Source organism: Spirillospora sp. NPDC048911 (genome assembly GCF_043198015.1).
Taxonomy (GTDB): Bacteria; Actinomycetota; Actinomycetes; order Streptosporangiales; family Streptosporangiaceae; genus Spirillospora.
Map to the genome: position 1 here is coordinate 451,815 of NZ_JBICUD010000005.1, position 57,671 is coordinate 509,485.

The 57,671-nt window shown below is 71.0% G+C and carries 42 protein-coding genes (2 of these 42 cut by a window edge); 28 read left to right on the forward strand and 14 right to left on the reverse strand.

The window, feature by feature from the left end:
- From ACGFNU_RS24945 to ACGFNU_RS24955, 3 genes are all read left to right on the forward strand, one after another.
- On the forward strand, positions 1-246 hold the end of the coding sequence (locus ACGFNU_RS24945; RefSeq protein ID WP_392597747.1) for a C40 family peptidase. Its footprint begins 720 nt before the window's first position; only the last 246 of its 966 coding nucleotides appear in the window; its start codon lies beyond the left edge, outside the window; the stop codon is at positions 244-246.
- Positions 247-341: 95 nt separating this feature from the next.
- The gene (locus ACGFNU_RS24950; protein WP_392597224.1) at positions 342-1,220 is read left to right on the forward strand and encodes a DNA-3-methyladenine glycosylase family protein; all 879 of its coding nucleotides are present in this window, start codon (positions 342-344) and stop codon (positions 1,218-1,220) included.
- 261 nt (positions 1,221-1,481) lie between these two features.
- The gene (locus tag ACGFNU_RS24955) at positions 1,482-2,435 is read left to right on the forward strand and encodes a LysR family transcriptional regulator (RefSeq protein ID WP_392597225.1); all 954 of its coding nucleotides are present in this window, start codon (positions 1,482-1,484) and stop codon (positions 2,433-2,435) included.
- 4 nt (positions 2,436-2,439) lie between these two features.
- On the opposite strand, the gene ACGFNU_RS24960 is transcribed toward ACGFNU_RS24955, so the two are convergent.
- Positions 2,440-3,552, reverse strand: a complete 1,113-nt coding sequence (locus ACGFNU_RS24960) for a polysaccharide pyruvyl transferase family protein (RefSeq protein WP_392597226.1) — start codon at positions 3,550-3,552, stop codon at positions 2,440-2,442.
- Positions 3,553-3,693: 141 nt separating this feature from the next.
- Here ACGFNU_RS24960 and ACGFNU_RS24965 point away from each other — a divergent pair, with 141 nt between their 5' ends.
- Positions 3,694-6,252: a bifunctional FO biosynthesis protein CofGH gene (locus ACGFNU_RS24965; protein ID WP_392597227.1), complete on the forward strand. Its 2,559-nt coding sequence runs from the start codon at positions 3,694-3,696 to the stop codon at positions 6,250-6,252.
- A 5-nt stretch (positions 6,253-6,257) separates the two neighbouring features.
- Here ACGFNU_RS24965 and ACGFNU_RS24970 read toward each other — a convergent pair whose 3' ends face one another.
- The 3 genes from ACGFNU_RS24970 to ACGFNU_RS24980 all read right to left on the reverse strand — a co-directional run bounded on the left by ACGFNU_RS24970 (position 6,258) and on the right by ACGFNU_RS24980 (position 9,423).
- Positions 6,258-7,325 (reverse strand): sugar phosphate nucleotidyltransferase, encoded by a 1,068-nt coding sequence (locus ACGFNU_RS24970; RefSeq protein WP_392597229.1) that lies wholly within the window; start codon positions 7,323-7,325, stop codon positions 6,258-6,260.
- Positions 7,326-7,405: 80 nt separating this feature from the next.
- Positions 7,406-8,548 carry a glycosyltransferase family 4 protein gene (locus ACGFNU_RS24975; protein WP_392597231.1) on the reverse strand — a complete coding sequence of 381 codons (1,143 nt, stop codon included), beginning with the start codon at positions 8,546-8,548 and terminating at the stop codon, positions 7,406-7,408.
- 167 nt (positions 8,549-8,715) lie between these two features.
- Complete coding sequence (locus tag ACGFNU_RS24980; RefSeq protein ID WP_392597233.1) at positions 8,716-9,423, reverse strand: class I SAM-dependent methyltransferase; 708 nt, start codon at positions 9,421-9,423, stop codon at positions 8,716-8,718.
- 66 nt (positions 9,424-9,489) lie between these two features.
- On the opposite strand from ACGFNU_RS24980, the gene ACGFNU_RS24985 reads away from it, so the two are divergent.
- Together ACGFNU_RS24985 and trxA are read left to right on the forward strand one after the other, a co-directional pair.
- Entirely contained in the window at positions 9,490-10,524 is a 1,035-nt protein-coding gene (locus ACGFNU_RS24985) for a YbhN family protein (protein ID WP_392597235.1), read from the forward strand.
- A gap of 2 nt (positions 10,525-10,526) precedes the next feature.
- Complete coding sequence (gene trxA / locus ACGFNU_RS24990) at positions 10,527-10,850, forward strand: thioredoxin (protein WP_392597236.1); 324 nt, start codon at positions 10,527-10,529, stop codon at positions 10,848-10,850.
- Here the strand turns inward: trxA and ACGFNU_RS24995 are convergent.
- The 3 genes from ACGFNU_RS24995 to ACGFNU_RS25005 form a co-directional block, all read right to left on the reverse strand.
- Positions 10,831-11,916, reverse strand: coding sequence for a glycosyltransferase family 4 protein (locus ACGFNU_RS24995; RefSeq protein ID WP_392597238.1), 1,086 nt, complete (start codon positions 11,914-11,916; stop codon positions 10,831-10,833). The two genes, trxA and ACGFNU_RS24995, sit on opposite strands and share 20 nt — an antisense overlap.
- A gap of 12 nt (positions 11,917-11,928) precedes the next feature.
- The gene (locus ACGFNU_RS25000) at positions 11,929-12,840 is read right to left on the reverse strand and encodes a glycosyltransferase family 2 protein (protein WP_392597240.1); all 912 of its coding nucleotides are present in this window, start codon (positions 12,838-12,840) and stop codon (positions 11,929-11,931) included.
- A gap of 97 nt (positions 12,841-12,937) precedes the next feature.
- The gene (locus ACGFNU_RS25005; protein WP_392597242.1) at positions 12,938-15,109 is read right to left on the reverse strand and encodes a hypothetical protein; all 2,172 of its coding nucleotides are present in this window, start codon (positions 15,107-15,109) and stop codon (positions 12,938-12,940) included.
- A 173-nt stretch (positions 15,110-15,282) separates the two neighbouring features.
- On the opposite strand from ACGFNU_RS25005, the gene ACGFNU_RS25010 reads away from it, so the two are divergent.
- From ACGFNU_RS25010 to ACGFNU_RS25030, 5 genes are all read left to right on the forward strand, one after another.
- A complete protein-coding gene (locus ACGFNU_RS25010; protein ID WP_392597244.1) occupies positions 15,283-16,176 on the forward strand; it encodes a TIGR03089 family protein in 894 nt (297 codons plus the stop codon).
- A gap of 84 nt (positions 16,177-16,260) precedes the next feature.
- Positions 16,261-17,685 (forward strand): LCP family protein, encoded by a 1,425-nt coding sequence (locus ACGFNU_RS25015; protein WP_392597245.1) that lies wholly within the window; start codon positions 16,261-16,263, stop codon positions 17,683-17,685.
- A 19-nt stretch (positions 17,686-17,704) separates the two neighbouring features.
- Positions 17,705-18,979 (forward strand): acyltransferase family protein, encoded by a 1,275-nt coding sequence (locus ACGFNU_RS25020; protein ID WP_392597247.1) that lies wholly within the window; start codon positions 17,705-17,707, stop codon positions 18,977-18,979.
- A gap of 36 nt (positions 18,980-19,015) precedes the next feature.
- Positions 19,016-22,522: a CDP-glycerol glycerophosphotransferase family protein gene (locus tag ACGFNU_RS25025; protein ID WP_392597249.1), complete on the forward strand. Its 3,507-nt coding sequence runs from the start codon at positions 19,016-19,018 to the stop codon at positions 22,520-22,522.
- Between the two features lie 165 nt (positions 22,523-22,687).
- Positions 22,688-23,692, forward strand: a complete 1,005-nt coding sequence (locus ACGFNU_RS25030; RefSeq protein WP_392597251.1) for a CDP-alcohol phosphatidyltransferase family protein — start codon at positions 22,688-22,690, stop codon at positions 23,690-23,692.
- A gap of 217 nt (positions 23,693-23,909) precedes the next feature.
- On the opposite strand, the gene ACGFNU_RS25035 is transcribed toward ACGFNU_RS25030, so the two are convergent.
- Positions 23,910-25,508, reverse strand: a complete 1,599-nt coding sequence (locus tag ACGFNU_RS25035) for a hypothetical protein (RefSeq protein ID WP_392597253.1) — start codon at positions 25,506-25,508, stop codon at positions 23,910-23,912.
- A gap of 321 nt (positions 25,509-25,829) precedes the next feature.
- Between ACGFNU_RS25035 and ACGFNU_RS25040 the strand changes: the two genes are divergently transcribed.
- Positions 25,830-27,269 (forward strand): glycosyltransferase family 39 protein, encoded by a 1,440-nt coding sequence (locus ACGFNU_RS25040; protein WP_392597254.1) that lies wholly within the window; start codon positions 25,830-25,832, stop codon positions 27,267-27,269.
- Between the two features lie 14 nt (positions 27,270-27,283).
- Here the strand turns inward: ACGFNU_RS25040 and ACGFNU_RS25045 are convergent, their stop codons facing one another.
- The 3 genes from ACGFNU_RS25045 to ACGFNU_RS25055 all read right to left on the reverse strand — a co-directional run bounded on the left by ACGFNU_RS25045 (position 27,284) and on the right by ACGFNU_RS25055 (position 30,976).
- Positions 27,284-29,191: a glycosyltransferase family 2 protein gene (locus ACGFNU_RS25045; protein WP_392597255.1), complete on the reverse strand. Its 1,908-nt coding sequence runs from the start codon at positions 29,189-29,191 to the stop codon at positions 27,284-27,286.
- A 97-nt stretch (positions 29,192-29,288) separates the two neighbouring features.
- Positions 29,289-30,461, reverse strand: a complete 1,173-nt coding sequence (locus ACGFNU_RS25050) for a glycosyltransferase family 4 protein (protein WP_392597257.1) — start codon at positions 30,459-30,461, stop codon at positions 29,289-29,291.
- Positions 30,458-30,976: a hypothetical protein gene (locus tag ACGFNU_RS25055; RefSeq protein WP_392597259.1), complete on the reverse strand. Its 519-nt coding sequence runs from the start codon at positions 30,974-30,976 to the stop codon at positions 30,458-30,460. The genes ACGFNU_RS25050 and ACGFNU_RS25055 overlap by 4 nt, the downstream gene beginning before the upstream one ends.
- A 370-nt stretch (positions 30,977-31,346) precedes the next feature.
- Here ACGFNU_RS25055 and ACGFNU_RS25060 point away from each other — a divergent pair, with 370 nt between their 5' ends.
- Positions 31,347-33,584, forward strand: a complete 2,238-nt coding sequence (locus ACGFNU_RS25060) for a CDP-glycerol glycerophosphotransferase family protein (RefSeq protein WP_392597260.1) — start codon at positions 31,347-31,349, stop codon at positions 33,582-33,584.
- A 52-nt stretch (positions 33,585-33,636) separates the two neighbouring features.
- On the forward strand, positions 33,637-37,113 hold the full coding sequence (locus ACGFNU_RS25065; protein WP_392597262.1) for a CDP-glycerol glycerophosphotransferase family protein: 3,477 nt from the start codon (positions 33,637-33,639) through the stop codon (positions 37,111-37,113).
- On the opposite strand, the gene ACGFNU_RS25070 is transcribed toward ACGFNU_RS25065, so the two are convergent.
- Positions 37,114-39,132: a PIG-L family deacetylase gene (locus ACGFNU_RS25070; RefSeq protein WP_392597264.1), complete on the reverse strand. Its 2,019-nt coding sequence runs from the start codon at positions 39,130-39,132 to the stop codon at positions 37,114-37,116. It lies immediately after the preceding gene.
- 251 nt (positions 39,133-39,383) lie between these two features.
- Here ACGFNU_RS25070 and ACGFNU_RS25075 point away from each other — a divergent pair, with 251 nt between their 5' ends.
- From ACGFNU_RS25075 to ACGFNU_RS25140, 14 genes are all read left to right on the forward strand, one after another.
- On the forward strand, positions 39,384-40,136 hold the full coding sequence (locus ACGFNU_RS25075; RefSeq protein WP_392597265.1) for a glycosyltransferase family 2 protein: 753 nt from the start codon (positions 39,384-39,386) through the stop codon (positions 40,134-40,136).
- Positions 40,133-40,507, forward strand: coding sequence for a DUF2304 domain-containing protein (locus ACGFNU_RS25080; RefSeq protein ID WP_392597267.1), 375 nt, complete (start codon positions 40,133-40,135; stop codon positions 40,505-40,507). The genes ACGFNU_RS25075 and ACGFNU_RS25080 overlap by 4 nt, the downstream gene beginning before the upstream one ends.
- Positions 40,504-41,748 carry a lipopolysaccharide biosynthesis protein gene (locus tag ACGFNU_RS25085; protein WP_392597268.1) on the forward strand — a complete coding sequence of 415 codons (1,245 nt, stop codon included), beginning with the start codon at positions 40,504-40,506 and terminating at the stop codon, positions 41,746-41,748. The genes ACGFNU_RS25080 and ACGFNU_RS25085 overlap by 4 nt, the downstream gene beginning before the upstream one ends.
- Positions 41,745-43,724, forward strand: coding sequence for a DUF6077 domain-containing protein (locus ACGFNU_RS25090; protein WP_392597270.1), 1,980 nt, complete (start codon positions 41,745-41,747; stop codon positions 43,722-43,724). Before ACGFNU_RS25085 ends, ACGFNU_RS25090 begins: the two co-directional genes overlap by 4 nt.
- A 51-nt stretch (positions 43,725-43,775) precedes the next feature.
- On the forward strand, positions 43,776-44,150 hold the full coding sequence (locus ACGFNU_RS25095) for a phosphomannose isomerase type II C-terminal cupin domain (protein WP_392597271.1): 375 nt from the start codon (positions 43,776-43,778) through the stop codon (positions 44,148-44,150).
- Between the two features lie 9 nt (positions 44,151-44,159).
- The gene (locus ACGFNU_RS25100) at positions 44,160-45,242 is read left to right on the forward strand and encodes an acyltransferase family protein (protein WP_392597272.1); all 1,083 of its coding nucleotides are present in this window, start codon (positions 44,160-44,162) and stop codon (positions 45,240-45,242) included.
- Between the two features lie 114 nt (positions 45,243-45,356).
- A complete protein-coding gene (locus ACGFNU_RS25105; protein WP_392597274.1) occupies positions 45,357-46,541 on the forward strand; it encodes a cytidylyltransferase domain-containing protein in 1,185 nt (394 codons plus the stop codon).
- Positions 46,538-47,434 (forward strand): N-acetylneuraminate synthase family protein, encoded by an 897-nt coding sequence (locus ACGFNU_RS25110; RefSeq protein WP_392597275.1) that lies wholly within the window; start codon positions 46,538-46,540, stop codon positions 47,432-47,434. Before ACGFNU_RS25105 ends, ACGFNU_RS25110 begins: the two co-directional genes overlap by 4 nt.
- Positions 47,435-47,442: 8 nt before the next feature.
- Positions 47,443-48,387: a glycosyltransferase family 2 protein gene (locus ACGFNU_RS25115; RefSeq protein WP_392597276.1), complete on the forward strand. Its 945-nt coding sequence runs from the start codon at positions 47,443-47,445 to the stop codon at positions 48,385-48,387.
- Complete coding sequence (locus ACGFNU_RS25120; RefSeq protein WP_392597278.1) at positions 48,384-49,673, forward strand: hypothetical protein; 1,290 nt, start codon at positions 48,384-48,386, stop codon at positions 49,671-49,673. The genes ACGFNU_RS25115 and ACGFNU_RS25120 overlap by 4 nt, the downstream gene beginning before the upstream one ends.
- 55 nt (positions 49,674-49,728) lie before the next feature.
- Positions 49,729-50,694 carry a glycosyltransferase family 2 protein gene (locus ACGFNU_RS25125; RefSeq protein ID WP_392597280.1) on the forward strand — a complete coding sequence of 322 codons (966 nt, stop codon included), beginning with the start codon at positions 49,729-49,731 and terminating at the stop codon, positions 50,692-50,694.
- Positions 50,691-52,064 carry an alpha-2,8-polysialyltransferase family protein gene (locus ACGFNU_RS25130; RefSeq protein ID WP_392597282.1) on the forward strand — a complete coding sequence of 458 codons (1,374 nt, stop codon included), beginning with the start codon at positions 50,691-50,693 and terminating at the stop codon, positions 52,062-52,064. Before ACGFNU_RS25125 ends, ACGFNU_RS25130 begins: the two co-directional genes overlap by 4 nt.
- A 41-nt stretch (positions 52,065-52,105) precedes the next feature.
- Positions 52,106-54,370, forward strand: coding sequence for a phospholipid carrier-dependent glycosyltransferase (locus tag ACGFNU_RS25135; RefSeq protein ID WP_392597283.1), 2,265 nt, complete (start codon positions 52,106-52,108; stop codon positions 54,368-54,370).
- Between the two features lie 124 nt (positions 54,371-54,494).
- Positions 54,495-55,991, forward strand: coding sequence for a glycosyltransferase family 39 protein (locus ACGFNU_RS25140; protein ID WP_392597285.1), 1,497 nt, complete (start codon positions 54,495-54,497; stop codon positions 55,989-55,991).
- Here the strand turns inward: ACGFNU_RS25140 and ACGFNU_RS25145 are convergent.
- Positions 55,988-57,178, reverse strand: a complete 1,191-nt coding sequence (locus tag ACGFNU_RS25145) for a DUF6716 putative glycosyltransferase (RefSeq protein WP_392597287.1) — start codon at positions 57,176-57,178, stop codon at positions 55,988-55,990. The genes ACGFNU_RS25140 and ACGFNU_RS25145 overlap by 4 nt on opposite strands.
- Positions 57,175-57,671 carry the end of a hypothetical protein gene (locus ACGFNU_RS25150; protein WP_392597288.1) on the reverse strand. It continues 532 nt past the right edge of the window, so 497 of the gene's 1,029 nt are visible here — the last part of the coding sequence; its start codon lies beyond the right edge, outside the window; it ends in the stop codon at positions 57,175-57,177. Before ACGFNU_RS25150 ends, ACGFNU_RS25145 begins: the two co-directional genes overlap by 4 nt.

The following is a 57,671-nucleotide window of genomic DNA, read 5'->3' on the forward strand; positions in this document are numbered from 1 at the left end:
CCGGCCACCGGATTCCAGATCACCAAGGGCGAGAAGGTCTCCTACAAGGAGCTGCGCCGCGGCGACCTGATCTTCTGGGGCGGTGGCTCGTACGGCTGGAAGACCACCCACGTCGCGCTGTACCTCGGCAAGGACAAGATCGTCGAGGCCCAGTGGCCGCGCACGACGACCAGCGTCCGCGTCCGTGACTTCGACAGGTCCGCGGAGAAGAACCTGGCCGCGCACGCGATCCGCGTCTTCACCTGACCCGGAGAAGCGGCCACGGAAGCCGCCTCCGGCCGGGCGGCCCCCGGCCGGAGGCGGCTTCGCCGTCGTCAGGGTGGTGGCACACTTGCGATGCGATGTTGGAACGGGAATGGCGGCCGCCCTGGCCGATCGACGTCCGGCGGGCGCTGGCGCCGCACCGCCGGGGCCACGGCGATCCCGCGTTCCAGATCGGACGCGACGGCACGATCCGGCGCACCTCGTTCACCCCTGACGGCCCCGGAACGCTCAGCCTTCGCGAATCCGGCCCAGCGATCCACGCCGCCGCCTGGGGCCCTGGCGCAACCTGGCTGCTCGACGGAGTGCCCGACCTCCTCGGCGCCCGGGACGTTCCCGAGGAGTTCATGCCGGATCATCCGCTCCTGCGCGACCTGATCGTGCGGAGCCCCGGCCTGCGGATCAGCCGTACCGGCCGGGTCTTCGAGGCGCTCGTGCCCGCCGTCCTGGAGCAGAAGGTCCTGGGCCTGGAGGCCTTCCGGGCTTGGCGCTACCTGCTGCGGCGCTTCGGGGAGCCCGCGCCCGGCGCCCCGGACATGCGAGTGCCCCCGCCGCCCGAGGTGTGGGCGCGCATCCCGTCGTGGGAATGGCACCGCTCAGGCGCGGAGGCGGTACGGGCTCGTACGATCATCGGCGCCGCCCGGGTGGCGGGCCGGCTGGAGGCCGATCCCGCCGAGCGCAAGCTGCGTTCGCTCCCCGGCATCGGGGTCTGGACGGCCGCGGAGATCAGGCAGCGGGCGCTCGGCGATCCCGACGCCGTCTCGGTCGGCGACTACCACCTGCCCGGGATCGTGGGCTGGGCGTTCACCGGCCGCAAGGTCGACGACGACGGGATGCTCGAGCTACTGGAGCCGTACGCGGGACATCGGTACCGGGTCACCCGGCTGCTGGAATCGTCCGGCGCCGGGCCTCCGCGACGGGGGCCGCGTCTCGCTGTGCGTGACTATCGCCGCTTCTAGACTGCCTGCGCCGCATCCAGAAGTTGTTGCGGGCCCAGTCGAGGCTGTCGCGGGAGTCGGCCCCGAAGATCGGGCCCAGGACGGCGAGTGCGGCGAAGAGGATGAGGAACGTGACCATGGGAGTGTCCTTTGGGTCTTGATGGGTGGGCCCTGGCCGGGGCCCGGGGGACGTTCCCGCGCGGTGTACCTCTAGTTTGACCCGAGTCGAACCTTCAGGTCCAGCGACCTTTTCTGCATGGAATGTGTAAGAATCGCTTCACTATGCTGGACCTGGTCAGGCTGCGGATACTGCGCGAGCTCAAGCAGCTCGGGACCGTGGGGGCCGTCGCGGACGCCCTGGCCTACAGCCCCTCAGCCGTCTCCCAGCAACTCGCCCAGCTGCAGAAAGAAGTGGGCGTCCCCCTGGTCGAGAAGGTGGGCCGCCGCCTGCGCCTCACCGCCGCAGGCGAAGTTCTGGCCGAGCACGCCGAATCCTTGCTCTTCCAAGCCCAGCGCGCCGAAGAGGCCACCGTCGCCGCAGCCGGCCGCGTGGCGGGCACCGTCAAAGTCGTCGGTTTCCAGACAGCACTCCTGCACGTCCTGGCCCCCGCGCTGCCTACGCTCTCCGCCACCTACCCCGACCTCTGCGTGGACGTCCTCGACGAGGAGTTCAGCCGCGTCCAGCAGTCCCTCATCCTGCAAGACATCGACATCGTCCTGACCGACGAGTACTCGCACCTGCCGCGCCCCAACCGCGCGGAGCTGACCTCCGAAGTGCTCGTCACCGAACACATGCGCATCGCGCTCCCCGAGAAGCACCCGCTCGCCGTGTCAGGCGCACCGGTCCGCCTGGCCGACCTCTCCACGGCCGCCTGGGCGACCGGGCACGTCGGCACCAACCACTCCGACCTCCTGGTGCGCACCTGCGTGGACGTGGCCGGGTTCCGCCCGGACATCCGGCACCGCTCCAACGACTTCCTGGTCATCTTCGCGATGATCGCCCACGGCGCCGTCGCGTTCATCCCCGACCTGGCCCTCGCCGAACGCGAGGCCGGCATCGTCGTCCGCGAGCTCGCCGAGGCCGACGTCCTCCGCCGCATGGTCATGTGGACCCGCACGGGCACCGAGACCGCCCCCAACGGCCGCCCCGCCGTCCGCGCCGTCATGGAGGCCCTCCGCACGTCCGCCGACGCCCTGGTAGAAGCCCGCCCCAGTCTCACCCGAGGCCCCGCCTAGCGCTTCAGGGGTAGATCTTGGCGGCGACCGTGGCCTTTGCTTCCGCGTACGAGCGGAGGGCCGCCGCGTCGAAGCCACCGGACGCCGGACGTTCCGGGACGGTCAGGCCGTCGGTGAGGGCCCAGCCGCTGCCACGCTCGATCAGGGACCCGTGCTTGGTGGAGTAGTAGTCGGCGTTGATCGACACCGCGACGCCGCTCGCTCCGGCAGCCGCGGCCATCATGTGCACGTGGAACCGGGTCGAGATCCACGTCTGGCCCGGGCCTGCCGGGAGGCCGTGCTGCCAGACGCCGGCGAACGGGTAGAAGCGCACGCCTGGCAGCTCCGGCTCGATGAGGTCGAACACCGCCCTGTCGGCGCCAGGGATGCCTTCCACGATGCCGACACGTTCGCCTGTGACGCCCCAGGAGTTCAGTGTCTCCAGCACGAACGCCGCCAGTGCTCCGCGCGGCATGTCGAGCAGGTCCGACTGGAGGCACAACATCACCTCGCGCAGCGGCTCCTCAGGACGCCGGAAGAGATGCGGGCCGACTCCGAAGAACATGTCGTCCCCGGTACGGCTGACGGTCGTCGCATCACCGATCAGCTCCGCGGAGGGCCTGTCTCGTACGTCGATGAGCTCGAAGTGCGAGGCCAGCCCGCGTACCAGCGGCGTCACGTACTCCGGCAGCGGCGACAGTCCCTGGCCGGTCATCACGGCACGACCTCCGGACCGCTGCACCGCGCCTACGGCCGCGGCCATCAGCCCGTAGTGCTTGGGCCAGATCCTGTTGATGTAGCCCCCGCCGATGATGTGCACCACCCGCGCCCGCGCGGCCACGTCGATGCCGGCCACCCAGCGGACCGCCATGCTCGGCGTGTGCATCGCCTGCCGCACCCAGCGGGTGACCTCCCACGGGTCGTCGCCCGGCGCCTCCCAGCACAACCGCCAGAACGTGTCGGTGAAGCGGGCCTTGGGGTGGATGCCGCCCAGCAGCGCCGCCGCCGGTCCCGGGCTGGGGCAGTCAAGCCAGACCTCGGTCTCCGGATCCGTCTCGGCCAGGTACCGCAACCACAGGGCGGCGATCAGCTCGTCGCCGTAGTTCGGGAAACCGGAGGTGCCGACCAGGTAGTACACAACGCCGTCCAGGGCCGAGGCGAACAGATCGTCCTGATGCTATCGAGGGGTTTGGGGGAATAGGACGGGGTGGGCGGGGGCTGTAGGGGACGGGTGGGGGCGGCTGGACGGGCAATATGACGTTTGGCATAGAGTGCGTGCATGGACGCTGGTGTGACGGACTCCGCGCTTCGCCGGGCGTTGGCCCGCGCGCGGGACGGCAAGACGCTCGATGTTTCCGAGGCCACCACTCTGCTGCACGCACGAGGTGCGCAGCTCGACGATCTGCTGACGTACGCCTCGCGGGTGCGGGACTCCGGGCTGGAGGCCGTGGGGCGGCCCGGGATCATCACTTACAGCCGCGGGGTGTTCATTCCCCTGACGCGGTTGTGCCGGGACCGGTGCGGCTATTGCACGTTCGCCACCGTGCCGCACAAGCTGGAATCGCCCTATCTGAGCCCTGACGAGGTCGTGGAGATCGCGCGGCAGGGGGCGGCGCTGGGGTGCAAGGAGGCGCTGTTCACGCTGGGCGACAAGCCCGAGGACCGGTGGAAGCCGGCGCGGGAATGGCTCGACGCGCACGGGTACGACGACACGATCTCGTACGTGCGGGCGATGGCGATCCGGGTGCTGGAAGAGACGGGGCTGCTGCCGCACCTGAATCCCGGGGTGATGAGCTGGCGCGACTTCCAGCGGCTCAAGCCGGTGTCGGCGTCCATGGGGATGATGCTGGAGACGACGTCCACGCGGTTGTTCACTGAGCGGGGCGAGGCGCACTTCGGGTCGCCGGACAAGGACCCGGCCGTGCGGTTGCGGGTGCTGGAGGACGCGGGACGCACCAATACCCCGTTCACCACGGGCATTTTGATCGGGATCGGCGAGACGCTGGCGGAGCGGGCCGACTCGATCTTCGCCATCAGGAAGACGATGCGGGAGTACGGGGCGATCCAGGAGATCATCGTCCAGAACTTCCGCGCCAAGCCCGACACCAAGATGCGGGCCACGCCGGACGCCGGGCCGGAGGAGCTCGCGGCGACCATCGCGGTGACGCGGCTCGTGCTCGGGCCCAAGGCACGTATTCAGGCTCCGCCCAACCTGGTGGGCGGCGAGTTCGCGCTGATGCTCCGGGCCGGGATCGACGACTGGGGCGGCGTCTCCCCGGTCACCATCGACCATGTGAATCCCGAACGGCCATGGCCGCAGATCGACGAGCTGACGGCCAAGACAGCGGAGCTGGGCTTCACGCTCAGGGAGCGCCTGCCGATCTACCCGGAGTACGTCAAGCGCGGCGAGCCCTGGATCGACCCTCGCATGATGGGACACATCGCCGCACTCGCCGAGCCCTCGGGGCTCGCCGACGACGACAAGAATCCCGAGGGACGGCCCTGGCAGGAGCCGGACGGAGGCTTCGAGTCGTTCGGACGCACAGACCTCCACGTCGAGATCGACACCACCGGCCGCACCAGCGACCGGCGGGACGACTTCGACGAGGTCTACGGCGACTGGGACGCCCTCAAAGAGCGGATGTCGGCACCACAGCGCTTCGACGCCGACATCAAGGCCGCACTGGCGAAGGCGGAAACAGACCCGACCAGCCTCTCCAACGACGAAGCCCTAGCCCTGCTCCACGCGGACGGGCCCGAGCTGGAAACCCTCACCAAACTGGCCGACGACCTCCGCCGGGACGCCGTGGGCGACGACGTCACCTATGTCGTGACGCGCAACATCAACTTCACGAACGTCTGTTACACGGGCTGCCGCTTCTGCGCGTTCGCCCAGCGCCGCACCGACGCCGACGCCTACACGCTCTCCCTGGAGCAGGTCGGCGACCGGGTCGACCAGGCCTGGGCGGCAGGCGCCACCGAGATCTGCATGCAGGGCGGCATCCACCCCGACCTGCCGGGCACCGCCTACTTCGACCTCGCCCGCGAGGTCAAGAAGCGGGCGCCGGAGATCCACCTCCACTCCTACAGCCCGATGGAAGTGGTCAACGGCGCCTCCCGCACCGACATGTCGATCCGCGAGTGGCTGCAGGAGGCCAAGGCCGCCGGCGTCGACTCCCTGCCCGGCACGGCCGCGGAGATCCTCGACGACGAGGTCCGCTGGGTGCTCACGAAGGGCAAGCTGCCGACCGAGCAGTGGATCGAGGTCGTCACCACCGCGCACGAGGTGGGCCTGCCGACCACCTCGACGATGATGTACGGCCACGTCGACACCCCGTCGCACTGGGTCGCGCACCTCAAGCTGCTGCGTTCGCTGCAGGAGCGAACGGGCGGGTTCACCGAGTTCGTGCTGCTCCCCTTCGTGCACCACAACTCGCCGATCTACCTGGCCGGCCTGGCCCGCCCCGGCCCCACCGTCCGCGAGAACATCGCCGTGCACGCGCTGGCCCGCATCCTGCTGCACGGCGCCATCCACAACATCCAGACCTCATGGGTGAAGCTCGGCGACGAGATCGCCACCCGCGTCCTCCAGGGCGGCGTGAACGACCTGGGCGGCACCCTCATGGAGGAGACCATCAGCCGCATGGCGGGCTCGGAGAACGGCTCGTTCAAGACCATCAGCTCGCTGGAGGCCATCGCCGCCGCGGCCGGCCGGCCCGCGGTGCAACGCACGACCGAGTACGGCCGCCCCTCCCCCGAACGCATCGAAGCGGCCCGCAAGACCGACGGCGTAGGCCACTTCGGCAAGGGCCTCTCCCTGCCCCTGGTCAGCGGCTGACGATGTCAGGCGTCGGCGGAGAAGCGGACTGCTGTGGGCGGGAGGATGATGCCCGGCCAAAGGCGGAGGCCGTCGCGGAGTTCGTTGCCCGGGCCTACCGAGGCGCCGTCGCCGAGGATGACGCCGTCGAGGACGGCGCCGGGGCCGACGCGGGCGCCGCGGCCCACGACCGAGTCGCGGACCGTGGCGCCTTCGGCGACGAACGCGCCGTCCTGCAGGACGCTGCCGATCACGGTGGCGCCGGGCTCGACCTCGGCGCCGCGGCCGACGGTGGTGCCGCCGCGGACGACGGCGCCCGGCGACACGATCGCGCCGTCGAGGCAGAGGCGCTCGCCGGGGTCGCCGGGCATGGCCGATGAGGCGATCTTGCCGAGGACGAGGTCGCGGGACCCCTGGACGAACGCCTGGGGGGTGCCGACGTCGAGCCAGTAGGCGGTCTCGACGTAGCCCATCACGATGGCGCCGGAGGAGATGAGGGAGGGGAACGTCTCGCGTTCGACGGAGACCACTTCGTCGACGGGGATGGAGTCGATGGCCGAGCGGCGGAAGACGTAGCAGCCGGCGTTGATCTGGTCGGTCACGGGGTGGGGGGTCTTCTCCAGGAACGCGGTGACGCGGCCGTCGGGGCCGGTGGGGACGCACCCGAAGCGGGACGGGTCGTCGACCCTCGTCAGGTGGAGGGTCACGGCGGCGGACGATTTCTCGTGCAGGTTGACCTGGGCGGCGACGTCGTGGCCGGACAGGATGTCGCCGTTGAGGATCAGCACGGGCTCGTCGGAGTCGCAGGTCAGCGCACGGGCCGCGTTGCGGATGGCGCCGCCGGTGCCGAGCGGCTGGTCCTCGCTGACGTAGGTGAGGTCGACGCCGTGCGCGCTGGTGCCGAAGGCCGCCTCGAACATCTCCGCGCGGTAGGACGTCGCGAACACGATGCGGTCGACCCCGGCCGCCCGGGCCCGGGCCAGCTGGTGGGCGAGGAAGGCGACCCCGGCCGTGGGGAGCAGCGGTTTGGGAGTGGAGATCGTCAATGGCCGCAGCCGGGTTCCCTGGCCCCCGACCAGAAGAATCGCTTCCACTAGGCTCCCCTCTCGCATGGCCCCGGGCCCCGCGCCCGGCGCCCCTCCCGTACGGTCGTGCGAGCCTACTTGGCCTCGGTCTAGCGGGGCGACGCGTGTGCTGAGACGGCTCTCTCGAACGAGGCCATGTGCGCCTCGGCGGACGCCTTCCAGCTGAACTGCTGCGAGCGTTCGAAGGCGGCGTCGGCGAGCCGGCGGCGGTAGGCCGGATCCTCGATGAGGTTGGAGAGGGCGCGGCAGACGCCCCAGGCGTCCGGCTCGGTGTAGGCCACCGCCTCGCCGCCGACCTCGGGCAGCGGGCCGCGCCGCGTGGTCAGCACCGGCGCGCCGCACGCCATCGCCTCCAGGACGGGCAGGCCGAAGCCCTCTCCGCGGCTGGGCAGCGCCACGACCAGGGCGCCGCCGAAGAAGCCCGGCAGCGACGACCAGGGCAGGTAGCCGGGGCGGATCACCTTGAGATTGAGCGGGACCGTCGCGAGCGCCGCGTCGATCTCGTCGTCCCAGCCGCCGCTGCCCGCCAGCACCAGCACCGGCGGGTCGGGATGGTCGGCCACCGCGCGGGCCCAGCCGCGGATCAGGTTGGGCACGTTCTTGCGCGGCTCCAGCGCCCCGAGGTAGGCGATGTAGGGGCGGCCGTGCAGGCCGAGCCGGTCGGACACCTTCTTGATCTCGATCTCGTCGGGCCGGTGGAACACGTCGTGGTCGACGCCGTGATAGGCCACGTCGATGTGCGCGGGGTCAGCCGACAACAACCGCACCAGCTCGTCGCGGGTCGCCATGGAGGGCGCGATCATCCGGGTGGCGCGGCGCGCGGCGGTGCGGGTCGCGGACTTGATGTAGGTCGAACGCACCGGATCGTGGATCTCGGGCTCGGCGAACACCGTCACGTCGTGGATGGTGACCACCGTGGGCCGTCCGGCCCGGGTCGGGAGGATGTACGCGGGCAGGTGGATGACGTCGGCGCCGACCTGCTGCGCCACGTACGGCAGGCCGGTCTGCTCCCACGCCAGCCGGGAGTCGCGGTGCGCCAGGGCCGCGGGCCCCGCCACGATCCGGGCGTTGGGCGCGAGCGTGCCGTAACGCTGTTCGTCCGAACGCTGGCAGGCGATCGCCAGGTCGGCGCCGAGCCGGTCGAGCGCGACGAGCAGCCCGTCACAGTAACGGCCGAGCCCGCCGCGGTCGGCTGGTACGGCTGTCGCATCGACGAGGATCCGAGGCGCCACGGTGCCCCCTTCGGTGTCCCGATCTCGCGGCGTGTGGGAGGGATCACCCCCACCTCTCAGAGCCTACGCCGATCGTGCCCCTTCGGAAGTCAGACCGGCGCTCCAACACGGATCAACATCGTCTGTGGGGTGCGGGCGGGCGGGTCGGGCGCGCTCGCGCGCGTGGATCACGCGCGCTTGCGGGCGTGGATCAGGACGATGCTGCCGCGCTCGTTGGGCGCCCGGCGGTCGGTCAGCGCGACCAGCGGCGCGAGCGGCGCGGCGGCGTTGAAGCCGACCTTGCCGCCGTAGGCCGACAGCGACAGGTAGAGCCGCTCGGCCGCCGGAGTGCGGAACTGGTAGGAGTGCCGGACCAGGTCGAGGCCGCGCTCGTCCATCAGCTTGCCCAGCGTCTCGTGCGTGTAGGTGTGCTGGACGTGGTACTTGGCCTTGTGTGCGTCGCGCAGCTTGGGCCAGGCGTCGGCGCGGCTCAGCACGTCGGCCGACATGAAGATCTCACCGCCGGGCTTGAGCACCCGGGCCATCTCGTCGAGCGACCGGCCGCCGTCGTCGAAGTGCTCGATCGCGCAGACCGACAGGATGGCGTCGAACGATCCCTCGCCGAACGGCAGCTTCAGCGCATCGCACTCGATCAGCGCGGGCGGATGCGCCAGCGTCCGCCCGTACAACATCTTCTTGCGCGCCAGGTCGATCGAGACGGCGTGGGCGCCGCGCTTGCGCGCCTGCCCCGCCCAGTAGCCGTCGCCGCCGGCGACGTCGAGGACCCGCTTGCCGCGCAGGTTCCGGCCCATCCAGCCGAGCAGCGTCCCGGCCTCGCGGTACCGGCAGACGTGCACCTGGTGCCCCATGAACGCGACCACATCCGAGAGTTTCATCGCCGACCACTCTAGAGGGACCGTGAAAGCGCCGGACCCCTGGTGAGCTGGCCTACGCTTGGGCACGTGATTTCGAAGGCCGTGACGATGCGGATCGCGCGAGTGCTGCTCGTCCTGCTCGCGCTCGGGTTCTGCGCGTACAGCCTGATCGACCAGTGGGACGCCACCGTGCGGGCGTTCGAGCAGATGTCGGTGGCGACGCTGCTCGGCGCGTTCGCGGCCGGGCTCGCCGGGCTCCTCGCGTGGATCCTGAGCTGGCGGGTCTTCCTCGCCGGGCTCGGCTCGCCGCTCCCGGTCAAGGCGATGTACCGGATCTCCGCCATCTCCCAGCTCGGCAAGTACGTGCCGGGCAAGGTGTGGGCGCTGGTCACCCAGATGGAGCTCGCCCGCGAGTACAAGGTGCCGCGGGCGCGCAGCTTCGGGTCCACGCTGCTGGCCATGGCGGCCTCGCAGGCGACCGGGCTGGCGATCGCCGCGATCACGCTGCCGCTGACGTCCGCGGCCGCGCGGGACCAGTACTGGTGGTTGTTCCTGCTGGCGCCGGTGGTGCTGGCCTGCCTGCATCCCAGGATCGTCACGTGGGCGCTCGACACGCTGCTCAAGCTCGTGCGGCGGCCGCCGCTCGAACATCCCGTGAGCCTGCCCGAGACGCTGCTCGGGGCGTTCTGGGCGGTGCTGGGCTGGGTGTTCTTCGGCGTCCACCTGTGGTTGCTGTGCGAGGCGGTGGGCGGCGACGGGCGCGGGCTGCCGTTCCTCGCGACCGGCGCCTACGCGCTCGCGTTCGTCGCCGGGTTCCTGGTCTTCATCGCGCCGGGCGGGATCGGCGCCCGCGAGGCGGCCATGGTGCTGGTGCTGACGCCGGTGCTCCCGGCGGGCGCCCCGATCGTGGTCGCGCTGGCCTCCCGCGTGGTGCTGACGCTGGCCGACCTCCTGAACGCCGGGCTCGCCGTGCTCATCGGCGGCCGGCCGCCGAAGCGGTCCCCCGGCGACGGGGACACGGACGACGAGAACGACGAGAACGCAGGCAACGAGAACGCGGCCGGCGGGAATGAACCGGTGCCCGGCACACTTGTCACGGGTACGCAGCCGAATAAGGAGTGATCGTGACCGCCCCGATTACCATCACCGACGCCACGTTCGACGAGCAGGTGCTGAAGAGCGAGACCCCGGTCCTGGTGGACTTCTGGGCGGAGTGGTGCGGCCCGTGCAAGATGATCGCGCCCGTCCTGGAGGAGATCGCCCGGGAGTACGACGGCAAGCTCACGATCGCCAAGCTCGACACGGACGCCAACCCCGGCACGATGGCCTCGCAGGGCGTGATGGGTCTCCCGACCCTGAACCTCTACAAGAACGGCGAGGTCGTCCAGCAGATCGTCGGCGCCAAGCCCAAGCGCGCGCTGCTCAAGCTCATCGACGAGCACCTGTAAGGGCGTCGAGATAGGCGGCCCAGAGAGGCTCGTGGTCGACGGGGCGGACGCCCTCGCGGAGCCTCTCTGGCTCGCCCGGCGCGTAGAAGCGCTTGAGGGCGTCGGCCAGCGACCCCACGTCGTCGGGCTCGCACACCAGCCCGTCCACGCCGTCCCTGATCTGGCCGGCGAAGCCGCCGACCCGGGTGGCGATGACCGGCACCCCGTGTTCGTAGGCCATCCACACGTTCTGTGAGGCCGTCGCGGCGCGGTAGGGCAGGACGAGCGCGTCCGACGCCTCGAACAGGCCGGGCACGTCGGCGGCGGGCACGTATCCCGGCCGCACTTCCACCCGTCCCGTCAGCTCCAGCTCGGAGATCAGCCGTTCGGTCTCGTCGAGGCCGCCCCAGAACTCTCCGGCCACGGTGAGCGAGACGTCGTCAGGACCCGTCGCCAGGGCCCGCAGCAAGACGTCCAGCCCCTTGTAGGGCCGGACGATCCCGAAGAACAGCAGGCGGTTGCGAACACCCCGCGCCCGTTCGGTGCCGCTGCCCGACGGCGTCGGCAGGTGAGCGGGCATCTCGGCGACGCGAACGGGACGGCTCGTCATCTCCCCGGCCAGCTCGGCCTGCTGCCGAGAGTGCACGAGAACGCCGTCCACGCGCCGCAGCAAGGCCTTCATGAGCGGACGGTCGTACGGCTTGGGCTCGTGCGGAAGCACGTTGTGGCACAGGGCCACCACGGGCGTCCCGCGCCGGAGGCCCGCCAGGATCCCGAGGTACGAGGGCACCTGGACGGGGCTGAGGATCGCCAGCACCACGAGGTCGTACGCGCGCAGCGACCGGCCCGTGCGCCACCAGCCGTCCGGGCGGCGCCAGTCGAGCTCGTGCCGGGTGCCGGGGAACGGTTCGCCCTCCGGCTCGGAGATCGTCTGCTGCCCCGGGTAGAGGAACGCGGGGTACTGGGCGCGCCACGACTCGACGACGACCTCGTGGCCCGCCGCGGCGAGCCGGTGCGCCAGCTCGGTGGTGTGGTGCGCGCCGCCGCCCTTGTACGGGAACGCCGGGCCGATGATCGCGATCCGCATCGGGGCCGCCGCCTAGGTGTCGTTGCGCGAGCGGACGATGAGGTCGGCCAGCAGCGCCAGGGACGCGATGAGCATGCCGGTAATGAAGATCATCACGGTGTTGTTGGCGAAGTACCCGAAGTGCACGATCATGTCGAACACGCCCTTGACCAGGCCGATCACCAGCAGCCACAGCGCCGGGGGCATGAGCACCTTGAGCGGGTTGAAGTACATGACCATCCGCAGCACCTGCAGGATGTAGCGGTAGGCGTCCTTGGTGAAGTGGAACTTGGACTTGCCCGCCCGCTTGAAGTAGTCGATCGGCACGTACCGCACGTCGTGCTGGTTCGACAGGAACGCGATGGTGATCGTCGTGACGCACGAGAACCCGGGCGGCAGCAGCCGCAGATAGGGCAGCGAGACCTGGCGGCGGAACGCCCGCAGCCCCGAGTTCAGGTCGGGGATCCTGGTGTTGGTGAGCCGCTCGGCGACCTTGCGGATGAACCACTTGGCGGGCACCCGCAGCAGCTTGTGCGTGCCCTCCTCGCTCTTGCGGGCGCCGACCACCTGGTCGACGGAGGGGTCGGTGTCGAGGATCTCGACGAGCTCGGGGATGCGCTCGTTGGGATAGGTCATGTCGGCGTCGGTCCACACGACGATCTCGCCGCGGGCCTGCTGGGTGCCGATGCGCCGCACCGTGCCCGAGCCGCTGTTGTGGTGGAACGCGATGATCCGCATGTTGGGGAAGCGCGGCGCGGCCTCCTCCAGCCGGGCCAGCGTCGCGTCGGTCGAGCAGTCGTCGACGGCCAGCAGCTCGTAATTCTTGCCGCTGGCATCCATCGCCTTGGAGATGCGCTCGACCTCGTCGATGACGTGGTCCTGCTCGTTGTAGCACGGCAGGACGATCGTCACGTGCACGGCACTGTCGGTGGGCTGGGTACTCACGCAGGGCGAGAATACTCGCCCTGAGCACCTCGCGAGGCCGGTCACCCCCCGCTCGCCGCCCCGGCCGCCGGATAAGGATCCGCCACAGGGACCCCTATCAGGACGGTTCGGACATCCAAACGAAGACGTTGAGGGTCCACGAGCCGTTCGGCGACTCCACGAGGGTCCGCTCGTCCTGGCGGGTGCGCAACTCGACGATCTTGGTGGGCCGGCCGTACGGCGCCACCTGCCCGGCCTCGGCGCCGATGATCACCGGCCGCCGGCCGGCGGCCCGGATCTTGCCGATCACCCGCCGGACGTCGGCGGGCCGCGCCCGGTCCACGGTGCGGGCGGCGGGCAGGCCGCACATGCTGCGGATCAGCTGCAGAAAACGGTCCGCGGTGACGGTCTCCACCACCACGATCGAGCGTCCCGGGCCGAACTTCTCGCACATCCCGCGGACGGCCGCGACCTCGTCCTGGTCGGTCTTGACCAGCATGAGCGGGGCGGAGGAGATCGCGATCGGCGCCGCCAGCACGAGCACCCCCGCGACGGCCGCGGTGTTGGTGACGGCGCGTCCGTAGCCGAGCCGCCGCACCCGCCGGAACGCCCAGGCCAGCCCCCACACCGCGATGAGCAGCAGACCCGGGATGACCAGCCCGATCAGGCGCCGGGTCGCCCACGGGTGGTCGGGGGTGATGCCGGGACGCCACAGCACCTGCACCGTCGTGAAGGCGATCACCGCGTACGGCAGCAGCCACTCCGGGGAGCCGCGCCGCAGCAGGCGCCGCACCAGCAGGGCGGCGCCGAACGTGGCGAGCAGCATCGCCGGAACGCCGATGTACCAGATCACCCAGTAGAGGGAGAGCTCGGAGTACTGCCGGGTGCCGTCGAGCGGCAGCCCCGCCAGCCGCTGGGTCGACTCGATGAACTTGGCGTTGAGCTCGTCGTCGGGATTCGTCGGCACCCGCCGCACGGTCTGCACGTACGGCCGGACGGCGAACACGACCATCACCAGGACGGTCAGCACCGCCGCCGCGTTGGGCAGCCGCCCGGCCGACACCCGCGCGCCGAGCCGCCGGAGCCGCTCCCCCGTCCGCCGCACGCGCAGCGCCACGACCATGACGGCGGTGAGCGCCAGCAGGACCCCGGTGCCGATCAGCAGCGGATCGAGCGAGGCGTGCAGGTAGTCCAGGTAGGGCCGGGACAGCGTGAAACCCTCGATCAGGCCCGCGCCGACACCGATGGTCAGGCCGAGCAGCAGCGGCACGCCGGTCCGGCGGCGGCGCGCGATCAGCAGCCCGGCGATCACCACCACCGGCAGCACGTCGCGCAGCCCGTCGATCCGGACGAGCACGATCAGCCCCAGCGCCAGCCCGGCCAGAAACGCCTTGACCCGCGCCGACTGCGGCAGACCCGTTCGTTCCCAAGGAGGGGCGACCCCCCTGTCCCCCCCGGCATGCTGTGCACGGCCTTCCTCGCTTCGCTGCGGAGGCCGTGCCGCCTCCCCCCTGACGTCGTACACCAGCGACAGCCCGCCCAGCAGCAGGATCAACGCGGGCGCCTCGCTGAACGTGGACCGCGAGATCCACATCATGGGCAGGGTCAGCGCGAGGAACAGGGCGCCGGCCGGGGCCCAGCGCGGGCCGACCAGCCGGGCGGTGAGCCCGGCGAAGGCCAGCACGGCGCACGCGCCGAGGACGGGCCCCATGGCGAGCAGCGTGTAGGTGCCGCCGATCCAGCCGCCGAGCGCGAGGATCATCGGCAGGCCCGCCATGAACTGGGGCCAGATGACGTCGCCGCGCTGGTAGAAGGCCGGGCTCTGGTACTCCAGCGCCGGGTCGCCGCCGCCGAACGCCCACCGCATCTGCGGGATCGGGAGCGAGCCGTGGTCGTTCAGCCAGGTGGCGAACTGCACGTACGAGGCCGGGTCGCGCCGGACGAGGATCTGCTCGGTGCTCATGGCCAGCTGGAGGACCAGGAAGGCCAGCGTGATCGCCAGCACCGCCCCCGTCACCCACCAGGGCACCTGCCCGAGCCGGTCCGGCGGGACGCCCCCGGCTCCGGCATCGGCCCCGGCCCCGGTCTCGTCCCCGTCCGGATCCGGGTCCGCGGGCCGGTCCCGCAGGCCCAGCCAGAGGACGACGGCGGCCACGGGCACGAACAGCACGATCGCCGGTCCCGGCCGGAACACCCCGGCCAGCAGCAACGGCAGCGACACCATCAGCCACGCCACGATCAGCAGCGCCGGGGCCACGCTGATCCTGGCGAGCAGACGGCCCGCGCTCATCGTCCCGCTCTGTCGTGCCCCCATGGCTTCGCCCCGCCACCCCCCGGCTCGTCGTTCGTCGATGCGGAGCGTAGCGGTCCTGAGGCACCCCCCAGGGGCGACCCGGTGGCGAGTCGGCGAGATCCGCCGGGCGGCCGGGTGGGCGGCGCCGTACGCCGCGTACTGTCTGGCTCATGCCTGACCTCGGATCTGACCTGGGACGCGACGCGGGGCCCGACCTCGGACCCGCGGACCTGCTCCGGCGGCGGGTCGCGGCCGATCCGTCGCGCCCATTCGTGACCTTCTACGACGACGACACCGGCGAACGGGTGGAGCTGTCGGCCAAGACGTTCGACAACTGGGTGGCCAAGACGGCGAACCTGCTGGTCGACGGGCTGGCTGCGGAGGCGGGCGGCCGGGCCGTGCTCGCGCTGCCCCCGCACTGGCAGAGCGCGGTGTGGCTGATGGCCTGCTGGTCGGCCGGGCTCCACGTCGAGGTGCTCGATCCGGACACCGCCGGATTTCACGAACGGGTCCGATCCGGCGAACCGGCCGGGGGGTCCGGTCCGTACCTCCTGGCGGCCGCCGAGGCGGTGCTGGGAGACGTGATCCACGACCGGGAGGCGGAGGAGATCATCGGGCTGTCGCTGCACGCGCTGGGAGGACCGCTCCGGGAGGCCCCCGCCGGCGTTGTCGACTACGCGGTGGAGGTACGCGCCTACGGAGACCGATTCGTCCAAAGTCCGGATGTGGTGCCGCAGTTGCCGGCGGTGACCGTGATGACCGACGCGAGCACTGTGACAAAGACCACATTCACCGCGGCGGAACTGGTCCGTGCGGCGGACGGGACGGCCGCGAAATGGGGCTTGGAGGCCCGTGACAGGGTCCTGACCGACATGTCGTACGCCACAGCCGAGGGGGTTCTGACTGGCCTGCTTGCACCACTAGCCTCGGGTGCTTCCGTCATAATCCAACGAAACTTCCACAAAGACGCCCTAGATCGACGAGTGAGCCTGGAACATGTGACGGTGGTGGCCGGCGTGCCCGGATGGAATGACGAATCCGGGTCCGTGCGCCGGCTCGCCTGACCTAGTCTCTGTCTCTGCTTGCCGACCGACACGTTCGTTTCCCCGACCCCTGAGAGCGCGGGCCTGCCCCCACCCACGGAGCCGATGAACAGCAACCCCATGTACATGGAGTACGTCGACGACGCCGATCCCAGCGGACCGGCGCCGGCACGGCGTGGCTGGCGCATCCTCGGATGGGTGTCGATCGGCCTGTCCGCCGTCATGGTCGTGGGCAGCCTCGCGGCGTACGGCCTCTACTACAAGACGATGAGCAACATCAACCATGAGGACGTCAACGCCAACGTCGGCCCCAACCGGCCCAAGAAGCTCAACAACGCGCTCAACATCCTGATCCTGGGGTCGGACACCCGCGCCGGCGGCAACGCCAAGTACGGCCGGAGCATGAAGAACGAGCCGCCGCGCTCGGACACCATGATCCTGCTGCACCTGTCGCCCGGCGGCGGGCAGGCCATGGGCATCAGCTTCCCGCGCGACCTGATGATCCGGATCCCGTCCTGCAAGACCAAGAACGGGACGACGGCGGCGACGAGCCGGGGGCAGATCAACTCCGCGTTCACCCTCGGCGGCGCCTCCTGCGTCATCAAGACGATCGAGGGCATCTCCAACATCAAGATCGACCACTTCATGCAGGTCGACTTCAACGGCTTCAAGTCGATCACCAACGCCGTCGGCGGCGTCGACGTGTGCCTGCCCAAGGCCGTCAACGACCGGCAGTCCCGGCTCAAGCTGGGCAAGGGCAAGCACACCATCAAGGGCGAGACCGCGCTGGCCTACGTGCGCGTGCGGCACGGCCTGGGCGACGGTTCCGACACCGACCGCATCAAGCGCCAGCAGAAGTTCATGGGGTCGCTCGCCAACAAGGCGCTGAGCGCCGGCGTGCTGAGCAACCCGAGCAAGCTGCTCTCCCTGCTGAACGCGACGACCAAGTCGCTGACCACCGACGAGGACCTGACCCCCCGGGTGATGATGCAGATCGCCCAGGGCATGCAGGGCATGACCTCCGGCAAGCTGCGGTTCGTCACGGTGCCGTCCGGCCCCGACCCGCTGGACCCGAACCGGGTGGCGCTCACCCAGCCCACCGCCGACACCTTCTTCAGTTCGGTCCGCAACGACAAGACCGTGGCGAGCGAGCCCAAGGCCAGCGCGTCCAAGATCTCCCCCAGCCAGGTGCGGGTGCGCGTCTACAACGCCAGCGGGAGCCAGGGCCAGGCCGGGCGGGTCATCACGGCGCTGGAGTCGCAGGGCTTCCACGCCAGCCTCGGCGGCAACATGAGCAGCACGGCGACCACCAAGGTGCTGTACGGCTCCGGTGCCGACCAGCAGGCCGCGTTCCTCGCCAAGCTGATCCCCAGCAAGCCCAGGGCGACCGCCCGCACCAGCGGCGGCAGTCCCGGCGTCGTCGACCTCGTGATCGGCAAGGACTGGACCGCGCTCAAGAACGTCAAGGCCGGCATCCCCAAGCAGCAGGGCGAGATCCGCGCGACCGACGACATCTGCAAGGGGAGCTGACCCGACCCCCGGGAAATCAATGACGTACACCGCCAGCCCCTCCGCCGGCCCGGCCTCGAAGGCCGCCGGCGACTCCGGCACGCAGGCCGACGGGATCGCGGCCGCGCAGGCCGGCGGCGAACCCGCCGCCGCGCCCCCGCGCAAGGAACGCGACCCGTTCTTCGACAACGCCAAGTTCCTGGCGATCCTGCTGGTCGTGGTCGGCCACTCCATCGCGGGGCTGATGCACGTCCCGCTGGCCAAGGGCCTGTACCTGTTCATCTACATGTTCCACATGCCGCTGTTCATCGTGATCACCGGCTACTTCTCGCGGAACTGGACGTTCGCCGGCGGCAAGGCGCGCAAGCTGATCACGAACGTGGGCGTGCCGTACGTGGTGTTCGAGTTCGCCTACTCCACCTACGACTGGCTGGTCGGGCGCAACGAGCTGGAGATCAGCCTGCTCAAGCCGTACTACCTGACCTGGTTCCTGTGCGCGCTCTTCCTGTGGCGGCTGTCCACGCCGGTCTGGCAGCAGATCCGCTGGCCGCTCGCGGTGGCCATGGGCTTCTCCCTGCTGTCGTACATGAGCGAGCTCGGCGGCACGTTCAACATCCACCGCGTCATCGGGCTGCTGCCGTTCTACGTGCTCGGCCTGATGCTCAAGCCCGAGCACTTCGAGCTCATCAAGAAGCCGAAGGCCCGGTACGCCGGATTCGCCGTGCTGGGTCTGGGGCTCGCCGCCGCGTACCTGGCCATGGACCGGATGTCCAAGGGCTGGGTCTACTGGCGCGACCCGCACTCGCACTTCAACGTCGACAACGTGACCGGCAGCATGATGCGGCTGGCGATGTTCGCCTGCGCGACCGTGCTGCTGTTCGCGTTCCTGACGGTCGTGCCGCGCCGCCGGATGTGGTTCACCTCGCTCGGCGCCGCGACGCTCTACGCCTACCTGCTGCACGGCTTCGTGACGCGGTTGCTGAGCTTCGCCGGCTGGTGGAAGCTTGACTGGATGGCCACCACCCCCGGCGTGCTGGTCGTGATCGCCGGAGCCCTGGTGGTGGGCACGTTCCTGTGCAGCCCGCCCGTCGTGCGCTGTATGAGCTGGGCCCTCGAACCCAAGATGACCTGGGCCTTCACCCCGCTCAGGCGTCCCGGCGGCAAGTCGCGCCGCAGGTCGCGCGGCGGGTCCGGCGATGCTTCATCGGCGCCCACAACGGGCAGTAAGATCGAAACCACGACCAGTCACGAACAGGCCGGATACCCTTCCACATCGGCAGGACAGCCGGCCGTGCCAGACCGCCAGTCGTACTGAGCGCCCGTCCCCCGCCGGCGCACACCGAGGAGAACCGTGTCACCGCTGCTGAGCGTCGTTGTGCCGTTCTACAACGTCGAGCTGTACCTCGAGCCCTGTCTCGAGTCACTGGCCCGGCAGACGCTCCGCGATCTCGAGGTCGTCATGGTGGACGACGGTTCCACCGACGGCAGCGCGGCCATCGCCAAGGACTTCGCCGCCAAGGACAGCCGTTTCCGGCTCGTCCAGCAGGAGAACCAGGGCCTCGGCCCGGCGCGCAACGCGGGCGTGCCGCACTCCGCCGGCAAGTACCTCGCCTTCGCCGACAGCGACGACATCATTCCCCGCTACGCCTACGACCTGATGGTGTCCTCGCTGGAGGAGACCGGGTCCGACATCGCCTGCGGCGGGGTGCGCCGGTTCGGGGCGAACGGGCTGCAGCTGTCGGCGATGCACGAGAAGATCTTCCCGATCGACCGGAAGGCCACCCACGTCCGGGAGTTCCCCGAGCTCCTGCGCGACCGCACCGCGTGGAACAAGGTCTTCCGCAAGTCGTTCTGGGACGCCCACGACTTCAAGTTCCCGCCCGGCCTCTACGAGGACGCCCCTGCGACCGTGCCCGCCCACGTCCTCGCGGGCAAGGTCGACGTGCTGCGCGAGGTCGTCTACCACTGGCGCATCCGCGAGACCGGCGCCAGGTCGATCACCCAGCGCCGCACCGAGCCCGGCAACTTCGAAGACCGCATGCGCTCGGTCCGCGCGGCGGCCGCCTTCCTGAAGGAGCACGCGCCCGAGCTCAAGGACGCCTACGACGGGTTCGCGCTGTCCGACGACATCCGCATCTACGTCAACGTGTTCGACCAGGGCGACGACGTCTACCGCGAGACGTTCTTCGACCTCGTCAACGACTTCCTCGACACCGTCGACCCCAAGCTCTACGCCGAACTGCCCGCCATCGACCGGCTGAAGTTCCACGCGGTCCGGCAGCGGCTGTCGGCCGAGCTGCTGGAGATCGTCTCGTTCTCCAAGAGCGACCCGATGCGCAACAGCGCGATCCAGCGGGACGGCCACCCCGGCAAGTGGTACGGCGACTACCCGTTCCTCGGCGACCCGCGCTTCCCCGACGACCTCTACGAGCTCGGCGAGGAGCTGGAGCTCAAGACCGGCATCGACGAGGTCGGCTGGCACCAGGGCCGGCTGCGCATCGAGGGCCACGCCTACATCAAGCGGCTGGACGCGCCCGCGCAGGCCGACTCGCAGATCGAGTTGGAGATCCGCGGCCGGGTGTTCCGGCTGATCCCCAAGGTCCTGCGGCCCACCGTGACGCGCGTCCGCCGGCCGGACGTCACCGCCGGCAGCGGGCAGGCCACCGCCTGCCTCGACTGGGCGGGGTTCGTGGTCGAGATCGACCCGGCCAAGCTGGGCACCGGCGGCGGCAACCGGCACGTCTTCGTCACCGTCACCACGCACGGCGTCAAGCGGCGCGGCCCGCTCTCCGGGCCCAAGGGCATGGGCTGGTGGCCCAAGGCGCGGCTGGTCGAGTCGGGCCGCATGGTCAAGCCCAAGTACGCCAACCGCGACCTCGTGATCGGCGTGCAGCCGGTCCGCAACCAGGTCACCGAGGTGACCGTCGAGGGGCCGCTGGTCCACCTCAGCGGCTGGGTCCGGCGCGAGGACGCCGCGTTCGTCGACGACGGGCATCTGGAGATCGCGTTCCGGCAGGGCATGACCACGGTGCGCCGTCCGGTCACCCGCACCGGCGAGGGTCCCGGGGGCCGCGTCGAGTTCGGCTCCACCATCGATCTCACCGAGCTCGCGGCCGAGACCGGCGCCGGCGACGCCACCGCCTCGATCGACTCCATCGAGTGGGACGTGTCGATGCGGTCGAAGGGGCGCGCCAAGCTCCGGCTCGCGGTGTCGGCCGACCTGATGGACGTGCGCGGGCACGTCGCCGGCCACGAGTACGACGTCATCGCCACCAAGTACGGCAACCTGACCCTCGTCGAGCGCACGCCCCGCCTGGTCGTGACCGACGTCGACTGGCTCGACGGCGACACCGTCCGGCTCACCGGCTCGTACGCCGAGGAGGGGACCCGGCCCGACCGGCTCATCCTGCGCCGGCGCCGCAGCAACGACTCGCACGAGATCCCGCTCGGCTGGGACGGCTCCTACTTCACGGCGCTCCTCAGCGCCCACCGCGAGACCGCGCACGGCTTCCTGCCGCTGCCCAGCGGCCGCTGGGACCTCTACGCGCCCGGCGCCGGCGGCGACGAGGTCAGCGTCGCCATGGACCGGGCCGGCCGCGACCGGCTGCCCGAGCCGCGCTTCGTCGGGCTGCACGAGCTCCAGCTCACCACGCACCGCGGCGAGCTGCTGCACCTGTGGATCCGCACCGCGCTCTCCGACGAGGAACGCGGCCAGTACAACCAGCGCGCCATGCAGCAGAAGTACTTCTCCCCCACGAGCACCGCGCCGTTCCGCGACCTGGTGGTGTTCGAGAGCTACTTCGCCCGCCAGTACTCCTGCAACCCGCAGGCCATCTACGAGGAGATGCAGCGGCGCGACCTCGGATTCGAGCTGGTGTGGGCGACCGCCGACGGGCAGTTCCACGTCCCGGGCGACGCCCGGATCGTGCAGCGCGGCAGCCGCGAGTACTACGACCTCGTCGGGTCGGCCCGCTTCGTCGTCAACAACGTCCTGCAGATGCAGGGCTACGCCAAGCGTCCCGGCCAGACCTACCTGCAGACGTGGCACGGCACCCCGTACAAGCACATCGGCTACGACCTGGTGCAGAACGGGCGCATCGCCAGCGGCACCACCAAGCTCAGCCGGTTCCAGGAGGACGTCCCGCTCTGGGACTACCTGATCTCTCCCGCGCCGCACGTCACCGAGATGTTCCGGCGGGCGTTCCGGTACGAGGGCGAGGTGCTGGAGACCGGCTACCCGCGCAACGACATGCTCTTCGGCGCCGACCGGGAGGCGCGGGCCCAGGCCGTCCGCGACCGCCTCGGCATCCCGGCGGGCCGGCGCACCGTGCTGTACGTGCCGACGTGGCGCGAGGACATCTGGCTCACCGGCGGCAGGCAGGCCGAGCTCGCCCTCGACACGACCCTCGTCGCGAACGCGCTCGGCGACGACTACACCGTGCTCGTCCGGCAGCACCACATGGTCGCCGACCGCACCGTCGGCATCGGCACCGAGGTCATCGACGTCACCCGCTACCCGGACATCAACGAGCTCTACCTGGTCGCCGACGTCGTCATCACCGACTACTCCTCGGTGATGTTCGACTATGCCGCCACCGGCCGGCCGATCCTCTTCTTCACCCCGGACCTCGACTTCTACCAGGACGAGCTCCGCGGCACCTATTTCGACCTGACGACCGAGGCCCCCGGCCCGCTGCTGCGTGAGAACGACCAGGTCGTGGAGGCCCTCCGGTCTCTCGACACGGTCGCCGCCCAGCACGCGGAGGCCTACCGGACGTTCCGCGAGAAGTACTGCGCCAACGACGACGGCCACGCCGCCGCCCGCGTCGTCGACCGGCTGCTCGGTCACGGCCGGTGACGAGTCGGTCACATCGGCCGCCTCGCCGGTGCGGCCAGGTAACATCTTTACCTCTCAGCCGGTGATTCCCGGGACGACGCTGACCATGAACAGCGATGATCTTGGGGTTCCGCCCGTGCGGTGCAGGGGAAGCCTCATCTATCCGCGATGAAAGGACAGCTCTCCATGTCGAATTTCACGCTCGATGACGTTCATGAACGAACGTACAAAGCGCGTGACGCATGGTGGACGGTGCTGCTGGTCGACCCGCCCGCCGCGCGCCTGGTCCGCTTCACCGCGAACCGCACCAACATCACGCCCAACCAGCTCACCGTCGGCGCGCTGATCGTGGGCCTCGGCGCGGGCGCGAGCTTCGCCATGGCCTCCTGGCCCTACCTGCTCCTCGGTGCGCTGCTCTACCACCTGTCGTTCACGCTCGACTGCATGGACGGCAAGATCGCCCGGCTGAAGGGCACCGGCTCGGTCTTCGGCGCCTGGCTCGACTACATCTTCGACCGCATCCGCGTCCTGGTCTGCGCGATCGCCCTGATGGGCGGCCAGTACGCGGCCACCGGCAACGTCGCCTACATCTGGGCCGCGCTCGGCGTCGTCTTCCTGGACATGCTCCGCTACATGGACGCCCTGGAGATCTACAAGGTCCGCTCCCAGATGCGCGCCCAGCTCCGCCGCCTCCAGGAGGAGGCCCAGCTCCTCGAACTGGCCCGCAAGCGCGCCAACGGCGAGGACGCCCCGGTCATCGACCCGATCGACCGGCTGCTGAGCCCCGACCCCGAGGCCGACCTGGAGGACCAGGTCGTCGGCGACCAGCCGACCCCCGCCGCGATCCTCCAGCAGGGCTTCAACGAGCAGTTCCCCTGGTACGCCCGGATCCGCAACGTGCTGACCCGCACCCGGATCCGCCCGCACCTGATCAGCGGCATCGAGTTCCAGATGGGCGTCTTCATCGTCGCCCCGGTGGTCGCCGCCGTGATCTCCGGCGCGATCATCCCGGTGTCCGCGCTGGCCGGCGCGGGCATGCTGGCCTTCGAGCTCTTCATCATCTACAAGTTCTGGCTCTCCAGCCGCGACTACAACCGCACCCTCGCCACGCTGGAGCAGCAGGTCGAGGAGCTGCGTGCCGGATTTCCCGGACACCACCAGCCCACACTGACAGGCGCCGACAGCGTCTGACCCGACGATCTCGCAACAGAGCGCCTCGTCCCCCAGTGGGACGAGGCGCTGTGTTTCTAAATCCCGGCCCACGGGGCTCGCCTGGCGGCTCACCCCTAACCGGAATCAGGCGAGCGCGACATCGCTTCGCGATCTGTCCGGTGAAGCTCGCCTTCGGCATTGCTCCACCGGCCAGGTAACGCGCTCGCGCGGTGGTCAAGGCCCTTGGAGGCAGACTCTAGGCCTCGGCGTTCTGCTTGCTCGGCTCCGCGTCCGCGCGTTCGTCCTCGTCAGTCTCATCGTCGGCGCCGTCGTCAGCCTCGGGGTCGGCGTCGGTCCCCGGTGTTACGAGGGGCGCGTCCTCCTGCGGCTCAGGCTTGGGCTTGATGAGGGAGACGCGCTTGACGAGTGAAACCGGCTTGACGAGGGAGACGGGCTCGGGCGGAGCCACAGCGGGACGGGGGCGGCGGGCCAGGGTCAGGCCCGCGGCCAGGGCGGCGAAGGGGATCGCCGGGAGGATGTAGCGGTAGTCGAAGTCGGCGGTCGCCGCCGGGACCACGAGCAGTGCGAGAGAGGCGCCGAAGGGCAGCAGGACGTCGCCGCCCACACGGCGGACCCGGGCGAGGACGCCGAGGAGACCTATGGCCATCAGGGCGCCCAGGTAGGGCCCGCGCACGAAGTAGTGGTCCTGGTAGTCCCGCACCCACTTGGCCTGCGGTTCGACGACCCTGGGATCGGTGGTCTCGCCGCCGTACGGGTAGGCGTACAGGGCCTGCCACGTCGTCAGGGAGGCGCCCACGGGGAACTCGTACTGCTCGACCGTGCCGCGGGTGGGGTAGTAGGTGCGGTCCCACTCGAACGAGCGCATCGTGTCGCGCCAGATGACGGCCACGTAGTCGCCGGGCTGCTTGGTGATGGCGGCCATGGCGAACTCGCCCGCGAGCTTGTTGGCGTCCGGGTTGTACATCTTGTCGGGCAGCTGCTTGAAGCCGGAGTTCCAGCCCCAGAGGGCCTGGAAGGCGGGCGCCACCGCGGGGTCGCGCGGCAGCCCGTCGCGGCAGAAGATCGCCACCTCGGGCCGGGGCTTGATGATGGAGCAGTCGGCGAAGTCGACCGTCCGGCCGTACAGCCACACCTTGTCGGTGGTCGTCAGCGCGAACTTGCCGTGCACGTCCTGGAACCACGACATGTAGAGGACGAACGGGATCGCCGCCGTCACGACGGTGGCCACGATGGCGCGCCAGCCCGAACGCCGGAACAGCATGCACAGCAGGACGACCAGCAGCAGGGGCAGGCCGATGGACCGCACCAGCGCGGAGAACGCCAGCAGCAGCCCGGCCAGCGCGCCCATCCACCAGCTCATGCGCCGGCGCCACATCACCACCGTGATCCCGGCGACCAGCAGGAAGGTGAAGAGGCCGTCCGACATCAGCAGGTGCTCGAGCTCGATCTGGTACGCGTCGTACAGCACCGGGACGGTCACGAGCGTCGCGATGACGCCCGGCACCCACAGCCACCACCGCGGCCACCCGGCCCGGATCCCCCGCCACACCAGCGCGTAGACCATGACGCCCGTCAGCACACCCAGGGCGTGCTGCACGGTCAGGACGACGGAAAAGCTGTGGAACGGCTTGAGAAGCCACAGGAAGACCGAATAGCCGCTGGGACGCAGCTGCGCGGGCTCGAACTTCAAAGCCCCGTCGAGATAGGTGGGCGAATCCCCGAACCACAGCGGGGAGGGATAGCCGGTCATCACGATCCGGCGAACCGCGATCGACCCGCCGAGGACGATCAGGAATAGCGTATGGGCGAGGAGGAAGCGGCCTCCACCACGCACGATCCTGAACAGTCGCCCTCTGTCAGCACCCACCGTAGTGGCACCGTCATTCAACCCGGCTCCGTGAACATGTAAAAGGGCATCACGCGCGCCGACAGGCGCGACCATATCGAGCAGCATATCCGGGCCGGAGCGGAACTCCGGCCACGAACATGGTGCTTCAGTAAGGTGACGCCCGATCCGTCACACCGGTTTACCTGGACAACTCTGCCCGACCTGGATTTCGTCGTTCCCGGCGGTAGTATTTCGATCTCCATGGACATCGGGGGATGTGTGACCACGGATACTTCTTTGGCCAAGCCCATGCGCACAGTCCAGGAGATGCCCCGATCCTGGCTCGTTCCCATCCTTCCGATGGTCATCGCCGTGCTGGTGACCTCGTGGCGGCTCGACGGGCCGGCCTTCTGGCGCGACGAGACGGTCACCATCGGCGTGGCGGAACGCTCGCCTGCCGAGATCGTCCGGCTCATGGGACACATCGACGCGGTGCACGGGCTCTACTACCTCCTGATGCATCCGGTCGTGACGCTCTTCGGCCCTGGCGAGATCGCTATGCGCGCTCCATCGGTCATGGCCGCGGCCGTCGCAGCCGGGATGACCGCCCTGCTCGGCGCCAGGCTCGCCGACGCGCGGGTGGGCCTGGTCGCGGGCGTTCTGGTGGCGGTCTCACCGGCGATCTCCCGCTACGCGCAGGAGGCCCGCCAGTACGCGCTGGCGACCGCGCTGGCGGTGGTGAGCACGTATCTGCTCGTCCGGGCCGCCGAGAAGGGGGACCGGAGATGGTTCGCCGGCTATGCCGTCTCGGTCGCGGTGCTCGGCTGGCTGCAGGTCTTCTATCTGCTCCTGCTGCCCGCCCACGCGGTCATGGTGACCACCGCGCACGAACGCGTCCGGCTCCTGCTGCGCCGCTGGGCGGTCGCCGTCGCGTCGGCACTGCTGGCCGTCGTCCCGCTGCTCCTGGAGGCCCTGCCCCAGCGCAAGCTCCAGGTCGAGTGGATCCCGGCTCCCGACCAGAAGGCGATCGAGTTCCTGCTGGAGATGTTGTCGGGCTCCAGCTGGTCGATCGTTCCGGTGCTGGCGCTGGTGCTGCTGGCCCTCGTCCGGCCCGTCCGGCGGGCCGGTCCCGTCGATCCGCGCTGGGCGGGGGCGGCATGGCTGTTCCTGCCGCCCGCCATCCTCCTGGGCACGTCGGTGCTCGTCCCGAACTACGTCTTCCGCTACGTGCTCTTCTGCGTGCCGGCCGTGGCCCTGATGATCGGTCTCGCGCTGCGGCGCCTCCCCGCCTGGATCGCGGGCATCGCCGTGATCGCGATCGCCGGGGCGACGATCCCCACCCAGCTGAAGGTCCGCGAGCCGGACTCCCGCGCCGATGACATGCGCCAGCTGAGCGTGTTCCTCAAGCAGAACGAGCGCCCGGGTGACGCGATCGTCTTCAGCCACCTCGTGTTCCGCCGCGTCATGAACGCCTACCCCGACGCCTACGAGGAGCTGAACGACATCGCCCTGGCCAGGCCCGGGGCCCGGACCGGCACGATCGACGGCCAGGAGGTGCCGCCGGCCGAGCTGGCCCGCCGCCTGACCGGTGTCCAGCGCGTCTGGTACGTCTGGAAGGGCAGCGCGTCCGGCCCCTCGACCGAGCCGACCGACCAGGCGAAGGTCACGCTGATCCTGCGCGACCGCAAGGCCTTCAAGCGCGTGGCCCGCTACCGCTTCAAGGGCGGCACCCTGACCCTCTACGAGCGGCGGCCGGACGCTCGCTGACGCACCCGCCCGCGCTACGAGCGGCGGAGGAGACGGCGGGTGAGGCGCCGTGCCGTCACCATCGCGGGGGTCTCCACGATCTTCACGGAGATCACGTCGCGTTTGGTGGCGTACGGGGACGCCCGGCGGAGCAACCCGCTGGAGGCCGCGTCCGGAAGCGCGGGGTGCGCCGGTGGCCGGGCGCGCAGCCGGACTCCGGCCACGGACACCTCCAGCCACGGATCCCAGATGCCGGGCGCGCAGCCGTGCAGGTCGAACTCCGCGGTCACCTCCAGCCGGTCGGGGGTGATCACCCCGTCGGCGGTGCCCTCGTGCACCTGCTCGCCGCCGCGCCGGATCATCTCCGCGCCCGCCTGTACGGGATCGCCGGGCGGCAGAGCGCTCGGCACGTGGCCCAGGATGCGCAGCCTTGAACCTTCGCCCCAGGTCACCTGGTCGATCCGCAACAGCCTCGCCGCCGAGCCCTCGGTGACCTCCAGCGTCAGGCTGCGCCACTTGCCCTGAAGCCCTGGCGCCGCGATCAGGCCGCCCTGGACGAGCCGCCGTGAAGGCTCTTCGACGTCCTCGCCATAGGCGATGAGGCGGCGGCTGAGCGCCAGATCTTGCACCTTCACCTCAACGTGCACGTCCCAGGCTCCCGGGGCGAAACCGATCTCCGCCTGGAAGCCGCCGTCCGTCACGGTGGCCGGGACCCGCTGCCGCGCCTTGGTCGTGAGATCCTCCAGGAGGAGCGTGATCTCCTGGTCTTCGGTGACGCCCGTGATCGTCGCCCGGCCCGAGACCTGGAGGCCGGACGGCCGCCAGGCCAGCCCGGTCAGCCTGCCCTCGACGCCCAGCGATCCGGTGATCTCGTAGCAGGCGTCCGGGATGCCCACCGAAGGGTCGCGGAAGCGGGGCAGGGCCATGTAGGCACGATCGCCGTCGACCACGGTGGGCGGGCGGCCGCCGTCGATCCAGGTGGGCACGACCTCGTCGAGCACGTCGTCGAGACCATGGCGGAGGCAGTGCGCGATCAGCCGGGCGCGCGGGCCGAACCGGGCGTCGACTCCATCGGTGTACCAGGCCTCGACCAGCGCGCGGGCGGAGTCTCTGGTCAGGGCCTTCTCGGCGGCGGGGAGGGCCAGGTAACGCTTGTCGAAGCGGGCGACCACCTCGTGCCGGAAGTGCCGCCACATCAGCCGGTCGCGCAACGGCCCCGGCTCGACCTGGTCGGCCACGTGGCTCATCACGTCCGCGATCACGGGGAAGTAGGCCGCCGCCGGAGCGCCGCCCTGCTGGAGGGAGCTCGTGCCGTCCTCGCGGTCGACCCAGTAGTAGCAGTCGTAACTCGCCAGCACGGAGATCACGGCGGCGTGGAAGTAGGCCTTCGCGGTGAACAGCTGGTCTTCGTGGGAGGGGATCCCTTCCAGGAAGCGCAGCTTGTGCTTGTCGAGGAGCGAACGCCGGAACAGCTTCAGCGGTGACAGGGTGTCGTAGACGAAGGGGCTCTCGGCGAGGTCCGTCTTCGCGACGTCATGCGGGAAGACCGGGGGCTTGCGGTTCACGCCGACGCACTGGCCGGCCACCACGTCCGAGTCGTTGGCGTCGGCCAGGGCGCACAGGCGTTCCAGCGCCTCGGGGGCGAAGTAGTCGTCGGCGTCGAGGAAGAAGACGTACTCCCCCGTCGCCTGCTCGATGCCCACGTTGCGCGGCGCCCCGGGGCCGCCCGAGTTCTCCTGGTGGAGGACCGTCAACCGCGGATGGCCGGCGGCCAGCCTGTCGAGCTCGGCACCGCTCCCGTCGGTGGATCCGTCGTCCACCGCGATGATCTCGATGGCGTCCGAGCCGAGCGACTGCTCGAACACCGAGTCGAGGGCGCGGCCCAGCGAGGCCCGGCAGTTGAAAACCGGTATGACGACGGTCACTTTCGGCCGCTTTTCCATGCCGGCAACGCTAGCAACGGAGACGGCGTGCTCAGGCGCCCTCAACCGAATTCACCCTTAATACGAGACATTCTGATTGAAATGACGGAGATATCCCCTATTCGGGGGAACCATCCGTACGGCCCTTGGCGGCGAGCAGTTCGGTGAAGAGGCGTTCCCATTGGTCGGTGATCGACTCGGGGCCATAGCGCGCCGCCGTCTCCAGGCCGCCCATGCGAAGCTTCTGGCGGAGCGGCTCGTCCTCGATCAGGCGGGTGATCCCCTCGGCCAGCGCGGCCACGTCACCGGTCGGCACGAGCAGGCCGTCGACCTCGTTGGTGAGGATCTCGCGCGGACCCACCGGGCAGTCGAAGCTCACCACGGCCAGGCCGCAGTTGAGGGCCTCCAGCAGCACCATGCCGAAGCCCTCGGACCGGGAGCTCATCGCGAAGATCGAGGCCTTGGCCAGTTCGTGATCGAGCTGCTGGGACGGGCCCATGACGTAGACGTGGTTGTACAGGTGGCGCTTCAGGACCATCGTACGGAGGCGTTCCTCCTCCGGCCCGTCACCGATGATCCGCAGCGTCCAGTCCGGATGCCGTTCGACGACCTTCTCGAACGCCTGGATCAGCAGGTGGAAGCCCTTGTTCTTGTCCATCCGGCCGCCGGCCACCACGACCTTGCGCGACTGGTCCGAGCGCGGCACGTCCAGGGAGTGCAGGGCGTTGGGGATGCGGGCGAGCCGCACCGAGTCGCCGAACGCCTCGGAATAGAGCGCGAAGTCGTCCTCGGTGAGCGTGACCAGCGCGTCGAAGGAGGGGTAGGCGCGGTCGATGGCCTCCCGCCACTCCCCCTTGTGCGTGGAGAGGTGGGCGTGCTCCTGGATGACGCGGACCAGGGCGGGGTCGGCGTACCGCTCCACGACCAGGTTGATCGTCGGCCGGGTGGTGACGAGGATGCCCTCCCGCGGCTCGCGCAGGTAGTTGATGAGCCCGCTCACGCGGCGGCGGGACTCCTCCTCACGGGAGACGCCCGCCGGGAAGTACGGATGCCACGAGGTGTCCTCGTCCTCCGGGTCGTACGGCCCGCGCGGGGCGTCCGGGCGGACGTCCACGATCGGGACCAGCCGGACCCGCTCGTCCAGCGGGAAGACCGGGGTGTCCCGCCGCCGGTGCAGGGAGCCGATCTCGACGTCGTGGCCGCGCGCGACGAGGGCGTTGGCCTGGTTGAAGACCGTGCGGATGGTGCCGCCCATGGCGTAGCCGTTGAGGACCAGAAACGTGATCTTCATTCCGCGCCCTTGCCGCTGTGGTGACACCGGATCGAGAGGCTGTCGCTGTCGGTGAAATAGGGCCGGATCGACAACCGGAACGGCATGGTCACCGTCTGCATGGGAAAGGTGACGATGTTCTTTTTGCCCGGCATATCGTCGTCGTACTTGCCCAGCCGGAGCGAGAGGTTCTCACCGTTCGCGGACCCGACGAGGTGCAGGTCCCAGTGTTCCCAGCGCAGCGGACCCGGGCACATGAGCGCGGAAAGGGGGATGTCGGCCTCGAAACCCGCGCCCGCCGAGGTCACGGGGATCGTGAAGTCGGCGGGATTACCGGCCGAATCGCGGCCCGCAATGGCGCGCATCTTGCCGACGGCGCGTTTCCAGATGGCGGGTTTCACTTTCCGGCGTTCGCGTGAGGACAGCCGCAACCGCCAGGACACCCCCGCATAAGACTCGGCGGGAACGACCTCGCCGACGATCCTGATGCGGCCGTCGCGCGGCCACACCTGCGCCACTTCTGCGTGCGCTGTCACCGTCTCGGTACCCCCGTACGGACGTCATTTCAGGACTTCTTCAGGTTCACACCGAAGTATCACAGATGACATGTTGTTGTTGGTACCCAGAAGATCGTCCCGGTCTCGTTACATACGGTGCCGGAATCGACCCTCGGGAGCCTCATTCCCCGATCTTGCCGATCGAGGCGGCCGCCCGGCGGGCGGGCGGCGGAGGCAGAGCCTATGCGTTGACCCGTCAAGGTGGGAACAACAGGTAAAGCACGACCATCCGCCAGATGGCCACCATCACCCCATATGTGCCGTTACAGTCGGTCCTTACGGCGACCCCACCCAGGCCGCCGTGCAGCCCCACCCCCCTCCCCCCAGCCCCGAACCCGTTCCCGGAGCCATGGCAGAGAACCCGAGCCCCGCGCCCGCCGCCGACTGGCAGGTCACCAGCGCCACGCCGCCGTCGCTGAGCGTCATCGTCCCCACACACCGCGTCCAGGGTTATATCCGGCAATGCCTGGAGTCGATCCTCGCCTGCGATCTCCCGAACCTGGAGGTCATCGCGGTGAACGACGCCTCGCCGGACCGCTGCGGGGAGATCCTCGACGAGATCGCCGCCCGCGACCCGCGGGTGCGGGTACGCCACCTGGCCGAGAACGTGGGGCTCGGCGAGGCGCGCAACATCGGCCTGGACATGGCGACGGGCGACTACGTCTGGTTCTTCGACAGCGACGACTACGCCACCGAGGGGGCGGTGCACGCGATCGTCGACCGGCTGGCCCAGACGCGGCCGGACGTGCTGCTCTTCGACTACGCGCGCGAGTACTGGCACGGCAAGGTCAAGCGCAGCGTGATCAACGACCTGTTCCGGGTGCCGCCGGCGCCGGACGTGTTCACCTGCGCGGAGCGGCCGAGCGTCCTGCGGCTCATGATGACCGCCTGGAACCGGGCCATCCGCCGGGAGTACCTGCTGGAGCTCGGGCTGCGGTTCAGCCGCGGGTACTACGAGGACTACAACGTCACCTATCCGATCCTGCTGGCCGCCGAGCGGATCTCCCTGCTCGACCAGGTCTGCTACATCTACCGGCAGCGGCGGCGCGGCGCGATCACCAAGACGCGCAGCCAGAAGCACTTCGACGCGTTCCCCCAGTACGACCGGGTCTTCGCGTTCATGGACCGGATGGGGCCCGAGGCCGACCAGTTCCGCGCCCGGATGTTCGACCGGACGATCTGGCACCTGCTGGTGATCATGGAGGCGGACGACCGGCTGCCCGAGGCCGACCGGGCCCGCTTCTTCGCCGGCATGGCGGAGATCTACCGCCGCTACCGGCCGGCCGATCACGTCATGCCCGACGACGCGCTGCTCGCCAAGAAGTACGCGCTGATCGCCAAGAACGACTTCAAGGGCTTCGAGCGGCTGCACGCCAAGGTGCGGACGCGGGCGCGCGCCGGCAAGGTCAAGCGCAAGCTCAAGGCCGTCGCCAACAATTCCAAGCGCCGGGGCATGCAGTTCTTCTACCGGTCGCAGTTGCGGCGCCCGATCGACGACAAGCTCGCGGTGTACGGGGCGTACTGGTTCCGCGGTTACGCCTGCAACCCCGCCGCCATCTACGAGAAGGCCAGGGAGCTCGCGCCGCACGTCAAGGGCGTCTGGGTGGTCAAGCCCGAGAACGTCGCGGACATGCCCAAGGGCGTGAAGTACGTCGTGCTGGGCTCGAAGGAGTACTGGCGCACGATGGCGCGCGCGAAGTACTTCGTGAACAACGTCAACTTCCCCAACGCCCTGGTGAAGCGGCGCGGCCAGGTCCACGTGATGACCGAGCACGGCACGCCGCTCAAGAAGATGGGCCTCGACCAGCTACAGTACCCCGCCGGCGGCGGGACGATGGACTTCGAGGCGCTGATCAGGCGGGCCGACCGGTGGGACTACCACCTGTCGGCCAACCCGCTGACGACCGAGGTGTGGGAGCGCAGCTTCCCCTGCGACTACGAGATGCTGGAGATCGGCTACCCGCGCAACGACCGGCTGGTCCGCGCGACCGCCGGGGAGCGCGACCGGCTGCGCGCCGAGCTCGGGATCCCGGCGGGCAAGAAGGCCGTCCTCTACACCCCCACGCACCGCGACTACCGGCGGGACTTCGCGCCGACGTTCGACATCCGGCGGTTCGCCCAGGAGCTCGGCGACGAGTACGTGCTGCTGCTCCGCGCGCACTACTTCTACAAGCCGGAGGCCGAGCTCTGGGACCGGGAGCGCGTCATCGACGTCTCCGCGCACCGCTCGGTCGAGGAGCTGTGCATCGCGTCCGACGCGCTGCTCACCGACTATTCGTCGATCATGTTCGACTACGCGGTGCTGCCCGACCGGCCAATCGTGATCTTCGCCGCGGACTGGGAGACCTACCGGCTCACCCGGGGCGTCAACTTCGACCTGATGGAGTTCCCGCCCGGCGTCGTGGCCCGGACGGAAGAGGACCTGCTGAAGGGCTTCCGCGCCGGCACGCCGTGGGGCGACGCCGCCGCCCGGTCGCGGGCGGCGTTCCGGGACCGGTTCTGCCCCTGGGAGGACGGCCGGGCATCCGAACGGGCGGTCCGCCGGGTATTCCTCGGTGAGAACGTTCCGAACCCGCCCCGCCCGTAGTTCCTCCCCGCCGTCCCGTCCCCTCGCCTGCCCCCGCCTAGGAGTTCCCTTGGTGCCCAACCTCATCAGTGTCGTCGTCCTCGCGCGCCGTTCCGGCGCCGACCTGGCCGAGACGCTGGCCTCGCTCGCCGCGCAGTCGTACGGCACGCTCGAAGTGCTGGTGGTGGACGGCGGCACGGGGGCGGGGGCGGACGCGACGCTCCCTGACGAACGGTTCCGGCTGATTCGAGAGGGCGCTCCTGGGCGGGGCGCGGCGCGCAACATCGGCGTGCGTGCGGCCACCGGTGAGTTCCTGGCCTTCGCGGAGGACGGTGACGTCCTGCCGGAGAACGCCCTCGAACTCCTCCACGCCGCCCTGTCCGCGGGCAAGTCGGACTTCGCGGCGGGCAACGTCGGCGTCCGGCGCGAAGGAGGGACGCTCCCCTCCTCCTTCCACAGCGAGGCGTTCGCCAAGGGCCTGGCCGGTACGCACATCCGGCGGCACGAGGAGCTGCTCCGGGACCGGTACGTCACCAACAAGCTGTTCCGCGCCTCGTTCTGGGAGCGGCACGGCCTGGAGTTCCCGGACGTCAACCGCGACGACGATCTCGCGGTCGCGGTGCCCGCGCACTTCCTGGCCGACGCGGTCGACGTCGTCCCCCAGATCGTGGTGCGGCGGTTCGCCGACGTGGCGCCCGCGCCGAGCGCGGTGCCGCAGGACGCGGCCGACGGCTTCGCCGCCGTCGAGGCCGTGCTGGCCCGGCTCGACGGCCGGTGGAAGCCCAAGGAGCGGCGCCGGTTCCTGGCCGCCGTGCTCGACCGCGAGCTGCGCGCCTTCCTCGACGGCCTGCCGGACACCACCGACGAGGAACGCGACCAGATCGTCGCGCAGGCGGCGGCGCACGGCGAGTGGCTGGATCCCAAGGCGCTCGCCGAGGTGCCCGCGATCACCCGGCTGAAGTGGCACCTGGCCGCCCAGAAGAAGCGGACCGAGCTCGTCAAGGTGGTCCGGTACGGGCGCGGCAAGCCCAACCCCTCCATCGTCCGCGAGGGCATGCACCGCTACGTCGTCCATCCGTACTGGAAGGACGAGGCGATCGACGTGCCGCAGGAGATGTACCGCGCGCGCACCGAGGTGGGGCTGCGCGGCAGGGTGCACTCGGTCTCGTGGCGCGACGGCAGGCTCGTCGTCACCGGTGAGGCGTACATCAACTCGGTGAGCTCGCGCCGGCGCTGGGCCGCGATCAAGGGCGTCACGCTGCGGTCGGGACGCCGGCGGATCCCGCTGCTCGCCCGCCAGACCCACAAGCCCGGCAAGAAGTCCGGCGCGTGGACGGGGTTCGAGTTCACGCTCGACCCGAAGAAGCTGCGGCGGCGCGGTGCCTGGTCCGACGGCGTCTGGGACGTGGAGGCGACGGTCTTCAACTCCGGGGTGCTGCGTTCGGCCCGCCTGCGCGGCGGGACGAGCGGCAGCGGCGCCCGTCCGCCGTACCACTACGTCACCGACGACGTCCGGATCGTCCCGCAGGTCGTCGACGGGACGCTGCGCGTCGCCGTGGAGACCGTCACCGCCAGGGCCACCGCGCTCCGCTGGGCCGAGGACGCGCTGGAACTGGAAGGCGTCGCCACGGGTGAGGCTCCCAGCGAGCTGTCTCTCACCTTGGGCGACGACATCGTCCGGACCGCCGTGACCACCACCGGCGACGGCCGTTTCACGGCGGTCGTACCGCTGCCGTCGGGCTCCGGCGACACCGACCCGCAGGCCATCGACGACACCCGCGACTGGGCGGTGCTGCTGGACGGCCGTCCGCTGGTCCTGGCCGAAGGCGTCGCCGACCTCGAACGGCTCATCGGCACGCAGGAGGTCTTCGCCGGGCGCGGCGCCGCGGGCTACCTGCGGCTGCAACTGCGCACGGCACGGCTGCTCGTCACCGCCGCGAGCTGGCGTGACGACGGCACGCTCGTCCTCGCCGGCAGCCACGCCGTCAGTATTGCCCGAGGGGGGACGACCCCCCACACCCCCCGGAGCGGCTCCGCCGCTGCCTTTGACGGCGGAGACATCGTCATTCGCAGCCGTGGCCGCCGCAAGGACTACCCGTTCGCGGTCACGGCGGCCGAGGACGGCACGCTGACCTGCGAAGTACCGGTCGCTGCGGTGCCGAGCGTCGCCGGTGTGCTGCCGCTGCGCCAGGGCCGCTGGGACGTGCTCTTCCGGCCCGCCGGCGGCCGGCCGCTGGCCGTGCGGACGACCCCCGAGGTCGCGGCCGGACCGGCCGGGCCGGTCGAGGTCGCGCGGCGCGGCTACGCGCTGGAGCACCAGGGCACCGGCCTCGTCGTCCACGTGACCTCGGACCTGGGCCAGGACGAGAAGAGCAGCGCCGCCACCATGCGCGCGGAGGCGCGCAAGCGCGTCGCCAAGGACGGCCTGCGCGACACCGTGCTGTTCTCCTGCTTCAACGGCCGCCAGTACTCCGACAGCCCGCGCGCGATCCACGAGGAGCTCGTGCGGCGCGGCGTGGACATGGAGCAGCTGTGGGTCGTCAACGACGGCCAGGTGGAGCTGCCGGACACGCTCCGGCCCGTCCGGCTGAACGGGCAGGAGTGGCACGAGGCGATGGCCTCGTCCCGCTACATCATCACCAACCACCGCCTCGGCGACTGGTTCCAGCGGCACCCCGACCAGGTGGTGCTGCAGGCGTGGCACGGCACCCCGCTGAAGAAGATCGGCCGGGACCTCAAGGAGGTGCACTTCGCCTACGCGCCGGGCATGAAGAAGGCCCTCCAGGCGCAGACGCAGGCCAAGTCGGCCGACGTCCCGGCGACGCCCAACCTGCCGGAGTGGACGCACCTGCTGTCGCCCAACCCGTTCAGCACCGAGATCTTCCGCCGGGCGTTCGCGTTCAAGGGCGAGATCATCGAGGCCGGGTACCCGCGCAACGACGTGCTCTACCACCCGGAGGCCGACCGGATCGCCGCGTCGGTGCGCGCCAAGCTCGGCGTGCCGGACGGCAAGAAGGTCGTGCTGTACGCGCCGACCTGGCGGGACGACCAGTACTACAGCCGGGGCCGCTACAAGTTCGACCTGCGGCTCGACCTGGACCGCGCGCGGGCGGCGCTGGGCGACGACCACGTGCTGCTCGTCCGCCTGCACAGCAACGTGGTGGACGGCGTCCCCGACGACGGCAACGGCTTCGTCTTCGACGTCTCGCTCTATCCCGACATCGCCGAGCTCTACCTGATCTCCGACATGATGATCACCGACTACTCCTCGGTGATGTTCGACTTCGCCAACACCCGGCGGCCGTTGCTGTTCTTCACCTACGACCTGGCCGACTACCGGGACCGGCTGCGCGGCTTCTACTTCGACTTCGAGAAGGAGGCGCCGGGGCCGCTGCTGGAGACCTCGGACGCGCTCATCGAGGCGATCCGCGACGCCGCGACCGTGAGCAAGGACTACGCGAGCGAGTACGACGCGTTCGTCCAGCGGTTCTGCCCGCTCGACGACGGCAAGGCCGCGGCCCGTGTGGTGGACCAGATCTTCGAGCTCTGATCAGGGGGTCTCGGCGATCTCGCGCCAGCCGCCGAAGGCGGGGGCGCCGGGGGCCTGCTGCCGGTTGATCAGGAGGCGGCCGTGGTGGCCGAGCGTGGCGACCACGGCCCGGCCGGTCGAATCGAGGGCGAGGGACGGGGGGCCGACGATCGGGCCGCCCAGGGACGTCCAGCGGCCGAACGCCTGCCTCTGGGGTATGGCTGCCGACCGGCCTCCCCTGCCCATTGGCGGGCCGTCGTCCGCCACGGCGCAGCTCGTTCCGGCGGGCAGGCTGCCACGCGCGCAGATCATGGCTCCGGCACCGGTGGCCACCAGGGCCGGTGCCTCAATTCCGGCGGCACCGCCCACGCGCTGCGGCGCCGAGAAGGTGCCGTCGGGCTGCTCGGTCTGAAGCAGGTACTCGCCGGACGCCGGGTCGCGGCGCACCAGCTGCGGGACCCCGCCCGGACCGGCGGCGAGCCGGAGCGGCCCGGCGGGCGCGGTGTAGCCGATGTCCTCGCCCCGGACCAGCCTGCCGGTGGCGTCCTCGCGCCAGCGCACCACCGTGCCCGGACCTGCCTGCTTGAGCCACGGCGGGCCCTGCGAGTCGTCGTCGGACGCGGCGAACACCTGGACCGGTGACCGTCCGGCGGGCGTCACGGCGAGCCCGTCGCGGAGGTTCTGGCCGCCCAGGTCGCGCCAGCGGCCGAACCCGCCCTGCGGCTTGTCCTGCGTCCGCATCGCCAGGGTGCCTCTGCCCGTGCGGACCAGCACCATCACCCTGCCGTCCGCGGTCGCGGTGACCGCCGGAGCGCCCGTGAGCTTGTGATCACCCTTGCGGCCGGGCGCGCCAAGCCGGGTCACCTGCCACGCGTTCGCCTTGTCCGCCTGGAACAGCACGATCCCGTGGGTGTCGTCGTTCCGGCGCGCCGCGACCAGCCAGCGGTCGCCGCCGACGCCGACCGAGATCGAGGGGTTGAGCGGGAAACCCGGATCGATCCGGAGGGGCCCGCTCCACCGCTCGGCCGTCCGCTGCGTCCACACGTACAGCCCGCCCTGCTCGACCGCGAACGCGCGCAGCAGGCCGTCCGGGCCGCGGGCGAGCTGCACGCCGCCGCCGGGCCACCGGCGGTACATCCGCTGCGTCCACGCCCAGTACTTGCGGAGCTTCCGCTTGGTGATCAGCCGGTCGTGGTGGCGGTATCCCTCGAAGACGGTCTTCTTGCGGCCGCGCTGGCCTGGGCCCAGGTTCGCCGGAAGCCGCAGGATCGGATAGTCGATGTAGCCGATCTCGATCAGCCGGGGATCGCCCACGCCGCGCACCGCCTCGGCCGTGAGGCGCGCGGCGGCGATGTGGTCCTTGTGGTCGTGCCCGTCCGGCTGGGTGTCCTGGTACCGGACCACCGTCGACCGGAACGTCGTGACGAGCGACTGGAGCGCGGCCAGCAGATCGGCGCGGCTCACGCAGCGGGCGAAGGGCGAGCCCGGAGGCACGACGGTCGGAGCGCAGAAGGTGCCGGTCAGATCCTTCTGGAGCCGCGTCATCGCCTGCTTGCCCACCGTGCCGGGGCGGCCGTCGGCGCCGTCCGGCAGCCGGAACCAGACCAGCCGCACGGTCGGCCGCGCCGCGAGCGTGTCGACCTGGACGGTGAGCGGGCCCGCCGTCATGGAGTTGCGGTTCCAGCGGTCGGGAACGCCGGCCATCCTGGCGTACGCCGTCCGGATCCCGCGTTCCCTGCTCTCGGAGTACCGCTGCGGGTCGTAGGTCTTGGCACGGCCCTCGCCGGCGGTCAGGAAGACCGTCACCGTCTCGTGCCCGGCCGTGACGACGTCCTGGATGTCGGGGTTCATGAAGAGCAGGTCGTCGTCCTCGTGCGCGACGACCTGCAGATACCGGTCCGCCTGGCCGACCGCGTCGGGGACGGCGGCGGCGGGACGGGCGGGCACGGTCACGCGCGGCGTGGGGCCGCCCGTGCCGGTGAACGAGAGGCCGGCGAAGGCCAGCACGAGACCCGCCGTGACCGTCACAAAGATGATCAAGGCGGCACCACGGCCGCCCCCACGTCTCCCCACGCGCGTCGCTCTCCCCCGAGACGGGCGGGCGACGGCGCCCGCGAACGTGAGACCTCTGGCCGGAAGTGTGGACGAGATCGGCCTATCACCGCAAGATCAAAATAGGAGGAAATTTCAGGCAACCTTTCGGGGTGCTCGCGGCGTCATTAGTGCGAGATTCGCGCCGGACCCGGAATGGACCCGGCGCTCACATACACGGGGGAGCCGCCTTGATTGCGATGTCTGAACGCCAGACACCGGGCGTCCGACGGCTCGCGACGACGCTCGTCGTCGTACCGGCGCTGAACGAGGAATCCGCCATCGCCGGCGTCCTCAAAGAACTGGCCGCCGCCTGTCCCGACGCCGACGTCCTCGTCATCGACGACGGGTCGTCCGACGGCACGGCGGCGCAGGCCACCGCGCTCGGGGTGCCCGTCGTCCGGCTGCCGTTCAACCTCGGGGTCGGGGGCGCCATGCGGGCCGGTTACCGGCACGCGCTGCGCCACGGCTACACCGCGGTGGTCCAGGTGGACGCCGACGGGCAGCACGACGCCGCGTACATCCCGCGGCTCGTGGCCGAACTGGCCACCGCGGACCTGGTCATCGGCGCGCGCTTCGCCGGCGAGGGCGAGTACTCGGCCGGGCGCGGACCGCGCCGCTGGGCGATGAGCCTGCTCGCGGGCGTGCTGTCGCGGCTGGCCGGCACGCGGCTCACCGACACCACGAGCGGCTTCCGGGCCGCAGGGCCGCGCGCCATCCAGCTGTTCGCCGAGCATTACCCCGCCGAGTACCTGGGCGACACGGTCGAGTCGACGGTGATCGCCGTGCGGTCCGGATACCGGGTGCGGCAGGTGCCGGTCGCGATGCGGCCGCGGGCCTCCGGGCGGGCCAGCCAGTCCTCGCTGCGCGCGACGATCTACCTGTTCCGCGCGGTCGTGGCGCTCGGGCTGGCGCTGGTGCGCCGCTGGACGCCGGGGTCGCCCGCCGTATGAAGGCCTACCATCTGGGGCTGATCGGCGCCGCGATCGCCCTCTTCGTGATCTTCGAGATGTTGCGCCGGCGGCGGCTCCGCGAGAAATACGCGATCACCTGGGTCGTCCTCGCCGTCTTCATCGTGCTCATCGCGGCGTTCCCCGGGATCCTCACGTGGGCCGCCGACCTCACCGGGGTCCAGGTCCCGGCGAACCTGCTGTTCTTCGGCGCCAGCCTGCTGCTGCTCGCGATGAACGTGCAGCTCAGCTCCGAGGTGAGCCGGCTGGAGGACAAGGTCCGCACGCTCGCCGAAGAGCTCGGCCTGCAACGCCTGCGCATCGAGCAGATCGAAGGGTCCGCCCGGCGGACCGGGCCTCCCGACGGCCCATGACGGCGCGGACACGGACGTCGGTCGCCGCCGGGACCGTGACCGTCGGGGCCGGGCTCGTCCTGCTCGGGGCGTCCGCCACCGTCTATCTGGTGCTGTCGGCCCGGGCGGCCGGCCCGCGCGAGTTCGCCTCGGTCTCCACGTTGTGGACGCTGGTCTACACGTTCGGGATCGGCGCGTTCCTGCCGTTCGAGCAGGAGCTGGGACGGGCCATCGCGGGACGCACCGAGCTTGGCGAGGGCGGCGCGCCCGTGGTGGTGCGCACCGCCCAGGCCGCCGCCGTGACGCTCGCCGTCCTGCTGGCCGCCGGGGCGATCCTTTCCCCTGTGCTGGTGGACCGGCTGTTCGACGACCGGTGGGCGCTCTTCCTCGCGCTGTCGGTCGCGGTGGCCGCGATGGCCGGGCAGTACGTCACGCGCGGGGTGTTCTCGGGTTCGGGGCGGTTCGGCTGGTATTCGGCCCAGCTCGGCGTCGAGGGCGGGGTCCGGATCATCGGCTGCGGAATCCTCTTCGCGATCGGCGTGCACTCGGTCGCGCCGTACGCCTGGTTGCTGGCCCTGGCCCCGCTGGCATCGGTCCTGGTGACCGTTCCCGGGACGCGGGAAGCGCTGCGCCCGGGGCCGCCGGCGCCGTGGACGGAGATCTCCGCGAACCTCGGCTGGCTCCTCGTCGCCACCGTGAGCGCCCAGGGCGTCGCGAACGCGGCCATGGTCGCCATGGCGCTGCTGGCGCCGGACAGCGACGCCGCCGGGCAGTTCCTCGCGGCGTTCGTGATCGCCCGGGTGCCGCTGTTCCTGTTCCAGGCCGTCCAGGCCGTGCTGATCCCCGGGCTGGCGCGGGCGCTGGCCACCGGCGACCGGGCACGCTTCCGGCAGGAGTCGCGCCGGGTGCTGGCCGCCACGGGCGCGGTCGCGGCGGCGGGCGTGCTCGGCGCCGCCGCGCTCGGGCCCCAGGTGCTGCGGCTGGCGTTCGGCGCGGAGTTCGCGCTCGGCCGCCTCGACATCGTGGTCCTGGCCGCCGCCACCGGTTTCTACATGATCGCCCAGGTCTTCCAGTCGGGCGTGGTCGCGCTCGAACGGCACCGCGACAACGCCCTCGGCTGGGCCGCCGCGCTGGCCGTCTTCGCGCTCGCCTGCCTGATCCCCGTGTCCGCCCTGCACCGGGTCGAGCTGGCGCTCGTGTCGTCGTGCGCCGTGGCCGCCTGCCTGCTGGGCGCGCGGCTTCGCGATGGAGTCAAGTCTTGATCAACCGTTTGCTCGACCGGCTCTCGGATGCGGCGGTCGTGGCGTTCGCGGTGTGGACGGCCGTTTACCACCTGGGACTGCTGTTCGACCCGCCCGCGTGGGTGCTCGTGGCCTGCTGGCTGGTGGTACTCGCGATCATGGGCGGTCTCTATGCGTGGCGGCTGGTGCCGGGACCGGCGAAACGGGCGCCGGACACCTCCCTGCACCGGCCGCCACCCGGCTACTGGGCGTTCGCCGCCATCGCCCTCGGTGTGGTCGCGGGAGCGGCGGCGGGGCTCCACACGTCCGGCGTGCCGTGGTGGCCGGTCTGGACGGCCGGGCTGCTGAGCGTCGCGGCCACCGCCGTCGTCTTCGTCGGCGCCCGGGGTGTCGTGGTCGTTCCGGACGGGTCGGACGAGCCCGCGCACGGGACGGCTGTGGTGCCTGCGCTGACGGCCCTGGGGCTCGCGGTCGGTTCGCTCTTTCTCATCAACACCGATGGCGACGACGCGTTCTTCGTATCCCGTTCGGTGTGGACGGCCGCTCACGACCGGGTCGCCCTTCACGACGTCGTCTTCACGCAGGGCGAGATCCCGCCGATCGCGGGCGAGCCGCCGGTCTCCTCGATCGAGGTCCTGGTCGGGGCGCTCGCCAGGGTGCTGGGCGTGCCCGCCGCCTCCTTCCTCTGGTACGTCGCGCTCCCGGCGGCAGTCTTCCTCGCCGTCTGGGCGCTGTGGCGGCTCGTCCGGGAATGGGCGCCGCGCCGCCCGCTCGCCTGCTTCGCGGTCGCCGTCGTCTACCTGATCTGGTCCGGCGAGAGCAGGGGCTCGCTCGGGGCGTTCCACCTGCTGCGCATGTGGCAGGGCAAGGCGATGTTCGTGTCGGTGGTGATCCCGCTGTTGTACGTCTACCTGACCCGATGGGCGGAACGGCGCTCGCCGGCCGCGCTCGGGCTGGCCGCCGCGGCGGGGGTCGCGGCGACCGGGCTGTCGTCCACGGCGGCGCTCCTCGTCCCGCTCGTGGTCGCGGCGGTGGCGGGGCCGCTGATCGTCACCGGCCGGGCCCGGGCCGGGCTGGCGGCCGCGGCGGCCCTGGCGTACCCGGTCGGCGCGGGGGCCCTCGTCACGCTCACCCACAGCGGCGGCGCGATGGTCGAAGGGCATGCCGACGGCGCGGCCGCCAGCTACACGGTGGTGCTGCTCGCCGGGGTTCTCGGCGTGATCGGCGGGTGTGCGCTCTGGCTGGGGCCTTGGCTGGCCCGTCCGGGCGTCCCCGCCCTCATCGCCGGTGGCGTCGCGGCCGTCGCGGCCGTGCTGTTCGTCAACGGGCTGCTGGAGTTCCTGGGCTCCGCGACCGGCGCCGGACCGGTGATGTGGCGGACGATGTGGGTCGTCCCCGCGCCCGTGCTGGTCGGCCTGCTCGCCACCGTCGCGCTGCCCGGGGCGCTCGCGCACGGAAGGCCGGGGGCGCGCCGGTGGCTCGCCCTGGCGCCCCCGATCGTGATCTGCGGTGCGCTCGTGGTGGGCGGGCTGCCGCTCTCCGCGCGCGGCGCCGGGACGCTGGTGGAAGACCGCCCCTCGTGGAAGGCCGTTCCCAAGGAACTGCGGACGTCGCGGGCGGTCGTGAACGAGGCGAAGGCACGCGGCGGCACCGTGGTCCTGATGCCGCAGCGCTATATGCGGACGGTCCCGATGTTCGCCATCGGGGTCAACGCGGTCAGTCCCAACGGCCATCACCTGACGATCCTCGGTGCGCCCCGTTCGTTCACCGAAGACCGCAGGCTGCTCACACAGCTCGTCCGGTCGTCCAAGGACCCCAAACCGGCCGCCGGGCCGGTACGCGAGGCACTTCGTCGGGTGAAGGTCACCGTGGCCTGCGCGTACCGCGGTGACCGGGTGGCGCTGCGGCTCATCGCCGCCGCGGGCTACGGCGGGCGGCACAGGGTCGGCGGTCTCGACTGCCTCGTCGCGAACAACGTTCCTCCAGCGAAACCCTGACGTCCCCTCGCGTACGACCGCAGTTCGCCGGGGCCGTCCACCATCTCCGGGATGACCGACCAAGCGACCGGACTCGCACCCCTTCTGGCGATCATCACCGACGAGCGGCCCTGGGGCCGCTTCGAGCGGTTCACCCTGAACGAGCCGTCCACCGTGAAGATCATCCACGTGGCGCCGGGACAGCGGCTCAGCCTGCAGCGGCACCGCCACCGCGACGAGCTGTGGGTGGCGCTCGACCGCGGCGCCGTCTTCGAGGTGGCCGGGCAGCGCATCGAGCCCGAGGTCGGCGAGCGGGTACTGATCAAGGCCGGGGACACGCACCGGATGGGCTCGTCGGGCCCGGCCGTGCGCGTGCTGGAGATCGCCTTCGGCGAGTTCGACGAGGACGACATCGAACGCCTCGAAGACTCCTACGGCCGCGCCTGACCCACCGATGTGAGCGAGCGTGCGGCGGCGCCCCCCGGCGGGCGGGCGCGGGACCCCTTCTTCGACAACGCCAAGTTCGTGGCGATCACGCTCGTGGTGGCGGGCCACGCCATCGGCGGGCTGCGGGACGTGCCCGCCGCGCGGGCGGTCTACGTCTTCATCTACATGTTCCACATGCCGGTGTTCATCCTGCTCACCGGCTACCTCTCGCGCGGATTCACGCTGGCGGGCAGCCGGGTGCGCAAGCTCACCCTGCAACTCGTCGTGCCCTACGTGTTCTTCGAGATCCTCTTCTCGCTGTACTTCTGGCTCACGACGAGCAAGCCGCTGGAGTTCAGCCTGCTGCGGCCGACGTACGTCATGTGGTTCCTGATGGCGGTCTTCCTGTGGCGGCTGACCACGCCCGTCTGGAAGCAGCTCCGCTGGCCGTTCGCCATCGCGCTGGGCATCTCGCTCCTGTCGTACATGACCGAGATGCCCAAGGAGCTGAGCCTGCATCGCATGTTCGGCCTGCTGCCGTTCTACGTGCTGGGCACGCTGCTCCGCCCTGAGCACTTCCAGGCGCTCCGGACGCCGCGGGCGAAGGTGCTCGGCACCGCCACCTTGCTGCTCGGGCTGCTCTTCATCAGCACGGTGGGCCGGAAACTGCCGCACCAGTGGGTGTTCTGGGACAGCGGGCATGAGGCGCTCGACGTCAGCAACGTCATGGGCACCCTCGTCCGGACGGGCATGTTCGGGCTCTCGATGGCCCTCACGTTCGCCTTCCTGGCGGTGGTCCCGGCGAGACGGCTGTGGTTCACCGCGCTGGGCGCCACCACGCTGTACGCGTACCTGCTGCACGACTTCGCCGTCCGCACGTTGATGATCTATTTCGGCTGGTACGAGCTGGAATGGCTGCACACACCGCCCGGCGTCGCCCTGGTGGCGATCGCCGGCTCCGTGCTGGCCACCGTCCTCTGCACGCCGCCGGTCGTCCGGGCCACCCGCTTCCTCGTCGAACCCCGGCTGAACTGGCTTTTCGCACCGGCTCAGCCGTCTTCGCCCGCGCCTCGGAGCGCGCCGCGGACCGCGCACCAGGGCAGCAAGCCTTAGGCAGGACGACAGCGCCCGTTCATGTACGGGTCACAGAACCGCAGAACTGCGTGCCTAACGTCTGGGACTCCGGGGCCGAAGGCTCCCTCCACCCCTTACCACCTGAGGAAACACGTGCGTGTCGTCTGTATCGTCCCCGCGCGCGGCGGCTCGAAGGGCGTTCCCCGCAAGAACCTCGCCCGCGTCGGCGGCCGCAGCCTCGTCACCCGTGCCGTCCAGGCGGCGCTCGCCGCGCCGCTGATCGACGCGGTCGTGGTCAGCACCGACGACGCCGAGATCGCCGCCGAGGCGCGCGGCGCCGGCGCCCGCGTGGTGGACCGTCCCGGCGACCTCAGCGGCGACACCGCCACCTCCGAGTCGGCGCTCCTGCACACACTGGACCAGATCGAGGAGAGCCCGGAGGTGACGGTCATGGTGCAGTGCACCAGCCCGTTCATCGACCCCGCCGACCTCGACGCCGCCGTGGGACGCGTGCTGGACGGCGCGGCCGACAGCGTCTTCGCGGCGATGGAGTCCCACGAGTTCCAGTGGCGCGAGGTCGACGACCGGGGGGTCGCAGCGGTCGGCCACGACGCCGCGCAACGTCCGCGACGCCAGGACCGGCCCGTCCACTACCGCGAGACCGGCGCGTTCTACGTGATGCGCACCGCGGAGCTGCGCGTCCTGAAGCACCGCTTCTTCGGCCACATCGCCGCCCAGCCCGTCCGGCCCGAACACGCCATCGAGGTCGACACCGAGACGGACCTGGCGCTCGCCCGCGCCATGGTGCCGCTCGCCGAGCCGCCCGAACCGCTGGACGTGGACGCGGTGGTGACGGACTTCGACGGCGTGCACACCGACGACCGGGCCTGGGTGGACCAGGACGGAACCGAGAGCGTGGCCGTCAGCCGTTCCGACGGCATGGGGGTCTCGCTGCTGCGCCGCGCGGGCGTCCCGCTGCTGATCCTGTCGACCGAGGTCAACCCGGTGGTCGCGGCGCGGGCCCGCAAGCTGAAGGTGCCGGTGCTGCACGGCCTGGAGGACAAGGCCGCGGCGCTGCGCAAATGGATGGCCGACGAGGGCCACGACCCCCGGCGGGTCGCCTACGTCGGCAACGACGTCAATGATCTCGGCTGCCTGGCACTCGTCGGCTGGCCGATCGCCGTCCCCGGCTCCTCTCCCGAGGTGCTGGCGGCGGCGCGCATCACCCTCACCCGTCCCGGCGGCGCCGGGGCGGTCCGCGAGCTCTGCGATCGCGTCCTGCAAGCACGCGGGACCGCGGCGCGGACCGAACAGGAATCCAAGGACGGCGAGATATGAGCTCGGCAGTGGACACCCGCCCCCGCACCGTGCGGATCGGCGGCAGCGAGATCGGCGACGGGCAGCCCGTCTACGTCATCGGTGAGATCGGCATCAACCACAACGGCGACGTGGACATCGCCCGGCGCCTGATCAACATCGCGGCCGACGCCGGCTGCCAGGCGGTCAAGTTCCAGAAGCGCACGCCGGAGATCTGCGTGCCCGTCGAGCAGCGCGGCAAGCTCCGCCAGACTCCGTGGGGCGAGATGACCTACATGGAGTACAAGGAGCGGGTCGAGTTCGGCATCGACGAGTACCAGCAGATCGCCAAGTACGCCGCCGACCGCGGCATCGACTGGTTCGCCTCGCCGTGGGACGTGCCGTCGGTCGAGTTCCTGGAGGAGCTCGACGTCGTCACGCACAAGGTCGCCTCGGCCTCGGTCACCGACCACGAGCTGCTGCGCGCGCTGGCCGCCACCGGCAAGCCGATCATCCTGTCCACCGGCATGTCGACGCTCGACGAGATCGACGCCGCGGTGGAGATCCTCGGCACCGAGGGACTGATCATCCTGCACTCCACCTCGACCTACCCGCTGCCGCCCGCCGAGGCCAACCTCCGGACGATCGCCACCCTCCAGGAGCGGTACGGCGTCCCGGTCGGCTACTCCGGCCACGAGCGCGGGCTGCAGATCTCGCTCGCCGCCGTCACGATGGGCGCGGTCATGGTCGAGCGCCACATCACCCTGGACCGCACCATGTGGGGCTCCGACCACGCCGCCTCCCTGGAGCCGACCGGCCTGGAGCACCTCGTCCGCGACATCCGCATCATCGGCGAGGCCCTCGGCGACGGCGACAAGCGGGTGTTCCCCGGCGAGGTGGAGCCGCGGGCACGCCTGCGCCGGACCACCGCCTGAGGAATCGAGTGACCCCAGAGCTCTCGGTCGTCATCCCGGCCCGCGACGTCGCCCCCCATCTGGACGACCTGCTCCGCGGGCTGGCCGCCAACGCCCGCGCCGGCGTCGAGTTCATCGTGATCGACGACGGCTCGGCGGACCGTACCCCGGAGATCCTCCAGGAGGCGCGGGTCGACGGCCTCACGGTCGTCCGCAACGACCGGCCCGCTGGCGTCGCGGCGGCGCGCAACCAGGGGCTCGCCCTGTCGTCGGGGCGGTACGTCACCTACCTGGACGCCGACGACTACGTGATGCCGGGCTACTACGCCGAGCTCGTGGCGGCGATCGAGGGCCTGGGGTGCGACTTCGTCCGCGTCGACCACGTCCAGGTGACCGGGACGAGGCGGATCCCCGAGCCGGCCCCGATGGGCCGGCGCGGGGTGGTCCTCGACCCGCGGGACGGGATCCTCCCCGTGCACGAGAACTCCATGGTCGACTACCCGGCGATCTGGGCGGGCGTCTACCGGCGCGAGCTCGGCGACCTGCTCGCCATGGACGAACGCCTGCACACCGCCGAGGACCGTCCCTGGGTCTGGCGGCTGCACCGGGAGGCGGCCTCGTACGCGGTCGTCCCGCTCGCCGGGCTCCACTACCGCCAGCGGCCGGGCTCGCTGCGCCAGATCGGCGACGAACGCCAGCTGCACTTCTTCGACGCGTTCGACCAGGTGATCGCCGGACTGGCGGACGACCCCGACCACGAGAGCTTCCTGCGCAAGGCGGCTCGCACGTACTGCGCCATCATCGCGTTCCACCTGAAGCGGCGGGACAGGCTGTCCCCCGAGCTCAGGGAACGGCTCTACGACAGAGGCCGGACGGCTCTGCGGGCCCTGCCCGAGGAGACCCTGGCCGAGACGCTGCCGGGGATGGGCGGCGAGCGGGCCCGCCTCTTCGCCGACCTGCTGGGGGTCTCATGACCGTCCGGCTCTTCACGTGCGCGTCCGTGCCGGCCGCGCTGGCCATGGCGGCGGCGATCGACGCGGGCATGCTCGGCTCGGCCCGCCGCGTCCTGCTGGTGAGCGACGAGACGGCCATCCCCGAATTGGCGCCGTCGATCCGCGACGACCCCGGCTTCGCCTCGGCCGCCCGACGCTTCGACGACATCGTCTCGTGGAATGAGACCATCGCCCCGGCGCACCCCGGCGGCTGGACGCCGCGCAGCGAGGACCGCCCGATGTTCGAGCGCATGCTCCGCCGCGAATGGGACCTCGGCGACGAGCCCGTCGAACTGGTCCTCGGCTCCGCGACGTCCGCGCCGGGCAGGGCGCTCGCCACGATCTTCCGTTCGGGCCCGGTCACCGTCTGCACCGGCTCACCCGAGGTGTACGCGCCGACCCCGGCCGCCCTCCCCACCGGAATGGGCAGCCGGATCGAGCGCCTGCTCCACCTGGACCTGGTGCCCGGCCTGGCACCCCACCTCCTCGCCGAGTACGGCACCCCCGCCGAGGCCGTCCCGCCCGACGCCTACCGGACGCTCCTGACCGAGGCCGCCGCCGAGCTGGATCGGCCCCTGATCGGCACCGTCCTGATCATCGGCGCCGCCGACCGCGCGGACACACTGGACGTCACCACGCTCCGAGGCGTCGCCGCGAGCGGCCACACGACCGTCGTGTACGCGCCGTCCCCGCGAGCACCGACCTGGTCGAGCCTGGCGGCCCGCATGTCCGGCGAAGCCGAGACCCTCGGCGTACGCCTGCTGACGGCCACCCCGCGAGCACCGGCCGAGGTCCTGTGCGCGACCCTGGCACCGAACCTCCTCGTAGGCTCCGACGTCTCCGCCCTCCTCTCGGCCTGGCGCCACCTCGACACCCCCGCCGCCCACGTGGAAACGTTTCCCTCCCACGCCAAGGACGAGCACCAGATCCCCGCCGTCATCGCGACACACCTGTTCCCCCAGCTCTCTCCCGAAGGCGTCCGCTCGGCGCAGGCGCGGACCAGCGGTTTGGCGCAAGGGGAACTCGGGGATCTGGTGACAGCCGTGGGTTACTGCTTGCGGCCTGGCAGTCGGCCGGATCTGCGTGCTTCCGCCGTCGCTTATTTGGAGCGCCACGTCGGCTCGCCTTACTTCCGGCGGGAGCGTCTTGCGGAGCTCGGGCTGCCCGGCGGGGCGCCGCCTCCGGCGGAGGAGCCCGCGGCGGCGCCGCCAGAACTGGTCATGCGAAGGCGTGGCCGCATCACCACACGCCTGCTTCGATCCAGATGACCCCGACCGACGACCCCGACCAACGAAACGGCCTCATGAGCAAGGAGAACATCCGATGACCACGCTGTCGGTCATCGTGCCGGCCCGGAACGTCCAGGGCTATGCCGGCGACATGCTGCGCGGCCTGGCCGCGAACGCCCGGGACGACTTCGAGTACATCGTCGTGGACGACGGTTCGACCGACCGGACCCCGGAGATCCTCGCGGCGGCGGCGGAGCGCGTCCCGCGGCTGACGGTGGTGCGCCACGACCAGGCCAAGGGGCTGAGCGGCGCCCGCAACGCGGGGCTCGCCGTCTCGACCGGCCGGTACATCAGCTACCTGGACGGGGACGACTGGGTCGTGCCGGGCTATTTCGCCGACCTCGTCGAGGCGATCGACGGGCTGGGGTGCGACTTCGTCCGCGTCGACCACATCCAGGTCTTCGGGCGGCGCCGGGTGGTGGAGCGGGCCCCCGCGCCGAGGCGGGGCGTCGTGCTGAAGCCGCGGGAGGCGATCCTGCCCGCGCACGACAAGACGATGGTCGACTACCCGTACGCGTGGGCCGGGGTCTTCCGCCGGGAGCTGGCCGACGCGGGCATGCTGGCCTTCGACGAGCCGCTGCTGACCGCCGAGGACCGGCCGTGGATCTGGCGGCTGCACCGGCTGGCGGGTTCGTACGCGGTGGTCTCGCTGGCGGGCGTGCACTACCGGCGCGAGGTGGCCGGGTCGCTCACGCAGGTGGGCGACGCCCGGCAGCTGCACTTCTTCGACTCGTTCGACATGGTCCTGGCCGAGCTCGCCGACGATCCGGACAGGGTGCCCTTCGTCCGCAAGGCCGTGCGGACGTATCTGGCCGTCATCGCGCACCATCTGTCAGAGCGGGAGCGGCTGACGCCGGTCCTGCGCCGGCAGCTGCGCGCCCGCGCCCGGACCACCATCAAGGGCATGCCGCCCGAGGTGCTCGCGGAGGTCCTGCCCGGCCTCGGCGGCGAGCGCACGCGGTTGTTCACCCAGCAGCTCGGAACGGACGTGATCCTGTGACCCAGATCTTCGTCGCGGGCACGATGTACGGCGCGATGACGGTCGCGGCCGCGATCGACGCCGGGCTCTTCGCGGGCGGGCGGCGGGTGCTGCTGACCACCAACAACGCGGCCATCCCGCAGCTCGCCACGCCGCTGCACGAGGCGCCGGGGTTCGCGGCGGTCGCGGGCCGCTTCCACGAGGTGCTGTCGTGGAACGACCTGCTCGAGCCGCTGCATCCGTTCGGCTGGACGCCGCGCGCGGAGGACCTGCCGGTGTTCGAGCGGCTGCTGCGCGACCGGTGGGGGCTGGGCGACGAGCCGGTGCGACTCGTGACCGAGTCGATCGCGGTGAGTCCCGGCCGGGCACTGGCGATGATCTTCCATGACGCGCCGGTGACGGTGTACTCCGACGGGCTGATGGCGTACGGGCCGACCCGGACGTCGCTGCCCGGCGTCGGCCCGCGCGTCGACCGGCTGCTGCATCTGGACCTGGTGCCGGGCCTGAAGCCGCGCCTGCTCGAAGAGTACGGAGTGCCGTCCGAGATCGTCGCGGACGAGGCGTTCCTGGCGGTGCTGGCCGAGGTCACCACGGAGATCGCGCCCGTGCTCGCCCGGCACGGCGCGGGCCTGGAGGGCTGCGCGCTCATCGTCGGGCAGTACCTGGCGTCCCTCGACCTGCTCTCCGAGTCGGCCGAAGAGGACCTGCACCTGAGGATGTTGCGGGGTTGCGCGGCGCGCGGCCACACGACCGTGCTGTTCAAGCCACATCCGACCAGCCAGTCGTCATTGTCCGGACGGCTCGCCGAGGAGGCGGAGAAGCTCGGCGTCCGGCTCGTGGTGGCCGACGATCCCGTGCCCGCCGAGGTGTGGTGCGCCACGGTGAAACCCGAGCTCGTCGTCGGCTGCTTCTCGACCGCCCAGATGACCGCGCTGCGCTACTTCGGGGCCACGGCCGCGTGCACCGGAACGCGCATGATGCTCGATCAGCTGACCCCGTACCAGAACAGCAACCGCGTGCCCCTCGTCATCACCGACACGCTGCTTCCCCACCTCGACACCGACGGCAAGCTCAGCACGCCGGTGATCGACCTGGCGCGGGTCGACGAGGAGCTGGCTCCGCTGCTGACCGCCGTCGCGTACTGCATGCAGGCGGGCAGCCGCCCCGAGCTGCGGAACGGCGCGGACGCCTACCTCGCCGCGCAGGCCGAAGGCCCGATGCTGCGCTATTTCAAGCGGCGCCGGCTGACGAGCCTGAAGCTTCCCGGCGGCCTCTCCCAGGCCAACCGCAGGCTCCTGACCGCCGCGCTCCCTCCGCACACCCGGCGCCGCGAGCTGGCACTGAAGGCGCTGCGGAAGACCGAGGAGATGCGCGGCCAGACCGACGAATGAAACGTGCTGGCGGGTTGTTCGTCGCGCGGCATGCCGTGTTCGTGGGGGTACTCGCGTACGCGATCCAGCTGCGGGTGATGGCGACGCGGGGCTATCCCGGCGGGTTGTGGTTCGGCGACACCGGGAAATATCTCGACCACGCGACGCACCTCTCCCCCGGGAGCTGGCATACCAGCGGCTATTCGGCGTTCCTGGCGTTGCTGCGCGGCGAGCACAGCCTCACCGCCGTGGTCGCCGTCCAGCACTCGCTCGGGGTGGCGACCGGCGCGATGGTCTACCTGCTGCTGCGCAACCGGGGCATCGCCGCCTGGTGGGCGACGCTCGCGGCGGTGCCGGCCCTCTTGGACGCGCGGCTGCTCCAGTTGGAGAGCATGCTGGTGTCCGAGGCGCCGTGGATCTTCTTCATGATGCTGGCCGTCACGCTGGGGGCGTGGCGGTTCGGGCGGGCCCGGTGGGCGTACTGGATCACGCTGCCGCTCGCCGGGCTGGCGGTCGCCGCGGCCACCCTGATCCGGCCGCCCGCCGCGCTGATCGTGGTGCTGCTCGCCGCCCGGCTGCTGTACCGCCGCCGCACCCGGTGGGTCACGATCGCCCTGGTGGGCGCGTTCGCGATCCCGGTCGGGTCGTACACGGTGTGGTTCCACGAGGAGTACGGCCGGTACGGGCTCAGCAACAGCGACGGCGCCTTCCTGTACGGCCGGACGGCGGCGTTCGCCGACTGCGCCAAGATCAAGCCGCCCGCGGAGGAGCGGTTCCTCTGCCGCCCGGAGCTCCCGGACGACTCGGTGGTCGCCCCGGCGTTCTCCGCGCTGTGGGGCGGCTGGGGCACGTCCTCGGCGTTCGTCCGCTGGAACGGCGTGGAGAGGTCCGGCGCGGAGGGCAACGCGCTGGCCAAGAGCTTCGCCAAGCGCGCCATCTTGGCGCAGCCGGACGATTATCTCGCCGTGGTGTGGCGCGACACGGTCCGATCCTTCCGGGCCGTCGACACGGCCTACCCCACGCCCGCCACCCCTGTGTCGCTGTCGTTTCCCCGGACGCTCACGCCGATGGAGGGCAACGGGGCGATCAGCATCGGCCGCTACCTCGGCATCCCGCGGGCCGGAGCGGCGGACCAGCCGCGCGTCGTCGAGCCGCACGCGGAACGGGTCAGCGACTACAAGGCCGGCCGCTGGACGAGCCTGCCCGGCCCGGCCCTGCTGATCGTCCTGCTCGTGGCGCCGATCGGCATGGTCGTACGCCGCCAGTGGATCGCGGTGGTGCCCTGGCTGACCGCCTGGTCGCTGCTCGTGGTCCCGGCCGCGATGGCGGACTTCGATCCCCGGTACGTGCCGCCTGCCGTACCGTTCGCCATGCTGGCCGTGGGGCTGGCCCCGCCCTGGCGGATCCAGCCGCATCGCTGGCGGGCGCCGATCGCCGCCGCCTCGGCCGCCATTCTCGCCGCCGCGCTGCTGGTCACTTGGCCGGGCCCGGCGTCCACGCGCGAAGCCAAGCAGGCCGAGGCCGACCGGCGGCGGTTCGCGGCGTCGCTCGACCACCTCCGCACGCCAGATGGTCTCTTCCGGCCGTCCACGAGCCCTGATCCGGGCTGGTCGCGCAAGCTGCCGTTCCCGACGAAGGAGAAGCTGACCGCGATCTACGCCTCGTACTACGTCACGCAGATCCGGTCTCTGGGACGGCTGCCCACCGCCGACCCCCGGATGGCGGCGGGCCTCACCGCGCGTGCGCCGGACGTCATGCGCGCGACCCCGCTCGACAGGGCGATCTGGCTCGTCACGCTCAAGCAGGCTGGCGGGACCGTCCAGCCCGGCGTGGAGGCCCGGATCCGCGGCGAGCTGCCGCGCGGATATCCGACCAGCCGCAAGCTCACCCCCGAGAACGCGCGCCACTGGCTGCTGTCCGCCCAGCTCGCCACGGCGTTGAACGCCACGCCGCCCACGTTCGAGCCGCCGGAATTCGAGAGCTGGACCAAGACCAAACGAGGGCGCGCCGCACGGGGCATCGCGCTGGAGACCATGAAGATCCTGGGCCGGCCGCTCCCGGCGGGCACCTGGCGGCCCGATATCGTGCCCGAGGTGCGCTGGAAGGCCGGCGGGGCGCTGCACGAGCTGGAGGGCGCCGCCAGCGGCCTCACCGCCACCGGCCTGCGGGCCCCCGACATGCTCCGGCTGGGCATCGCCGCCCGCCTGCAGACCCAGCGCGCGTGCCCGGGCGCGCCGGGCCTCTACCGCTGGGATCGCGACGCCGCGGTGTGCGACCTCCTAGCGACCCACTACGCCCTCCGCATCGCTGCCTTCACCGCACAATGACCTTTTCAAACAGCCGGTGAATTCCACGCGAAAAGAAACAGCGAAAGATGAACAAATTGGCATCGCTGACATTTTTCTCACGATCCCGGGCACCCCGATCGGACCATCAAATCGTCCTACGAGTGTGGCATTTCGCATCAACTCGATAAGGGCGTGCGCCGTTCCGGCCTTCGCGGCCGCCATGACGCTCGTGATCGCCCTGGCGGGCATCGGCGCACCGTCCTTCTGGCTGGACGAGGCGGCGACGATCAGCATGACCGAGCGCTCGCTGCCCGAGCTCGGCCGCGCCGTCCACCGGCTCGATCTCGTCCATCTCGCCTACTACCTGATCATGAAGCCGTGGGTCGCGCTGTTCGGCGACGGCGAGCTGGCGATGCGGACCCCGTCCGCGCTGGCCATGGCGGCCGGGGCCGCCGGAGTGGTGGCGCTCGGCCGCCGGTGCGGATCGGACACGACGGGCCTGGTGGCCGGGATCTGCTACGCGTCCAGCGTGACCGTCACCAGATATGCGCAGGAGGCGCGGCCGTTCGCGATGGTCACGGCCGCCACCGTCCTGGCCACCTATCTGCTGGTACGCGCCCTGCAAGAGCCGGAGACGGACGGGAGGCAGAGAGCCTGGCTCGCCGGCTACGGAGTCGCCGTCGTGCTCGTCGGGCTCCTCAACGTCTTCGGCCTTCTCCTCCTCGCCGCACATGTGATCACGCTGCTCTGGACCCGCGCGGGCTCGGGGTTCCTGCGCCGCTGGCTCGTCGCGACGGCGGCGGCGGTGCTGGTCCTGGCGCCGTTCGTCGTCCTCTCACAGACTCAGAAGGCGCAGATCGCCTCGCTCCAGCGCCCGACGAGCGCCATGATCTGGAGCCTGGTGCGCTTCATGGCCGGAGGCGAACGGCTCATCCTGCTCCTCACCGCGCTCATCGTCGTCGCGGCGATCGCCGGCAGGGTGCGGCCGCCGCAGGTACCGGGCCTGTCAGAGCTGGCCCTGCCCTGGCTGCTCTTCCCGCCCGTCTTCCTTCTCTCGGCCTCGCTGCTCCACCCGATGTTCCGTACGCGGTACGTGCTGTTCTGCGTTCCCGCTCTCGCGCTCCTGGTCGGAGCCGGTCTGGTCGCGCTCGGACGGCTGTGGCGGCCCCTCACGGCGGTGGCACTCGCGGGGGTGCTCGCGTTCACGATCCCCGGTCAGCTGGAGATCCGTAGGCAGGACGAGCGGATCGACGACCTGCGTGCCGCCGCCGACATCGTCCGGGACCGTGCCATGCCCGGCGACGGGGTCCTCTTCCTCGCGCGGCACCAGCGCTGGCGCACGTCGGCCTACGCCGACGCCTACCAGGGGCTCACCGACCTCATGATGCGCAAGACCCCGGCCAGGGCGGCCAATCTCGACGGCGAGGACGTGACGCCCGCCGTCCTGGCCACCCGGTTGTGCGCGGTCGGCCGGGTCTGGCTGATGGACGGCGGCGGCGCCCGCCGGCCGCCGTGGGTCCGCAACCGCGAGAATCTCGTGCGGAGCATGGGCCTGACCGAGACCCTCGGCGTCTGGCACTACAAGGGCGGAAGCATCAAGCTCGTCGCCCGTTCTGGCTCCGTCGGCGCCAACGGCTGCGGGCGCGAACCCGCCGCCTAACCTCCGGCCGTGCGCTGGCGAGCCTGGCGCACGGCGGAGATGACCTCCACCGCGGCGGGGACCTCCAGGCGCATGCGGGCGCGGCGGCGGGCGCGGGGGCCGCCCGGGTACGGGAGACGGGAGGGCGCGGGCAGGCCGCCCGACCGCGCCTGGGCGACCAGGCCCGACAGATGCGTGGTCCAGTCGTCGTCCACGGGGTCGTGGAAGTAGTTGGCGGCGCACCAGGCCCGGTCAGGGGTGCGGAAGGCCCCCGCCTCCAGGTCCGCGAGGGTCCCGAGGCAGTCGCTGCCCTCGAAGACCATGTTGATCATCTTGGCGTTCACGCCGAAGTCCGAGAGGACGAGGAGGGGCACTCTCGCGGCGATCGCCTCCAGGGCCGCCGTGGAGCTGACCGTGACGAAGCCCGCCGCGTGCGCGAGGTGCTCGCGCATCGGACCGGCGTCGAAGGTCACCGCGCCGTCACGCGCCCTGCCCTCCGCCACCAGATCGCGCCAGAGGAGCTCGTAGTGGTGCAGCTCGCGATGGGTCTGCTGCTCGTCCGCCCGGGCGCGGAGCTTCACCACGGGCCGCAGGTCCGGTCGCTTCTCGGCCAGGGCCGCGAGCGAGAGGAGGATGCGCCGCCGTTCGTCCACCCCGACCGGCACTTTGGCCTGCGTGGCGAAGACGACGCGATCGCGATGCGGCTTGGGGGGCGCCGGGTCGAGGAACGGGAGCCGGGCGCGGCCCACCGTGCCCCGGACGCCGAGGGTCTGGGCGATCTCGGTGAACTCGGCGACCTCGCGGTGGCTGTGCACGATGAAGAGGTCGGCGGCCGAACGGAAGACCCACGCCTTCTCGCTGGCGGGCACCGAGATGCCCGGCAGCCCGGAGACCAGGGCGGGCCGCGGGCCGGCCCGATCGAGGATGATCCCGCTCAGCACCTCGACCACCGGGCCCGTGCAGGCCAGCAGCACGATGTCGGGCTCGTACCAGGCGAGCAGGCGGCGCAGCCGGCGCGCGGGGAGCACCTCGGGCTCGGCGGTCATGCTGCCGTTCAGCGCGGCCCGGATCTGGCTCGCGGACGGGGTGATCGGGGAGCGCACGACGGCGGTGCGCGCGGTCCAGCCGGGCGGCAGCGCGTCGAGCAGGCCGGCCGCCCACTTGAGGTAGGAATCGGAATCGGCGACGGCGAGGACTCTCGCGGTCAACGCGCGGTCTCCAGGCCGTCCAGGAAAAGGCTCAGGTGCTCGCGCAACCCGGCGTCGGCCTGGTCGGTCCACCACTCGGCGGGAACGGTCACGCCCTGGATCGTAGTGCCGTTGCCGCGCAGAACGAGCCGCAACGAGGTGAGCGCGGTCGACGGGAGGCTGACCACCCGGTGCTCGCGGGTGAGCCCGCGCAGGCAGACCTCGACGGGCGGCCCGGGCTCGGCCACCGCGATCCGCGGGTTGCGCCGGAGCTCGGCCAGGTCGGCCGGGAGCTCGCGCCGGTGCGGGCGGTAGGCGATCGGCTCGGCGGCGGCCAGATCGGAGACCCATTCCAGGTAACGCTCGCGGTGCACCAGGCCGTTCGCCACGAGGGAACTGCCCAGAACGACCTGCCGTTCCGGCGGCGGGGGCCCGGCGGGCCGGCTCCGCAGCCAGGGGAAGTCGTGCCCGACGATCCTGACGCCGTGCGCCGTCACCGCCGCCCGCAGATCCG

Excerpts from the sequence above, each read along its gene's own strand:
- ACGFNU_RS24950 (WP_392597224.1), top strand. The coding sequence starts at position 342 with ATGTTGGAACGGGAATGGCGGCCGCCCTGGCCGATCGACGTCCGGCGG.
- ACGFNU_RS24955 (WP_392597225.1), top strand. The coding sequence starts at position 1,482 with ATGCTGGACCTGGTCAGGCTGCGGATACTGCGCGAGCTCAAGCAGCTC.
- ACGFNU_RS24965 (WP_392597227.1), top strand. The coding sequence starts at position 3,694 with ATGGACGCTGGTGTGACGGACTCCGCGCTTCGCCGGGCGTTGGCCCGC.
- ACGFNU_RS24980 (WP_392597233.1), bottom strand. The coding sequence starts at position 9,423 with ATGAAACTCTCGGATGTGGTCGCGTTCATGGGGCACCAGGTGCACGTC.
- ACGFNU_RS24995 (WP_392597238.1), bottom strand. The coding sequence starts at position 11,916 with ATGCGGATCGCGATCATCGGCCCGGCGTTCCCGTACAAGGGCGGCGGC.
- ACGFNU_RS25005 (WP_392597242.1), bottom strand. The coding sequence starts at position 15,109 with ATGAGCGCGGGCCGTCTGCTCGCCAGGATCAGCGTGGCCCCGGCGCTG.
- ACGFNU_RS25010 (WP_392597244.1), top strand. The coding sequence starts at position 15,283 with ATGCCTGACCTCGGATCTGACCTGGGACGCGACGCGGGGCCCGACCTC.
- ACGFNU_RS25015 (WP_392597245.1), top strand. The coding sequence starts at position 16,261 with ATGAACAGCAACCCCATGTACATGGAGTACGTCGACGACGCCGATCCC.
- ACGFNU_RS25020 (WP_392597247.1), top strand. The coding sequence starts at position 17,705 with ATGACGTACACCGCCAGCCCCTCCGCCGGCCCGGCCTCGAAGGCCGCC.
- ACGFNU_RS25030 (WP_392597251.1), top strand. The coding sequence starts at position 22,688 with ATGTCGAATTTCACGCTCGATGACGTTCATGAACGAACGTACAAAGCG.
- ACGFNU_RS25040 (WP_392597254.1), top strand. The coding sequence starts at position 25,830 with ATGCCCCGATCCTGGCTCGTTCCCATCCTTCCGATGGTCATCGCCGTG.
- ACGFNU_RS25045 (WP_392597255.1), bottom strand. The coding sequence starts at position 29,191 with ATGGAAAAGCGGCCGAAAGTGACCGTCGTCATACCGGTTTTCAACTGC.
- ACGFNU_RS25050 (WP_392597257.1), bottom strand. The coding sequence starts at position 30,461 with ATGAAGATCACGTTTCTGGTCCTCAACGGCTACGCCATGGGCGGCACC.
- ACGFNU_RS25060 (WP_392597260.1), top strand. The coding sequence starts at position 31,347 with ATGGCAGAGAACCCGAGCCCCGCGCCCGCCGCCGACTGGCAGGTCACC.
- ACGFNU_RS25075 (WP_392597265.1), top strand. The coding sequence starts at position 39,384 with ATGTCTGAACGCCAGACACCGGGCGTCCGACGGCTCGCGACGACGCTC.
- ACGFNU_RS25080 (WP_392597267.1), top strand. The coding sequence starts at position 40,133 with ATGAAGGCCTACCATCTGGGGCTGATCGGCGCCGCGATCGCCCTCTTC.
- ACGFNU_RS25085 (WP_392597268.1), top strand. The coding sequence starts at position 40,504 with ATGACGGCGCGGACACGGACGTCGGTCGCCGCCGGGACCGTGACCGTC.
- ACGFNU_RS25095 (WP_392597271.1), top strand. The coding sequence starts at position 43,776 with ATGACCGACCAAGCGACCGGACTCGCACCCCTTCTGGCGATCATCACC.
- ACGFNU_RS25110 (WP_392597275.1), top strand. The coding sequence starts at position 46,538 with ATGAGCTCGGCAGTGGACACCCGCCCCCGCACCGTGCGGATCGGCGGC.
- ACGFNU_RS25120 (WP_392597278.1), top strand. The coding sequence starts at position 48,384 with ATGACCGTCCGGCTCTTCACGTGCGCGTCCGTGCCGGCCGCGCTGGCC.
- ACGFNU_RS25125 (WP_392597280.1), top strand. The coding sequence starts at position 49,729 with ATGACCACGCTGTCGGTCATCGTGCCGGCCCGGAACGTCCAGGGCTAT.